The sequence below is a fragment of the Fluviicoccus sp. genome, assembly GCF_030646115.1.
Taxonomy (GTDB): Bacteria; Pseudomonadota; Gammaproteobacteria; order Pseudomonadales; family Moraxellaceae; genus Fluviicoccus.
This window is the reverse complement of record NZ_JAUSMX010000009.1, coordinates 229,694-287,364: the sequence shown is the minus strand read 5'-3', so window position 1 is coordinate 287,364 and position 57,671 is coordinate 229,694. Positions and strand designations below refer to the sequence as shown.

The following is a 57,671-nucleotide window of genomic DNA, read 5'->3' as shown; positions in this document are numbered from 1 at the left end:
ATGGTCGGATACTTGATGCCCGCATACATGCCCTTGGTAATCCAGACATCGCGGTGATTGAGCGCGGCGGCCTTGACCTTGACCAGTACTTCGCCGGGACCGGCTTCAGGCATGGGATAGTCGGAATTGAAGACAACGCCTTCTTCTTTGCTGGTGAGTACGAGAGCTTTCATGGGCAATCCTGCTGATAACATGGAAAATTCCGGCCTGTCTGCGCCGGGATGGATCGTGCAGGAAGATTGGGGAGTTTGGTGCTGGAAATCAAGCGTGAAAGGAGGACAAAAACAAAGGGCGTCACCGGGACGCCCTTTCTCGCATGCAAATCGCTCAGGCGGCGATCAACAGGCGCAACATGCGGCGCAAAGGCTCGGCGGCGCCCCACAGCAGTTGGTCGCCGATCACGAAGGCGGAAATGTATTCCGGACCCATGTTCAGCTTGCGCACGCGGCCGACGCCGATATCGAGCTTGCCGGTGATCGAGGCCGGGGTCAGTTCCTTGACCGAGATTTCGCGGTCGTTCGGCACCCATTTCACCCACGGGTTGCCGGACTTGATGATCGACTCGATCTCGCTCAGCGGCAGGTCTTTCTTCAGCTTCACGGTCAGCGCCAGGCTGTGGCAACGCATCGCGCCGATACGCACGCACAGGCCGTCCACCGGGATGGTGCTGGCTGTGCCGAGGATCTTGTTGACCTCGGCCTGGCCCTTCCACTCTTCCTTGGACTGGCCGTTGTCCAGTTGCTTGTCGATCCAGGGGATCAGGCCGCCCGCCAGCGGTGCGCCGAAGAATTCGGTGGGCACGTCTTCGCGGATGCACTGGGCCACCTTACGGTCGATGTCGAGGATAGCGGAAGACGGGGTCGCCAGCTCGGCTTCCACAGCCGAGTGGATGACGCCCATGCCCTTCAGCAGTTCGCGCATGTGGTTGGCGCCGCCGCCGGAGGCCGCCTGATAGGTCATGGAGCTGACCCAGTCAACCAGACCAGTGTGGAACAGGCCGCCCATGCCCATCAGCATGATGGAGTTGGTGCAGTTGCCGCCGATGTAGTTCTTGACGCCCTTGGCGACACCGTCCTTGATCAGTTGCAGGTTGACCGGGTCGAGGACGATGATGGCGTCATCCTCCATGCGCAGGGACGATGCCGCGTCGATCCAGTAGCCGGTCCAGCCAGCGGTGCGCAGCTTGGGGAAGACTTCGCCGGTATAGTCGCCGCCCTGGCAGGTGAGGATGACGTCCATGGACTTGAGGGCGTCAATGTCCTTGGCATCCATCAGCGCGGGGGCGGTTTTTCCGCCGAACGACGGGGAAGCGCCGCCAACGCTGCTGGTGGTGAAGTAATAGGGTTCAAAGTGGGCGAAGTCGTTTTCTTCGACCATGCGTTGCATCAAGACGGAGCCGACCATGCCGCGCCAGCCTACCAGACCTACTCGCATTTTGATTTCCTCGTTTTGGGCCATTCGTAGGGGAGCACTGCGTGCACCCTCTTCATCGAACATGCCTTTTGTTTATGTGTACCCGGGCAGTTAACGGGATGCTTGTCATCCGCCTGCCGCAGGCCCTACTTTTCTCTTGGGAAAAGTAGGCAAAACCGTGTCCTGCGCCAAAACTCGCATTCGATCAACTTCGTTTTCACCACCTCGCTACCGGCGAATTTTTCCAGTGCGTGTGGCTCAAACAGTTGGCTGCGGACGGCATTAAAGCTATTCAGAGCGCCTCAACAACCGCTTCGCCCATTTCCTTCGTCCCGACTTTCCTGGTGCCTTCGGTCCAGATATCCGCTGTACGCAAACCTTGATCCAGCACCTTGCCGACAGCAACTTCGATGGCTTCTGCAGCTTCACCGGCGTTGAAGGTGTAACGCAACATCATCGCAACCGAGAGGATGGTAGCAAGGGGATTGGCAATGCCTTTGCCGGCGATGTCCGGGGCGGAACCGTGGCAGGGTTCATACATGCCCTTCTTCTGCTGGTCGAGCGAGGCGCTGGGCAGCATGCCGATGGAGCCGGTGAGCATGGCAGCTTCGTCGGAGAGGATGTCGCCGAAGAGGTTGCCGGTGACGATGACGTCAAATTGCTTGGGGTTGCGCACCAGTTGCATGGCGGCGTTGTCGACGTACATGTGCGACAGTTGCACTTCCGGGTATTCCTTGCCGACTTCGGTGGCGATTTCCTTCCACAGTTCGGTTACTTCCAGCACGTTGGCCTTGTCGACCGAGCAGACCTTCTTGTTGCGCTGCATGGCGAGCTGGAAGGCGACGTGGGCGATGCGGCGGATTTCGCTTTCGCTGTAGACGTCGGTGTTGTAGCCCTGACGCTCGCCGTTTTCCAGAATACGCACGCCGCGCGGCTGGCCGAAATAAATGCCGCCGGTCAGTTCACGCACAATCAGGATATCCAGACCGGCGACGATTTCCGGCTTCAGGCTGGAAGCGGAAGCCAGTTGCGGATAAAGGATGGCCGGACGCAGGTTGGCAAACAGGTTCAGTTCGGAGCGTATCTTCAGCAGGCCGCGTTCCGGACGGATGGAACGTTCGATGGTGTCCCACTTCGGGCCGCCGACGGCGGCCAGCAGCACGGCGTCGGCCTTGCGGGCGGCTTCCAGGGTCTGGTCGGGCAGCGGAACGCCGTGGGCGTCAATGGCGCAGCCGCCCAGCAGTTCATGGCTCCAGCTGAGGCCGAGACCGAACCGTTCATTGACCTTGGCGAGGACTTTTTCGCCTTCAGCCATGATTTCCGGACCGATGCCGTCGCCGGAGAGGATGACAATATGCTTGCTCATAACAATCTCAAGATAATCTGGTTAATTCGGGCAAAGGGTCCAGCCGGGGATATCCACCCATTTAACTTCCCCCTTGCGATATACAGTGTCTCCCAGAACCACACCGCCACTTTCCAGCACTTGGTCAGTGACCACCTGCTTGACCATAATCTTGTAGCGGTTCCCGGCGATCTCGGCCAGCATGGCCACGACCGTGATCGGCGCATTGTCATGCTCCGGCAACTGGCCGCCCAGGCAAATCAGCCCGCCGACCTGTTTTTCGGTGATGCGCCCCCCCTGATTGGGAAGAGCCCAAACCGGCTGTAATAGCAGGCCTGACAGGCACAGGATGATTCCGAAATGACGATTCATGTTCTTTCTCCATGGCAGGCGGGACGACAGTAACCCGCCTGCCCCGGTATCAACGCAACGAATTGAATACCCAGGGGCGTGATTGCAGCGCCTTCGCTTCAAAAGCCCGGATATCCTCAGCTACCTGCAAGGTTAGCCCAATATCATCCAGTCCGTTAAGCAGGCAATGGCGACGGAAGTTGTCGACACTGAAACCGAAGGCTTCACCATTGGGACGGATGACCTGCAACTTTTCCAGATCGACAGTGAGCTGGTAGCCCTCGGTCGCGACGCATTCCTGAAACAGGATATCCACCTGCTCTTCCGGCAGGATCACCGGCAACAAGCCGTTCTTGAAACAGTTGTTGAAGAAGATGTCGGCAAAGCTGGAGGCGATGACGGCCCGGAAGCCGTATTCATCCAGCGCCCACGGCGCGTGTTCACGACTGGAACCGCAACCGAAGTTCTGGCGGGCCAGCAAGACCTTCGCACCTTGATAACGAGGCTGGTTGAGCACGAAATCCTGGTTGACCGGGCGCTTGGAGCAATCCTGGCCGGGATAACCCTCATCGTGATAGCGCCATTCGTCAAAGAGGTTGACGCCAAAGCCGGTGCGTTTGATCGACTTCAGAAACTGCTTGGGAATGATCTGGTCGGTGTCGACGTTGGCGCGATCCAGCGGAGCCGCCAAGCCGGTGACAACGGTAAATGCTTGCATGGTCGTGCTCCTGTCAGAAATGACGTACGTCAACAAAGTGGCCGGCAATCGCCGCCGCCGCCGCCATGGCCGGACTGACCAGGTGGGTGCGGCCGCCGTTGCCCTGACGTCCTTCGAAGTTGCGGTTGGATGTGGAAGCGCAATGTTCGCCGGACATCAGCTTGTCGGCATTCATGGCCAGGCACATCGAGCAACCCGGCTCGCGCCACTGGAATCCGGCCGCGACAAATATCTTGTCCAGCCCTTCAGCTTCGGCCTGCTTCTTCACCAGACCGGAGCCCGGCACCACCATCGCCTGCTTGACCGAGGCAGCCACGGAGCGGCCCTTGATCACCGCAGCGGCGGCACGCAAGTCCTCAATGCGCGAGTTGGTGCAGGAACCAATGAACACGCGGTCGAGCTTGATCGCGGTGACCGGCGCTTCCGGGGTCAGGCCCATGTACTGGTAGGCGCGTTCCCAGGAGTTGCGCTGCACGGCATCGGCGGCGTCGGCCAGCGCTGGCAAGGTGGCGGTCACCGGGACCACCATTTCCGGCGAGGTGCCCCAGGACACTTGCGGCTCGATGGCAGCGCCGTCCATGTCGATCACGGCATCGAAATGCGCGCCTTCATCGGATACCAGCGTTTGCCAGTAGGCGACGGCGGCGTCCCACTGATCTGCCTTGGGGGCGAACGGCTTGCCACGGAAATACTCGATGGTCTTTTCGTCCACCGCCACCATGCCGACACGCGCCCCGGCTTCAATAGCCATATTGCAGACGGTCATGCGCCCTTCCATGCTCATGTCACGGAACACCTGCCCGCCGAACTCGATGGCGTAACCGGTGCCGCCCGCCGTGCCGATCTGGCCGATGATGGCCAGCACCACGTCCTTCGCCGTCACGCCGTCGCCCAGTTGGCCGTTGACGCGGATCAGCATGTTCTTCGACTTCTTCTGCACCAGGCATTGCGTGGCCAGCACATGCTCCACTTCACTGGTGCCGATGCCGTGCGCCAGACAGGCAAACGCGCCATGGGTGGCGGTGTGCGAGTCGCCGCAGACCACGGTCATGCCCGGCAGGGTAAGGCCCTGCTCCGGACCGACCACGTGGACGATGCCTTGACGCTCGTCAAAGATGTCGAATTCGACCACGCCGAATTCCTTGCAGTTGTCATCCAGTGTCTGCACCTGGATGCGCGAGGTTTCGTCCTTGATGCCGGCGATGCCGTGTGTGCGCTCCTCGGTATCGGTGGGCACGTTGTGGTCAGGCGTGGCGATGTTGGCGTCGAGCCGCCATGGTTGGCGGCCGGCCAGTTTAAGGCCCTCAAAGGCTTGCGGGCTGGTCACTTCGTGCAGCAACTGGCGGTCGATGTAGATGAGGCAGGAGCCGTCGTCGCGCTGCGTGACGAGGTGGTCATCCCACAATTTGTCGTAGAGTGTCTTGGTGCTCATGGTGCTCATGGTGCGTTCCCCTGACTGTGCTTGGGTGATGAGCCGATTTTGGGGGAAAGCATCAGATAACACAATTTTATAATTTTTATGGATTTGATAGAATTATGGAATCCAAATCACCAGCGTCAGTCTCGAACATCCCCCAAGCAACACCGGAACAGGTAGAATAGTGCCCCTTTCTAATCTCATCACATCAGGCGTCCACCATGAGCATCAACTGGTTCCCCGGCCACATGAACAAGGCGATCCGCGAGATCAAGGAACTGCTGCCCAAGGTCGACCTGATTATCGAGATCGTCGACGCCCGCATCCCCTACAGCAGCTCCAACCCGGTCATCGAGCAGTTTCGCGGCAAGAAACCGTGGATCCGCCTGCTGAACAAGAGCGACCTGGCAGACCCGGACGTGACCCCGCTTTGGCAGGCACATTGGGAAAAGCAGCAGGGCGTGAAGGCGATTGCCGTGACCTCGCAACGGCCCGAACAGATCCGCAGCCTTATTGGCCTGATCAAGAACATCCTCAAGGGTAAGGAAAATGCGCTGGGCAATGTGACGGTGCTGATCACCGGCATCCCCAACGTTGGCAAGTCCACCATCATCAACATCCTGGCAGGCCGGCAGATCGCCAAGACCGGCAATGAGCCGGCCATCACCAAGGGCCAGCAGTGTATCAACCTCAACAACGGCATTTTGCTGTATGACACGCCCGGCATCCTGTGGCCGAAGATTGAGAACGTGCCCAGCGGCTACCGGCTGGCGGCGACCGGCGCCATCAAGGAAACTGCGATGAGCGCAGACGACGTAGCGGTGTTTACCGTCGGCTTCCTGATGAAGGCGTATCCCGAACAGATGAAGGAGCGCTTCAAGCTGGAGGAGCTGCCTGAGGGCGAAGTGGACTTCCTGGAAATGATCGGCCGCCAGCGCGGCTGCCTGGGCAGCGGCGGCCATATCGACTTTCACAAGATTTCCAATATCCTGTTGCAGGAGCTGCGCAACGTCATCATCGGCCGCGTCACCATGGAAACGCCGGAGATGGTTGAGCGGGAGCTGGTGATTGTGGAACAGAAACGGGCGGAGAAGGCGGCTAAAGAAGCGGCCAGAAAGCAGAAACCGTTGGGGGATCAGCCCCGGCATCGGGACTAACGGATGAACACCGCTGACGTCCTCGCCTTCATCGAAGTCGCCCGCGCCGAATCCTTCTCGCAGGCGGCCGAACGCCTGTTCCTGACCCAACCCGCCATCAGCAAGCGGGTCAGCAACCTGGAGGAATCACTGGGGGTGCAGTTGTTTGACCGTGTCGGCCGCCGCGTGCAGCTGACCGAGGCCGGACGCGCGCTGCTGCCGCGCGCCCGGCAGTGGCTGCTGGACTTCGACGACATCCGGAAGAGCATCGCCGACCTCAGCGGCCCCATTACCGGCGTGCTGCGCATCGGTACCTCGCATCATATCGGTTTGCACCGCCTGCCGCCGACACTGAGGCGGTTTTCGCAGCTTTATCCCGACGTTCGCCTCGACATCCAGTTCATTGACTCCGAGGAAGCGTATGAGTCAGTGCTGAGCGGTGAGCTGGAACTGGGCATCGTCACCCTGCCGCCGGTGCCGGATGCCCGATTGCTGGCCGAGGAAATCTGGGACGATCCGCTGGCCTTTGTCGCCGGACGCGATCATCCGCTGGCCGGAAATCCCGGCGTACAGTTGCAGGACCTGACGCATCACCCCGCCATCCTGCCTTCGCTCAACACCTTTACCCGCCAGATTGCCGCCCGCCTGTTCCAGGAGTCACATCTGGAACTTAACGTGACCATGGCCACCAACTATCTGGAAACCATCCGCATGATGGTCTCCATCGGCCTGGGCTGGAGCGTGCTGCCCGCCAGCATGGCCAATGAAGACATGGTGGTGCTGCCGCTGTCCGGGGTGGAAATGCATCGCAGCCTGGGGGTGGTGTATCATCCGCGCAGAACCTTGTCGCGCGCAGCCGGGGCCATGCTGGACATGCTGCGCCTGCACCGCAACTCCGCCATTTAACGAGAATAATCCATCATGCGGCGTATCCTGCTTGCCCTGCCCGTGCTGTTACTGGCCGCCTGCCAGTCCGTTCCAACGCCACCGCCAGTCCCGAAAGCCAATGCCGCCCAGCTGTTACAGGCCAGCCAGTTCCGTACCCCGCTGTACTATCTTGAAGCGCCGTTGTACGACCCGGAAGTCAAGGTATGGATTCCGCAGCGCTTTCTGGACGAAGTCCGCGACACCATCCAGGCCACCATCAACAACCCCTTCACCGACACCCAGCTTCAGCAAGCCTTGTCCCGCACCCTGAGCGCTGAGGACATGCAGGCCGTCATTGATTTCTATCAGTCACCCGCCGGACAGTTGGTGCTGAAGGCGGAAAGCAGTTTCCGGGAGCGCATCAATGCTCCGGCCAATGCCGCCAACAGTGCGGACACCCAAACCTTGCTCAAGGCTGTGCAGTTGAACGAGGCCCTCACCGGCGTTTTCATGGCCAGCGCCAACGCCCTGATTGAACGGCTGGACACCTATGATTGCCTGGCGCTGATGCAGATTCCGGGTTCACACATCGGATTGAACATCGCCAAGCGCAACCGGGTGGGTTTCATGAGCCGACAGGTGCGGCGCTCACTGGCCAACCTCTACGGTGGACTGACGGCGGAAGAGTTGCAGGCATACCTGCAGTTTGCGCAGGGCCCGGTGGGCCAGCGTTATTTCAAAGCTCGGGTGGAGGCTTTGGCGACAATCGGCACCGATTTCGGGCTACGGGTGGCGGAGGCGATTGCACCCGGCCTGCCGGAGTGCGTGGGCAGCATCCGCACCAGCAGCGGCGGTTAAAAGACGGCCAGATCGGCCTCCGCCTGCTTCCAGGATTTCCAGGCAGCGCGAAAGGCGGCCTCACGGGCTTCGCGCCCTTGAAGCACTTGCTCACGCTCAACCGACAAACGCTCCAGTTGCGCCTGCAGGCCGCGCCGCCGCATGACTTGGGCATCGCCGTCGATGATGATGCTGCTTGCGGAGGAAAATGCGCCACAAATGGCCAGCGCATCATCACAGGCTGACTGGAACGCCTGTTCCTCCGGGCTGCGTGCGAAGCTCTCCCGCGCAGACTGCATCAGCTGTTTCGCCTGCTCGCACTGCTGTTGCCGCAAAGCCAGATCCTCCTTGAAGACCGAGCGACGCGTTGCCGGAGAAAACCGGAAAACCCACTCCAGTATCATCTTGAAAACCTGATGCCACAACCGGCCCGCCAGCGTGGGATGCTGCTCGGCTGCCAATACCAGCGGACGACCCGTCACCCGGACGGAAGGCTCGATGACTGTGACCGGCGGCAGGCTCTTGAGGTCTGCAATTGCCTTAGCCAGCGGCTCCCACGCCGGGGTGTTGTCCGGCGGCGGGTTCAGGATGGCATCATCGGGCTGAAAATAACTGATCCGGTCGCGCGACAGCCGCTCGCACCACGGACAGGCAGGCAAGCCCTCCCGGTACTGGTGGTATGCCGCCCCCGCGCAGGTTAGCAGTGACTTGCCGAAACGACGCAGCCATTCTGCCCAGCCTTCGGCGCGGGGACGGCTGTCCACCCCCACCAGCGGCGCGAAAGTCAGGGAAAAGGCGTTATGCAAATCCAAGGACAACAGGTTGACCGGCAGGCTTCCCGGCAAGGGTGCAATGCCGTTTTGCGCGGCATCCTCATCGTGGGCATAGGCATAGGCGGCAATCGCCGTTTCCAGCGTCGGGGATGAACCGTCAGCATGGACAAAGGCAAAGGGATGCTCGCCCATCATCAGCACCTGGTAGACCAGCACAGCCAGCGCAAAATGATCCTGATCGCGGGTGCGGGGCTGGGTGGTATCTTCGCCCTGCACTTCCGGCGGCCAATATTCCGACGGCCCCCGACGGGCCGGAAACACCTTGTTCCAGGCATGAATCTGGAAGCGATGACCATGCATCAGGCGGATAGTGCCGTCCGCCAGCACATCGATGGCCGCGGGATCAACATAACCCAGCACATGGTCATGCTCGTGGATCACCTGTACTGCCAAAGCCAGATGCCGCGCCACCTTCACCCGGAAGGCATAATCACCGTTGGGGAAAACCCGCTTCGACAGCTTTGTGTCCAGCAGATCGGCCAGCGTCCCCAAGCCGGTCCGGACCGGCATCAAATAGCCGGTCACCTCATCACGGTCGTTATGGAGCAGGCCGTTCGGCCAAAGTGCTACTTCTGCCAACGCCTCATCGCTACCCAGCACCATGGCCTTGAGCCGGAACTGGGCGGAAGCATCGGGCAAGGTCCGGAAGATCCGCGCCTCCAGCGCCGGCTCGCCGGCAAGCGAACTGACCACCCCGTCGTCATCCTCGTCACGCAGGTTTTCCAGCGTGAAGAGACGCCCCTCGGAATCGCGCAGGATTTTCAAGGCTGCATTCATCTCGAAAAAAACTCACGACACGCTGGCAAGCGTATTTGGCAGGCAAGAGGGTTCAAGACGTTTTTCATGGGGAGCAAGGCGGCTTCAGGTTATTGTTGGATTTATGGACGCATTATTCAGGATTTGACGACGGGGGGAAAGGGTGACTTGACGTGAATGGGTCGGAAGATGTGCGACTCTCCCGACCCGGCGGTGGACGGCTCAGGCGTCCAGCACCACCCTGGCCGAATCCGGATAGGAAGTACACAGGTAAACCGCACCACCCAAGGTGTTGCCGCTCACCTTGCCGTCTTTCAACGTCAGTTTGCAGGTGCCGCACATACCCTTGCGGCAACCGGACTCCAGCGGTACACCATGACGCTCCGCCACTTCCAGCAAGGATAGGCCCCGATCTTCCGCCGTCAACTGCACATTCAGATTCAGGTGATTGAAACGGATTTCCGGCGGAGCAGCCTGGAAGTCGTATTCACCGGCGCCACCGTTATCCACCAAAGTGAAGCGTTCGGTGTGCAGCCGGCCCAGGTTGTAACCCAGTTCCGTCAGCACATTCACCATACCGTCCATGAAACCGGACGGGCCGCAGAGGTAGATGTCGCGTTCGCGGAAATCGGGATAGCGTTGCTCGAAGTTCTCCACGGTCAACGGCGTGACATACCCCTCCGCCGTCTCCCGGCTCAGGGCGATGTCAACCGGCATGCGGCGCTGCCAGCGGCGCAGGACATCGGCAAAAATCACGTCTTCCGCCTTGCCGAAGCAAGCATGAAACTGCATGTCCGGCACCTGCTCCGCCTGCAGCAACGACGCAACCATGGCGTGAACGGGGGTGATACCGGAACCGGCACAAAGAAACAGCAGCTTGTCCTGACCGCGATAACGGAAGCAGCCTTGCGCCTGGCTGAGGCCCACCACGCAGCCGGGGCGCAGCCAGTCATGCATCCAGCCGGACACCCAACCATTGGCGGTGCGCTTGACGGTAATGCTGATTGAACCGTCCACAGCCGCCGGACTGTAGCAGCGGGTCAGGCGCTGGCCGTCGGCCTCAATGGTCACATCCACATATTGTCCGGCCTGCATGCCCTGCCAATGCTGGTTCGGCATTAGGGTGAAAGTCTTCACGCCCGGCGCTTCATCGCGCACGGCCGTACAGACCGCCTTCAGTTCATAGGTCCACAGGAAGTCATTGACCTTGCGGTTGACCACGGTCATGGTGTTCGAGGCCAGATAGTCCAGCCGATCCCGACCCAGCGTTTGCAGCGCCCAGACATTGGCGCGTGTTTTCAGCAACTCAAGCATGGTTCTCTCCCGCCGGGTTCGGGAAAGAATACTTCCACAACACCTTCACATAATTGCGGATGGCCTTGCCCCAACTCGGGTTGCACTTGTAGGTGATGCCATGTTTGGCGCAGACCGCCTTCACTTCCTTCGCCATGTCCGGATAACGGTGCGAGGGAATGTCCGGAAACAGGTGGTGTTCAATCTGGTAGTTCAGGTGGCCCCAAAGAATACTCATGCGGCGGCTGCCCTTGAAATTCACCGAGGACTCCAGCTGCGACAAATACCAGCGCCCCTTGTGGTCAATCGCGTCTTCAGGCTGCAAGGGCTCGGTGAAGTGCGTGGCCTGGATGGTGAGACCGATCCAGTAATTATTGACGACATCGGCAATGGCATTTCCCGCCAGTACGCGCAGCGGCGAACGCCCCGTCAGGGCGGCCAGCGCCGGAAATACACCGTATTCCTTCACCATCACCCGCATGATGGAACGCAGGTGCCGCTTTTCGCGTTCAGCCACACTGGCGCCGCCGGTATCGACCATGGCGTAGCCTTCGTTGCCCAAGGGGAAGTTTTCCGCCCTGTACTCCTGGGAAAATCCGAGGTTCTGCGCATTGAAGCGGTAGAGCATGGTCGGATAGGCCGCCAGCAGGTACATCGGCACCTGAAAGCGATGGGAGGGATTCCACGGCGTCTTGTCGTTGGTGCGCAGGATGCCGTGATTGAGATCCGGGTCCTTCTCGTAGACGTTGGTATGGACGTGGTGCATGGCGTTGTGCTCGCGCCGCCAGGCTTCCTCGTCAATCGGGGCCTTCCACTTGAAGTTGTGCGAATGGAATTCCGGGATTTCCGGGAAATAATCGTACTGACCGTGCAGGACGTTGTGCCCGATCTCAATGGCTTCGAGATTGCGGTGCAGCCAGACCAAACCCGTTCCCGCCACGAAACTCAGCGGCCCGCGACCCAGCCACAGCAATCCCCGCCCCGCCACTTCGGCGATGCGGGAGTTGCGGCGGATACTGCGGATATACGCGATGTCCGCCTCACCTAATTGCTGGCGGTGGCGGGTCTTGATGGCCTCGAATTCCTGTTCAATCTGGTCATACAGGGCATCAGTCGGGGACGTGACGGGGACGTTGGCCGTCCGGGGCGCCAGGGTTTCGGTCATGGTCGGGTTTCTGAACTGTTTCTGGGAGTCGATAAGGCGCGCAATCTAGCACACCTGTCCTGCAATTTCGCCTGACCAAACGGCCGGAAGACGCAATTTTTTAGAGCGCGCGCAGCGGCGGCTCCTCCATCAGGATCACCTGTTGCTCCAGCTCCGCCACATGCTGCTCCCAGTAGCCGCCACTGTTGAACCACGGGAAGTAGCGCGGAAAGGCGGGATCGTCCCAGCGTGAAGTCAGCCACCCGGCGTAATGGATCATACGCAGGCTGCGCAAGGCCTCGATCAGCGGCAATTCGGCTACGTTGAAATCATGGAACATGGTGTAGCCGTCCAGCAGTTCGGCCATTTGCAATTCCTGTTCATGACGGGTGCCGGCCAGCAGCATCCACATGTCCTGAACGGCTGGCGCCGACTGACAATCGTCAAAGTCCACCAGCCACGGACCGTCGTCACGCGTCCACAGGATGTTGCCGGGATGACAGTCGCCATGAGTACGGATGAAGGCGGAAGTTTCCAGCCCGGTCGCCCGGATCTGCTCACCCAACCGGGCAATCACTGCCTGATAGCGCCCGGTCAGAGTTTTGGGAAGGAAATCTTTTGCCAGAATCAATTGCGAAGGCTGGTTGAGGAAGCGCTCCAGCGTCAGCGCGGGCCGATGCTGAAACGGCTGCCGCTTCCCAATAGCGTGCATGCGCCCCAGCAACATGCCGATACGGTGCAGTTGCTCATAATCACCGGGCTCGGGAGCCTGACCGCCTTTGCGGGTGAACAGGGTGAAGCGGTAGCCTTCGTAGTCATACAGGGTGGCGCCGCCCTCCCCGGCCACCGGTCCCACAACCGGCAATTCGGCCTCGGTCAGCTCACGGCAAAAATCATGTTCCTCCTGAATCTGGGCATACGTCCAGCGGGCGGGGCGATAGAACTTGGCGATCAGCGGCAAAGAGTCCTCGATGCCCACCTGATATACCCGGTTTTCATAGCTGTTGAGCGCCATCACCCGGGCATCGCTCAAGCGACCGGTGCTTTCCACGGCGTTGATGACCAGATCGGGAGACAGTCGGGAATAGTCATCCAGCGACATTGAAGACATGGGCGGCATCCGCAGCGGCAAAAGGCGGATGATGCCACACGGTGAGGGTTTGCGGGCCTATTCTTCGCCGCAGGCGCGATTGGCGGGAACGGCCACATCCATCCATTTCGGATTGGGCAGCTTCAAATTCGCCATCTGCCGCACATAAGCGGCTTCGTCCGCCACCTGCAAACGGGGGTTATGCGCCTTTTCCTCGGCAATGGTGCTGGACGTCCAGCCCTTGTAGTCATGGCCGGGATAGACAACCGTATCTTCCGGCAATGCCAGCAGCCGCTGCAGGCTGCGGTACTGCGCGGCGGCATCGCCATTCTGGAAATCGGTGCGGCCGGTGCCCCGTATCAGCAACGTATCGCCGGAAAACAGCAGATGACGTCCGCCGTCTTCCAGCAGGAAACAATAGGAGTCATTGGTATGGCCGGGGGTATACAGCGCCTGCAGCGCCAAGTCGCCGACAGCGATGCGGTCACCTTCGCGGAATGTCTCGCTGACACAGGTGCTGACCGTCGGCTGTCCCAGCATGGTCTTGCAGCCGGTAGCCTCGCGCAGGCTGCCCGCTGCGGTAATGTGGTCGGCATGAATGTGCGTTTCCAGCACCCGTTCCAGCGTCAAGCCCAGCTCCCTCAGCAATTGCTGGTAGGCCGGCAGTTCAGACTTTACCGGATCAATCAGCAACGCCTGATGAGTCACGGCATCGGCAAGCAGATAGGTGTAGGTACTCGATTCGCGTTCAAACAGCTGACGGAAGATCATGACTTCAACTCCAGGCACGCCATAAGGTTTGTATCGCCAGCAGCGCCACCATGGCGGCAAAGCCCTGCTGCAGCACCGGCCCGGCTACACGGCGGGCCATCAGGCTGCCCATGGCCATGCCCAGCACTGCCCCGCCCACCAGATAAAGCAGCAGGCTGAGCGGCAAGGCATCATGGCGCAGGAAATTGCCAAAACCCACCAGCGACACCACGCCGATGACCCCGAGTGATGTCGCCACGGCCATGCGCATCGGAAGGTTGGTCAACAACACCAGCATCGGCACAATGACAAAACCACCGCCAACGCCGAACAAACCGGACAGCAGGCCCGCCAAAGCTCCTGCCAGAATCAACCGCACCACACAGGGCGATTGCATATACAGCGGCTTGCCGGTCAAACGGCATACCGGCCCGCCCTCAACCTGATCCAGCTCAGGACTGGCACGAAGCAATTTGGTATCTTCAGGGTGGCTGGCGGCCTGCCGCCACATGCGCAGGGCAATAAACCCCGCCAGCAAGGCAAACACGGTCAACAGCATCTGTTCCGGAACCTGCCGGCCCAACCACTGCCCCACCGGGGCCATAATCGCGCCGGCACCCGCCATGACCCCCACCAGGAACCACTGGATCTGGCCCGACCTGAACCTGAGCAGGACCCCCAGCCAGGCCGCCAAACCCACCGCCCCCAGCGACAGCCCGCTGGCGGTCATCAGCGGCAGATGCAACAGCGTCATCAATAAGGGTAGCGCCAGAATGGAGCCGCCCGCACCGGTCAGGCCCAGGACCAGACCGATCAAGCTGCCAATCAGCAGCGCCAGCATCGATCAACCCTGCACAATGGGCAAACCGGCTCCCATGCAGGCATTGGTTCCACCCTCTACTACCACGACATTCAGCCCGGTTTGCTGTACCAACTGGGCAGCGGCGACTTGAGCGCGCATTCCCGCCTGGCACAGGATAAAAACCGGCTCTTCATGCTTCAGACCTTGCTGATTTAGGTCAGATTCAATTTTGGCGGCATTCAGTTCATTGAGGGGATACAGCTTGGCGCCATCAACATGCTGGGCCTGGAATTCAGCCGGACCGCGCACATCAATCATGAACAGGTCAGGACGATATTGCTGGCGAAAATTATGAACAGTGATGAACTTGATCGACATGGCTGGACTCCGGTCATCAGGCGTATTTGGTCAACAGGGCTTTCACTTCCGACATGCGATCGGTCACGGGCTTGTCATTGCTTTCATCAATGACATTGGACTCAATGACGCAGGCCAGCATTTCAAAAAAAGCCTTGTCGAGTGCGCGACGGGCAGCGGTCATCTGCTGCAGCACCTGCTCACATTCGGTATCGTTCTGGATCAGTTTCTGGATGCCGCGAATTTGCCCTTCCACGCGCGCCAGGCGCTTGAGCAATTCGGATTTATGTTCGGGCTGTGGGGTCTGCATGATGGGTAACTCCGCCAATATACCCCCCATGGTATATATTTTCCGGCGTATTGCAAGCGACTCCTTTTATATAACCATAAAAAAACCGGGGCTATAAGCCCCGGCCTCTTTCAATCCATCCGGAATCAGGCGTTCAGTGATTCAGGCGGGATCGTCAGGTAACGTACACCTGCCATTTGCTCGGTGATGCGGTAAACCTGAGTGCTATAACCGACTTCATTGTCATACCAGACGTAAACGGTGACATGGTTGCCGTTGACAATCGTGGCCTGAGCATCAAACACGCCGGCAGCACGAGCGCCGATAAAGTCCGAAGACACCACTTCCGTAGAGCTGGTGTAATCGATCTGCCCCTGCAGGTTGGAGTGCAAGGCGATCTGACGCACGTACTCGTTCAGTTCATCACGCGACACGGCCGTCGGCAGCGTCAGGTTCAGAATGGCCAGCGACACATTCGGGGTCGGCACACGCACTGAGTTGCCGGTCAGCTTGCCCATCAACTCCGGCAATGCCTTGGCCACGGCCTTGGCGGCGCCGGTTTCGGTAATGACCATGTTCAGCACGGCGGAACGACCGCGACGGTCAGCCTTGTGGTAGTTGTCGATCAGGTTCTGGTCGTTGGTGAACGAGTGCACGGTTTCGACATGGCCGGAAATAATACCGTACTTGTCATTCAGCACCTTCAACATCGGCGTGATGGCGTTGGTGGTGCAGGACGCAGCCGAGATGATCTTGTCGCTGTCCAGGATGTCCTTGCTGTTGACGCCGAACACGATATTCTTGATGTTGCCCTTGGCCGGAGCCGTCAGGATGACACGGGCCACGCCGGGACAGGTCAGATGACGGCCCAGGCCCTCTTCATCCTTAAGCTTGCCGGTATTGTCGATCAGGATGGCATTCTTGATGCCATAAGCTGTGTAATCCACGTCTTCAGGCTTGGCAGCGTAGATCACCTTGATGAAGTTACCGTTGGCAATGATGCCTTCGTTTTCTTCATCCACGGCAATGGTGCCGTCGAAGGAGCCATGCACAGAATCACGACGCAGCAGCGAGGCGCGCTTGGCGAGATCACCTTCCTGGGTCTTGCGCACAACAATGGCGCGCAGGCGCAGGCCTTGGCCACTGCCCGTTTGTTCGATGATGAGGCGGGCCAGAATGCGGCCGATACGGCCGAAACCATACAGCACCACATCTGACGGATGCTCGGCCGTATGCAGGCCGATGGCAGGCTTCAGGGCGGCGCGCAGGAAATCAGCAGCGGACAGGCTCTTGTCGCTGTTCTTGTAATCAATGGCCAGCTTGCCGACATCGACCTGACAGGAACCGATATCGGTCATGGCGGCCAGCGCCAGGATCAACGGCTCGGTATCAACCACCGAAAGCTCTCCGGCAATCATGCGCACACGGCGATGCATTTTCAGAATCTGGATGACGGAACGGTTGACCAGATTGCGGCCATACACCTGAACGATGATGTTGCGCTCGCGGTACAATTTGCCGATGACGGGGATCAGGGTTTCGGCAATGGCTTCGCGGTTCTTCCAACGACCAAAGTGGTCTTCGCGCAGGGCTAGAATATCGCTCACGTCTTCATCCTCACAGGCTGTTTGACAGAAAAGTGGCGCGTATTCTAGCCCTTTTTGACGGGGATGTCAGGTTTCGACAAGGGCTTGGCGGAAAAAGACAAGACTGCCCTATTTCTGAAAACGGGCTTTCCAGTCGTTGTAGGGCATGCCGTAAACCATTTCACGCACGGCTTCGTAATCCACCGTCACACCCTTTTCATCGGCCGCCTCCTTGACCCACTTCGAAAGGCAATTCCGGCAAAACCCGGCCAGGTTCATCAGGTCAATGTTCTGGACTTCGGTGTGTTCCCGCAGATGCTGCAACAGATGACGAAAGGCGGCCGCTTCCAGCTCGGTTTGGGTGGCCTGGTCCAACTCCAACATGACGATCTCCACTAAGGTTTGAAAAAAAGAGGCCCTGTTCAGGCCCCGGCCACATTATCGCTGAATCAATTTCCGCCGCCACAAGGGCCAGGCTGTTTGCTCGGCATCACGCCGGGCAAACAACTCGTTCATCAGACTGTAAATGCGGTTCGAGACCTGCTCACGCACCTGCCATTGCAGATCACGGTCCTTCGCCTGCTCTTGCAGGGAGGCCAGCTCGATGCGCTCGCCAAAAGCGAAATAGAAGCGCTCGGGACGCGGCAACGGAGTGCCCGCCAGACCGGTTGCCAAGGGAGCGAAGGCCTCCCCCCCTCTCAGATACCGATCGCTAATACCGGTGCGGCGCAGGAAGCGACCCACGCGGGAGGCATTAAAATCATTGGCGTCATAACGAATACGATAGGCATCATCGGCACCGATCGCCGCAAAGGGAATGATGTCATAGCCGTGTTCCAGCGCCATCCGTGCAAATCCGGTCCGTTCCTTCCAGACCAGCCGGTACTCCTCTCCCTTGTTCTTCATCACCTCACGCCCGCCGCCCGGATACACCAGAATGTGTTCTCCCGCCTGCATCAAGGCACTGCAGTTCTCTGGCGTACCCGCCACACAGCCATTTTCCGTCAACATATCGCGCCATCCCGGCACCTTGAAATGGATATGATCGCCCAGTGAACGCAAGAAAATCCCTTTCTTTTCATAAAGCCCCAGCACCATCAGCGGGCCATCCAGCGTCCCGTACAAGGTATGGTTACCGACATACAGGGCAGGACGGGACAGGTCGAGATTTTCCAGCCCTGAAAAACTGGGAGCAAACCAGCGGTTCATCAGCGACAGGCGGGAGCGGACGCGTTGCAGCGGCGGCGGTGTAAAAGGAACAACGGCATTGGCCATGGCAGGAAGGACTCCGAAGGCAAGAGTTCCCAATTGTTACTCATATCCTGTCAGACAAGCCAAGCCTTTTATCAATCTTTTGCGTTACAATTCCTCACCTTTTGACGGCCTGTGAATTTCCCCATGAGCGAACACACTCCGAACAAGCTGAAAAGTCTGAAAACCGGCGGCTTTGAACGGCGCTGGTCGCTGGCCAAAGCCAGCCTGGTGGCAGGTACGCGTCTGGCCACGTCCAGCGCCTCCACCCTGTTCAGCTCCAGCAGTGAAAAGGAGAGTACCCGCAAACGCGTCATGGGCGAACAAGCCGAATATCTGGTCCGGGAGATGGGCAAGCTCAAGGGCAGTATCGTCAAGATCGGCCAGATGATGGCGCTCTACGGGGAGCATTTCCTGCCAGTCGAAGTGACCCGCGCACTGCACCAGTTGAACGATAATACCGTGGCGCTGCACTGGGAAGTTATTGAACAACTGCTGATGGTCGAGCTGGGTGACAAGCGGTTCGACGAACTTATCATAGATCCGGAACCGCTTGGCGCCGCTTCGTTGGCGCAGGTTCATCGCGCCGTCCGCAAGTCCGACGGCACCGAACTGGTGTTGAAAGTCCAGTATCCGGGTGTCGCAGACGCCATTGATTCCGATCTCAGCCTGGTCGCGCAAATGATGCGACTGGCGCGCGTAGTGCCTCAAACCCGTGAGTTTGAAGAATGGCTGGAAGAGGTGCGGCTGATGATGCACCGCGAAGTCAACTACCCACAGGAAATGGAAACCACCCGCCTATTCCGAGAACACCTCAAGAACGACCATCGCTACATCGTTCCGCGCATTTACCCCGACTACAGCACCGAAAAAGTCATTGCCATGTCCTACGAGCATGGCGTGCCCATCAACAGCAACGCCATCATGACGCTGTCACAGGCTCGCCGCAACAAGCTGGCCGAAGCGTCGCTGGAAATCTGTTGCCGCGAAGTCTTTGAATGGGGGGAAATGCAGACCGACCCGAACTTCGGCAACTATCTGGTGCGACTGGGTGATGGAAGTGAACAACATCCGGACCAGATCGTGCTTCTGGATTTCGGCGCGGTCCGGGACTTTCCGGAAGACCTGCTGGCGCTGGCGCGGGGACTGACCCGGGCTGCTTTCCATCGCAACATGGACGCCATGCTCGACGTCATGCAGGGACATGACTTCTTCCAAAGCATTCCGGTTGAAATCAGACGTGGATTGGCCGAATTATTCTTCCTGGCAGTGGAACCCTTTTCCGACATGAGTGAGGCGCCGCCGGAAGCATTGGCGGAAGACGGTTCATATATCTGGGCCAAGGCCAACCTGCATAACCGGGTCATGGCAAAAGCGGCAAAATCCGCCGCCACCCGCCACTTTACGGTCCCTCCAAAAGAGTTGATGTTCATCAGCCGGAAATTTGTGGGCGCCTATACGTTCATGACAGTGATTGATGCGCAAATAAACAGCCGTCCAATGCTGGAACACTACTTGCAAACGGCGTGATACGGAAGTCCATCAACAGAAACCCCGGCCGGCGGCCGGGATTTCTGTTGATGCATGCAGCCGTATAACTCAGGCGGTAATCAACTGCCTCAGTTCAGCCGTTTTCGTGGCCAACAACCCCTTGTCGCCGCGCGTCTCCACGTTCAAGCGCACCACCGGCTCGGTATTGGAACTGCGCAGGTTGAAGCGCCATTGTGCAAACTCCATGGACAATCCGTCCAACGTGCTTGTTGAAACCGCGGAGTCGTCATAAAAGGCGCGAATACGCTGCAATGCATCCGTCGCGCTCTTGATAGTGAAATTGATTTCGCCACTGCACGGAAACTCGCGCATGCAGCGTTCCACCACTTGCGAAAATTTTGCGCCGGTTTCGGACAACTGCTCCAGAATCAGCAGCCACGGAATCATGCCGCTGTCGCAGTAGAAAAAGTCCCGAAAATAATGGTGCGCCGACATCTCGCCGCCATAAACCGCATCCTGCTCGCGCATCTTGTCCTTGATGAATGAGTGGCCGCATTTGGAAATCACCGGCTTACCCCCGAAGGCTTCCACTAACTGCACCGTATTCCAGGTGAGACGCGGATCGTAAATCACAGTAGCGCCGGGCGACCTCTTCAATAGCTGCTCGGCCAGCAAGCCGACCAGATAATAGCCCTCAATGAATTGTCCGGTCTCATCGAAAAAGAAGCAGCGGTCAAAATCGCCGTCCCAGGCCAACCCTAGATCAGCTCCATGCTCAATAACCGCGCTGCCAGTGAATTTCTGCTGCTCAATCAGCATGGGGTTGGGCACGTCATTCGGAAACGAACCATCCGGCTCATGACACAACCGGGTGACCCGGATCGGCAAATGCTCGGCCAGAGCGTCGAACACCGGCCCTGCGCAACCATTACCGGCGTTGACAACCAGATGAAAGGGTCTGATTGCGGAACAATTAATCATCCCCAGCAGCTTGCCGACAAAGGGCTGCAGGATGCTTTCCTCACGATTCAGTTCGGCACTGACGGCTAGGGTTGTGGCCGGACCTGCAAGCAGGCGTCGGGCTTCCTGCTCAATATCATCTAGCCCGGTGTCGCTGCTGATCGGCCGAGCGCCGGAGCGCACCATCTTCAAACCGTTGTAATCGGACGGATTATGGCTGGCGGTAACCATGATACCGCCTCCCATTCCCGCCTGCCCGGCTGCGTAGTAAACCATCTCGGTACCGCAAAGACCGACATCCACCGTGCGGCATCCCTCGGCATTTAACCCGGCAATCAACGCGCGGGCGAAGGCACCACTGGTTTCACGGATATCCCGCCCGACCGCAACTGCCCCTTCAGGCTTGATGACGCGGGCATAGGCGCGGCCGATTTCCTGCACCATACGCTCATTCAACTGGTCAGGTACGCGGCCACGCACATCGTATGCCTTGAAGGCGGATAGTTTTGTTTCAGCATTCATGTTGGAGTTCCTTGTCAGTAGGTTTAACTAGGGCCAATGCCGAAATAGCAGAACCCAGCTCTTTCAGATAATCAGGGTTGCAGCTATTTCAGGCATCAAAAATGACCGGATTGAACAGGACAGCTTTGAACCTGTTGATTTCTGGAGTCCAGAACTCATCCCAGTCTGTCACAACCATCATCGCATCCGCATCATGCACGGCGGCAACTGTGGTTGGCGCAAGCACCAGCAATGACTGGCCGGCACACTGACTGCCAGGCCATGGAATCATAAAGCCCCTGCACCCACACAGGGCCATAAACAGGGGGTGCACCCCGAAATCATCCTGGCAGGCTGTTCCCTTGTTGAGTGCAGCTCCCCAGACATCACGAACACCAAATGCTCAGACATGGCATTATCATGTCGACGGTGTGGGGATTCAACTCATCCAGCAGAATGATGGATGAGTTGAATCCCTGAGTATCGGACCGAATATCCGCCGTGCTGTTCCCCAGCATCAGGACACGGGTTTACACCAGACAATTGGCAAGGCCAGTTGCTGCCAGGCTTTGTGCGCCTCGCCATCATGATGGGTCAGGCCATAGTAGCGAAAGGCGCAATAAAATCCGAAGAGACTATTTGAGTCCCATGGTGCAATAACTGACGAAGCATGTTGCTCATTCGAGCCTACCTTCCCCCCACAATACGGGGCAGGAATGATAAATAATTGGATGACCGCGCATATCCACCGACTTTCCATTGCTTACCATTTCAAGCTGCGACAGAAACGACGGAACTTATTTCAACCTGCCATTATACGGCAGGACGGCATGCGCCCGGATATCCAGCAACGCGGCATTCCAGACCCCGTCCAGCCCCAGCCCCAGGTTGGACGCCAGCGGCGGCTGGCGGAAGTGATCATCGACACAATGCGCGCCTGCCAGCCACGAACAGAAATTAGTCATGACGACCAAAAGCCGCGCCATTGCAGGGATTGAATGCGCTCCACCACGGAAACGACCCGGGAAAAACTTTCACGCACCTCATCAACCACCGCCGCCCCATCCACCCGCAACTGCGAGCCGCGAGGCAGGCGCAAGGCCGGACGCCCCTCCGTCGAATTACCACACCGCCGCAGAGGACATCCCTGATCTTGCCGGGCAGACCCGCCTTCCCGCCAATTCGTCGCGCCGCGCCAGCTTGATCGCACTGTCGGAGGTCGCTACAGACCGGACAGTTCCCGATCGCGAATGTTGTAGCCGAAGTCACTGGCGGTTCTGGACAGTTCCATGCCTCCGTAACGGCTCAGGTGCAAATCACCGCCGACGCTATTCGAGAACACGGTATTGATAATCTCGATATCGCGGACATTCACCGTATTCGCCCAGAGAAACCCCGTAGTTTCCCCTCCCCGATCAAAGCGGAAAAAACTTTGACGGAACTCTACGCTCCGGATCGCCGCGCGGGCATCGCCCGTTCCTAACTCAACACCCGCGAGCGGGCAAAGCCTCCCGGCCTTGTAGCGGTCATGGAAAATGAATCGGTTATTGATGAACGAACTGCAGCACAGGAACCGCGCGCCAATATGCGCGGTCAGATTGGTATCGAATTCGCAGCCTTCAACCCATTGGCGGCTGGCCACGGTCATGGTTCCTGCGAAGAACAGTCCATAGGCCGCCGCCGCCGGCTTATCACTTTCATGACGCCAGCCGCACGCCGAGAAGGAGCATTTGACAAAACTGTGCGAAGAGCTCTGCACATAGGCGCCGCCCAGGCGGCAAAGCCCGAACAGGCAATGATCCCAACTCCATGACGGCGCTCCCTGGTTACCACTGTCATCCCTGAAGCCCCAGCCGCCGCAACGTTCAATCTGGACGGCCTTCACCAGCAGGGTCGATGCCGTAAAATCAGGATTGGGGTTTAGCGCAAGGTCCGTAATTGCGCGGATACCATGCCGGGAAAATCCGGAAATAAGGCAGTTTTCAATGGAGCCGTTCCACCACCCCAGAATCTCAACGGCATCATGATCCGCGCCGCCGCCAGATCCGCGCAACCCGAGGTCGTGAATGCCGCCCCCCCAAAAGAATGTGGTGCTGACCGGGCCAACTCGGGGCACACCTCGCACCCGCAACAACGGCCCGGACTTGACTCTAGAGTTCAGGGTTGACGTGTGCTGGCCATCACCTTGGAAAAGGATTCCCGAAACACGCCGGTTTACCGGGTTAGCCCAGATCAGCGTGCTACCAATTACATAATTTCCGGCGGGAATGTAGACAATGCCGCCCGTGCTTGTCAGGGCGTCAATCGCCTTCTGAAACGCTTGCGCGGAGTCCGTTACACCATCAGGAACCGCGCCAAGGTCGATGACGTTGACCAGACGCTTGCCGTAACGCCCCAATTCCGGCATCGCAGCGGCGGATCCCCCGGCCATGCTCGCCGCAAGACCGGCTGTTCCCGCCAGACTGCTTTTAAGGATATCCCGGCGATTCATATCAATTCCTCTTGTCGGTCAATAATCCGGGCTATCTGATCACAAAAGGGATCACAAATCAGCTTGCAGCTTGTACCCTTCTTCCTGAATCCGTGACCTGACCTCCGCATATTAGCCGCCAAGGCTTGCATTGCAAAGCTCTTGCTGGTTTCATGCCGCCACCTCCTGGTGATGCCTCCAAGACCTTTCATGAACAACTTCCGCATTATCCATCAGACTTCCCTACGAACTGACCTCCAATAGCGGGCTTGCGCTCATCGGCCAGTTCTTCAAGCTGATGCGCCTAAACCAGCATGTCGACCCCGCTTTACCCGTACGCGATACCGCGATCAGAGTCCTGAACAGCAACATTATAAAGAGCTATCTCGGCCTGCTCGTTCAGGGCAAGACGGATTTCGACGCCATTGAAGCCTATCGGGACGAACGATTCTTCGCCGAAGCCCTGGGCATCCGGAACGTCCCGTCCTCGCCGACATTGCGGCAAAGTCTGGATACTCATGCCTCCTCTTGGTTCCCGCTGCTGGACAGCCTGAACGAGTTCCTGCTGCGCAATGCAAGGCCGTGTTCCGACCGCTGGACTGCGATTGAGTACCGCTGGATTTCGATGTCATTCCCATGAATAACTCGCAGAACAAGAAGGAAGGCTTGTCGCGGGTGTACAACGGCGTGGATGGTTACGCCCCGCTTGCCTGCTATCTGGGTGCGGACGGCTACTGCCTGGAGCTGGCGCAGCGGCCGGGCAGCAGCCACTCCGCCCACGAAACGGAGCACAATCTGCAGCGGGTGCTGACGATGGCGAAACGTCTGACGGCGGCACTGCTGCTGGTCAGGGCGGACAGCGACTTTGACTCCGTGAAGCTAATGTGGGAAATCCGTCAGGCGCACACGGAGGACCGGCCGGTGGACTTCCTGGTGAAATGGAATCCGCGCCGGTCAGGCTGTGACATGGCAAGCCGGATCGCGGAGTCGCCCGACACGCTCTGGTGCCTGCACCGCGAAGGTAAGCGGGAAGCCGTGTGGGAGGAGACATTGGCACTGGAGAGCGTGGGTTCGGTAAGGCGTATCTATCGCCTGACCGAGTGGACGATCGACCGGAAGAGGCAAAACCTGCTGGTACCGGACTGGAACCTGGAAGGCTGAACGACCATCTTGCCGGCATCTCTGGACAAGGGTGTGCTGGATGCGGGCGGACATACTGTCGGCCCCTAGGCGCATGTCGACCAGATACAGCACCAGCCAGACCAGTCCTGGCCGGATGCAACTCATGGCAAAGCCCTCAACAGCTCCGCCAGCAGGGGCAGGTCCGCCGGGATGTCCAGCCTCCAGCCGCCGGGGCTGTGCAGCACCACGCTCCTGGCCAGGTTATCAAGGCGGGCGGTCTGTGTCCGCTTGACGGAACCAGTGACAAAGCAAGTCGTGACGATAGGGAGGACTGATCAGCCCGTGACAACCGGGCGCGCCAGTAGGTGAACGTGGCCAACTTGAGCCGGTGCTGTCCGCAGTAGGCGTTCCGGGTAAGGCCGCTGGTTTCCCAGGCTTGTAAGTGATGCTGTCAGTCAGCGTGTTTTTGAAGGCGCGTCATGGGATTATTGGGTTTGCGGACAAAAAATGAGCTGCCTCAGGATGGGACTTCAAAAAAGACCATCGCCGTCGAGGCAGGACAGGTGCGACCAAAATAATTCACGGATTCAAGTTTTTGCAAAAACCACCGGAAAGGCCAATGATAAAAAATAGGATGCAGGATAACAACATGCAATCGCAATCAAGCTATTCGCCAAAGCCAAGAAGAATCCAAACTGCCAGGAAAAGTCATCGTGCCACAAAAAACGACGTTGAATGAAAAGTAAAACCCCCAAAAAAATAGCGTGCAAGGGGAAAATAATAATAGTATTCCTGGAAACCCACTGCAATAAAACGCCAGCATAAACTATTCTTGAAAACAACAAAATCGATGCAATACCAGCATAAGCTCCCATGAAAAAATATACAGGATTCTGACCGAACTGCATCGAGTTCAAATCAACGCGTCCATTCCATAATGATACAGCGACCGATAGGGAAACCGCCACCATGAGCCACACAAAAGCCTGACGTTTAGACAGCAACTCAACAGGGCCACCTTTAAGGCGGAACCAGTTCCCTCCGGCATAGAACGACACAGCAACCAATGCGTTTGTCAACGACCAAGGGGAAGTGACACCCTTGAAAACAAAAGTTGCCATTACCCCTACTATTGTTAGAAAAAGGGCTGAAAAAGCTATACCACTCAACTTTCTAGCGCAAAAAAACAGCAACGAAACAACAAACATGCATGAAAAAAACCAGAGGGGATAATTGACTACAAGCACATCCCCATAAGCAAGAAGTCCCCCCTTCAAGGCCATTAGAGGTGAGACTGAAACCTCATGCGTAATTCGTACCCTCAACAGCCAAACAACGAATGAAATCCCAAAAAAAATAATATAGGGCAATAAAAGCGAATTTGCCTGCTGTCGAACATACGATAAAATATCACCGCTCAGCTTGCGGTTGGACATGAGATATCCAGACACGAAAAAAAACAAAGGCATATGGAAACTGTATATCCATACAATTAATGGCTCCGGAACATAATGAGCATGCCCAAGAACCACCAAAAATATTCCAACAGCTTTAGCAGTGTCAATATAATTTAATCTAGCCTCCATACACCTCTCCTAAAACTTGAGATTACGCTCACATTATGAAATCAAAGAAACTGACAATTACACTCGCCCGTAGTTATCCTGAAAACGGACAATGTCGTCTTCACCAAGATAGCTGCCTGACTGCACCTCAATCATCACCACGGGAATCACTCCAGGATTCTCCAGGCAATGCACAGTACCTACAGGGATAAAGGTCGACTGGTTTTCGCTCAGCAGGAAAGACTCCTCACCCTTGGTGACACGCGCCGTACCGCTGACAATAATCCAATGCTCGGCCCGGTGGTGATGCAATTGCAGCGACAGCTTGGCGCCCGGCTTCAACACAATCCGCTTGGCCTGATGGCGTTCGCCCATATCGATGGAGTCATAAAATCCCCACGGACGATACACCTTGCGATGGCTGCTGACTTGAGTACGCTTGCGGCGCTTGAGTTCATCAACCACCAACTTGACATCCTGCACCATCGACTTGTCAGCAATTAGCAACGCATCGTCCGTATCGACGACAACCAGATTCTCAAGTCCCAAAGTGGCAATCAGCTTTTGCTCACCATAAATATAGCAATTGCGGCTGCCGGTGTTGATGACGTCCCCGTGGCAAACGTTACCATTGCCATCCTGCTCGCCAATTTCCCAAAGAGCCTGCCAGGAGCCGACATCATTCCAGTCGGCGTCCAGCGGTATGACGACCGCGCTGTCTGTATGCTCCATCACGGCATAGTCAATCGACTCATCGCGGCAAGGACCGAAGCTGTCAGATGTAATACGTAAAAAATCAAAGTCCTGCACCATAGCGGCATGCGCATTCCGGCAGTTAACCAGAATATCGGGAGCATACTTTTCAAGCTCTTCAAGGTAGCGATTGGCGCTGAACATGAACATCCCGCTGTTCCAGAAATAATCGCCACCGGCAATATAGGACTTTGCCGTTTCCAGATCCGGCTTTTCCTTAAAGCTCGCCAGGGGATAAACCCCATCCAGACCCTGCCACGCAGCATCCTCTCGACGAATATAACCAAAACCGGTTTCAGGCCGATGTGCGACTATACCAAAAGTCACCAGAGCACCACGTTCAGCTGCAGGACGAGCCAGCGACAACGCCTTTGCAAAGGCGGCTGAATTACGAATGACATGGTCTGCCGGTAGCACCAGCATGAGCGTATCTTCACCGCCCTGTTTCAGGATATTGATTGCTGCCAGTGCAACCGCAGGAGCCGTGTTACGGCCAAAGGGCTCCAAGAGGATAGTGGGTTGAAGAACACCCAGCTGACGCAACTGCTCTGCCACCATGAAACGGTGTTCCTGATTGCTGACAACTACCGGGCTGCCTACACCGTCAACTGTGGATAAACGCCGAAGGGTTTCCTGCAACAAGCTGAAGTCTCCACCACCCAGGGCGTGAAACTGTTTGGGAAACTGACTGCGCGACAAAGGCCAAAGACGGGTGCCGGAACCACCACTAAGAACCACGGGGATCATGATTTCTCCTGAAAAACACATCCAATAATATAAAAAATACCAGTACGGAAAGGCATAGACAACCTCAAAGAACTTTTTGATAAAGATCCACTGTCAAGCCAACCATTTTATCCACCACGAAAAGTTCATCATACCGCCGCCGGGCGCCCTCCCCCAACTTTAACCTCAAGGACTCGTCACGAAGAATGAGGTCCAGTGAATTGGACAGGGCCAGACTATCTCCGGGTGGAACGACCTGACCCGAGACATTGTTCTCATTAACCCAACCAACGCCGGACCCGGGAATGGAGGTTGATACCACTGGCTTCCCGAAGTACATGGCCTCCATCTGAACGACACCATAGGCCTCTGAACGCTCAAGGCTGGGAAGACAGAAAACATCGCACGCCTTGAAATAGGCGCCAAGCTTCTTGAATGGAATACCACCAATCAAATAGACTTTGTTTTCCAGCTTCAAACTGGCAAGCTTTTCACGTAAAGCACCCTCTAATTCACCAATGCCGCCAATCACCACAGCAACATCGTCAGGCAAACGTGAAGCTGCATCGATCAAATAATCAAAGCCCTTGTAGTAAACCAGCCGCCCCAAAGAGAAAACCAATTTCCGACCACCATATTCGCGTTTGATTTCATCAACGATCAGTGGGTCACTTGGAATACCCGAAACATCAACGCCCAATGGAATTACCGCAACCTTTTCAGCATATGCTTGCAGCCAGGGAGAAGACTCGGCATAGGGAGGTGACGTGGCTATGACTGCATCGGCTCGTCGTAATAACCATTGCTGTAAGGGATCATATAACTTCAGAATTGTCTTTTGCTTTACAATATCTGAATGCCAGTGAAGCACTATACGCGCTTTCTTTGGCCGCGCTAAAAATACAGCCAGATTGGCAACAGGGTTTGGCATATGAATATGAATGACATCATAATCATCAGCCATACGCACAAATTGACGAATATTGGCCAAGGACAATGGCGTAGATGCCAGTGTGGCGAAAATTCCTGTGCGAATAATACGATACCCGGATGCAGACTGCTCTGTTATATCACTGCGGTCAGAATTGAAACACAATACATCACAGGTTACCCCGTTCTTCACCATCCCCTCAACCAGATCAAATGCTACTTTTTCAATCCCGCCAAATACGGGGGGATAGAATTTGCTGTAATGCAGGACATTCATGAGAAGAAACTCACCAAAGGATAACCAATCAGAAGAATGAGGGAAACTATCCAATTACAGCGTCTTAGCCATACCAGATTAATACCACTCATAGACAACAACCTTAGTTGCAGCATAACCACCATAGCCATCAACATCGTGTGCAGAAATGCCAAAGTGGTTATATTCATCAATGACTTATTTATTACGTAGATTGCGCCGGTGACAATACAAAAGATCAAGAGGGATCCTAACTGCAACCAGAGGAACCCTTTAGAAAGCTTTTGGCGAAATATAATTGACTCCAGCATGGCCTCACAAACCCAGAAATAGCAGAAAAACACGAGAACCAGATACAAAACCCAGTAATCTTTGTATGTCGAAAATAGTTTGAAAACACCACTAAATACTGATGGAAAAACAAAGAAACCGGATACTGCAAGGGCGAGAATTAAAAGCCCTACTTTAGTAAAAATATTATCCAGACCCGCAGCATCACGCTTGTACATTTCCGCGAAAAAAATTGTCGCCAAAAACTGATATACTACCACCGCAATTGACGCGAATCTGAAATAAAATGAATAGACAGCCAGCTTTTCAGCACCGACCATAAAGGGGGCGACTAATCTAACCAAGCTGGTTATTAAAAGAAGACTCATGCCTGGCAAAATAGTCGGCAAACTGAATAGATAAATTTCTCTCGCAGATCGCCAATTAGCAATCTTAATAGGATATCTTCTCAACATTAACATCGTCAACACTAATGACATTGGAATGAAGATGGTCACCAGATCCATCGACAACTGGCGAATTGATATTTTCTCCAATGAAATCAGAGCAACGACCAAAATAGCGAGATAAATAAATGACTCGGAAAAACTTGAATATGAGGCATTGCCCCGACTTTTCATGTCAGCGGCATAAATTCGTTGCCAGTTTATCACTGCTGCAAACGTTAAAATAAGAAATATTTCCGAGCCTATCCACTTAAATGCAAAAAGTGGAATCGCCACCATCAAGGGGATAAAAAGTACTGCAGCATGCAGGTAAAACCAGCCATTATGAGACTCCGTTTTTTTCACCATCATGAAATACGGAACCGCAGCTACCAGACCACAGCCCAAAATAATTGCAATCAAACTGCCATATGCTAAACAAGACTCAAAAAGACCATAATCTGCAGGAGATAAAAAGTTGGAAAGTAGCAGGGGCACAAAAAAAACAGTACTTTTCGACAAGCCGAAAGCAAGACCAACTTTGATCAGACGCTGGACTTTAGCAATCATTTTTTCTCATAAGCCCGCTCAATGGACATACCATCCGGCAATGCATCAAGGCGAGACATCACACTTTCCGGAGTCATTGCAATATGCCTCAACGGTTGGCTGACGTATAAACCTGGCTCTACAATACTTCTGGCAACAGAGGAATGGCTACCTATTGATACAGCATCGCATATGGTTACTCCCATACTGATGACACATGATGCGCCGACATACACGTTATTACCAATATTGACGCCTCCATCTATTCTGAAGCGATCCAAACCCACAGGGTAATGATAATATCCATGAGTCCATATTTGTGTGTTACTTCCAGCAATGGTCGAATAATTGCCGATTACAATATCAGCCAAGCACTCCACAGAATGGCGGGCTGTAATTTTTGCATACCTCCCCAACTTCACCTGTGAAATTTTCCGACGAATGACTAACGCACCCCGAAAAATTCGGTTTTGGTTGCCAACACCTGCATTTTCATCCATCGTTAATGACAGCGGACCATTAATATAATTAAGATGGCCAATATATGCTGTTGGTTGCATATCCAAACTTTCAATACGAACGAAGTTAAAATGCCCAATCCTGCACCCTTGCCGCATGCAAAGCACTCTAGCCCAAACAAATGAGAAACCAATTCGTGAACCGGGGGCCATTGACCATCCCCATAACACGACAATCTTACGCAGAATTACTGTAGGTAAGATAAAGCACAAAACCGCCACAAATAATTTTTTCATCGTGTGATAACCCTATTGGGGCCTCCAACAATAATGCTGCCAGGGGCTACATTTTTGGTGACTACAGCACCCGCTCCAATAATTGCCCTCTCGCCTATAATCACACCAGCCAAAATAATGGCGTTGCTTCCAATCCAAGCCCCATCATGAATTTCTATTGGCTTCGAAACATGCTGATAAGGCGGCTTGGTCGAGAAATCCAAACCTCCTGTCTCAATTGTTACCCCTTTTGAAATGCGAACATGGTTTCCTAACTTTATGCCGCCCTTGGCACCAAGGGTAACCGACTTCCCGATCACCACACCCTGACCAAAAACAATTTTCTCTGGGTATTTTATCTCCACACTCCAGTGACAAGCAACATTTACTGCTTGCGGACAAAGTGAGGCAATCCGCAATTTACCCCATAGATTACTCGCCTTTGTGACAATCATAATAATCAGATGTACAAATTTGCGTATTGGCCACAACTTGAACAAAGCAACTTCTTTAGGCAGAACGACTTCATTTCCCATGAGATACTCTCCTGTCAATTGATTTTGTTATCAAAACAAACAGCAAGAAAGCTGTTATCGTGTACAAACCCTGCGCACTGACAAAAAAATTAACAACAGGAACGAAGACAAGCATGAGTACAAAATAAAAATATAAAGGGACCCACATGACCTCACCACTCATACACTTACTCCAGATGCGACCTGCAGCAAAACCAAAAAAGAACATATAAATAGGACCAACCCATCCAAAATCAACAAATACCGGCCCTAAAAACGATGTAAATGTACCGATTCTCGGTTGTGCACTAGCCACCGCATCCATCATTGTATAATCATCAGTAATAACAGCCACAAATTTATAGTATGCCGAAAAATTGTATACGCCATATGTATATTCAGCACTAAAGTGATCATACAAGTAGAAGAACTCAAAAAGGCCGTGCGTAAAATATTGCCCTGTATTCAGCAACGAATAGTAGATCAAAAATGAAAAATCATCCGAATTAAATATTTTCCCCAAAACCCAGTCATCAGGCTCAACAGTAAATGCATAAACCGAATTTAATGCAGAATACAGATAATCCAGCCCCATATATTCCAAGCGATTAAGAAATATATACCCACTCAACAAACCCACAGCACACAACACAACAGGCAACATCAGTAGTGTTTTGATATTAATCCGGATGAATTTAAAATAAAAACCATACAGCAACAACATTGTGAAGTTAACAATCATCAACGATCGAGATCCAATTAACAGACAATCAAGAGTTGGATAACTAAAAAGCAAAAGCGAAACCATATAGTATTTTTTCTTGTCAGTCTTATCCTGCCCCCAAGAAGATAAAAGTACAAATAGTGAAACATAACAAAGCGGATACAATACACCTCCAATCAACGAAAATATATTTGAGCCACCTGCATCTTCAAGAATCTCACGATTTTCAATGCCAGCAGAAAGAGACGCCCCCCGAATCATGAACTTATCAATCACCTTGAAGACTACCCCAACCGCAGCAATTTGCGTCACTCTTAAATAGATTTTAAAATTAAACACTGCTTGATTTGCGTTTCGGGAATTGGAGCTACGAATAGCTCCACCCAAAATCGCACCGGCGAACAGCAATAAAGCTGTAACCACAACATAAAGCATAGCCCCTGTTGAAGGCGGATAATTACCGACAACAGGAAAGAATGCATATATCATGGAGTACAGCAATATCCCAAAGAGCAATGCTCTCGCCGGGCTCATTTTATGCAACATAAAGCCTGCCTACATATTTATCATAGGGGTAATCACTGATTTTGACTTTCTTGTAATCAATAATCCCTATACCGCCATAGGAGTATTGAAACTGAAGCAGCAACCGGCGTTTTGACTTGGGCAACTGCCCCTTGTGAAAGCCGAATGTATTTTCAAGAAATGCAGTACCCGCCGTAGCATGAATATGCATAACATTTTCTTTCCCAAACAGATCAATTACTTCCTGATCCGAATAGCGTCGAATTGGAATTCCCGTATGAACTCCCTGACTGCCCTTCACGAACACATGGGGACCTGCGTTGTCATCAACATCCGTCAAGTAAATAAAGAATTTGAAAAAACGCCAGTCATCTACGTCGCGGTGGAAAAACTCAGCCTGCTCCGGCTGATCGTGGCCACACAAAGACCACCAGGACTGGATGTTTGATATGGTCGGCTTACACCCCATAAATGCTTCAGCGACCTTCAGAATTTCGGGATCGTTGGCTAAGTCCATAATCAGAGGAATACGCAGCAGATCCTCAGTTTTGAAGTCAGCTACATGAGTTTCGGCAGGGTGATTATCAATCGCAAAATCACCTAGATGCGGTCGGAAACGATCAGTGCATTTCAGTTTATCCAACTCTTGTCGCAAGAATTGAACTTTTTCTGACGACAAATATTGTCCTAATGGAGCGATACCATCTGTTTGCAAGTCCTTCAGCAAACCTTGCTCTTTATCCGACAAGTTTAACTTTTCAGATTTAGGCTTCGTCAGCAACAACATATTGTAAACGAAGTTCCGTAAGGGCAACCAACGGATAATGCGCTGCATTTGATAGGGAATATTCCCGTAAATCATTATGCGTGTTTTGATCCAATGAATTCTTGGATTTGCCATCATAGTCACTCCCATTTCATGATATCAAGCATTGCAGCCATTACATTACCGATGTTCTCTTCCGAAACACACCGAGGGTCGGATACTGGGTCACTGATTAGTCCACGATAACTTGACTGGACTTGATATTTATAAAGTCCAATAGCATCTTTACGACCTTCCATATCGGATCGCTTCGCTATAATTTCCGGCAATTTATTCGGCAAATCAGACAAAGTCAAAAGATGACGGATACCGTCATCCTGATCGCGCATGTAAGGCATCGCCAAAGACAGACAGGGATAATTTGACAGTACGGATTCAAGCGCTATTGTCCCGGATACGGTAACTACGGTACTTGCCATTTTCAAAACATCCGCCATAACAGATGTGTGTGGCAACGGAACAATTCTACCATCCGCCTCAATGAAATCCATCAACCTGGTGGACAGTTCATACTTTGATTTTGGGTTAGGCTTGACCAATAAGCCCCATCCTGCCGGCAAATTAGATGCAATATCCCCTATAAGCAAATCCTGTTCCCGGTAGCGATAACCCCAGACATCAATATTACATTCCGGCTGCATATGCATTGGATACATAACATATTGAACATTAGCCTTTGGCTGGCGTGCAACAGCAAGATCTTCCCAGCGTGCAACTGCCTTTTTTTGACGGGACATTAAACCCCATTTTGTCAAAAATGACGGCGTATTGTAAGTCTCACCAGCCAAACGCGCCCTCAAGACAACCAACCACGAGGATATTTTTTTATAAATTGCTACGTAAGCTTGCATCCTCGAGTTTTTCTTCATGTAATCAATTTTGACAGTTCTATTTGCCCATTGCTGAAGAAATTGCTCAGCCTCCTCCTCCGTAACAACCTGATTAGAGCCGCCATGAATTTCAAGTGTGTCGTACAGGTAAAATGAAAAACGTCCAGGCGGAATCCGGCAGGATGAGGGATGTAAATAAGGAGTATTCCGACTTCTTGCCGTGTCAATCGTAATTAATTCATGAAAGAGGGTTGATTCCCCCAAAATCCAATCCGGGCAAATATCTTCCAGTATCGATTCAATTTTGCCTTGGTAAAACTCATAGTGCCGTGAGTTTCCATCAAAATAATTGATGCTTCGGTCTTTGCTGGCAATCGTTGACAACGATTCCCGGCTGACAGGACGTAAATCCTCTACCCGAGGATACGGTATGACGTGCACTTTTCCATTTTTTGGAATAAAGGCATGATTTTGCACAATCCAGTGAACTTCAACTCCGGCCGCTATAAGGCCTTCTGCCAACTTGTCCCAGAAATAGGTTTTGTATCGGTTTTCAACGAACAAGACTTTCATGTGCAAGATACACCATTACCATCTTGTACAATCATATCAAAGAGACACAATCATACAAGCAAGTCCGACCATGAACTCTGATCAGACATCTGGAAAATATTTAGGGTTAAAACAACTGACACAAACTCGATCTTCAGGTTCGCCATTAATCAGATGATGCCCCTTGAGACGCGCCTCAATCACCCAACCCGCTGAGGTGTAACATTTGATTGAGCCGATGTTCTTTTCGGCAATACCGCCAGATAGCTTTCTAATATCATAGACTTCAAAAGCCACTTTGTTTCCAATTCGAATTGCCTCTGTAGCCAGCCCCTTACCCCAATAATCAGGCTTGCCAATAACAGTTACCAGATCTGAGGTCTTGTGTGCGCTCTGAATCGGGCCGACTTTCAGGTTTCCTATATGAGTATCATTCTCGGCATAAATGACTGCATACATGTACCACTGCCCGGTTTCCCGTCCTTGACGAATGTAATTGACAGCATCTTCATGCGTAATGTTCCTGGAGTCCAGAAAATGCACCACGGCAGAATCCTTGAACCACGACAAATACTCTTCATTGACGTCTTCTTCAAGAAGGGGTCTCAGATAGACACGGCCACCATCACTGTAGCGTTGCTGATCACTTGACTGCATACCGACTCTCCCTTTGTAAAACTTCGTTAAATCAACCAATCATATTCCAGGCCAATGCCGTTCCACGTGGCGCATCGACGCTGACTCGCTTACCCAGAACCAGATCAATGTACTTTGGAGGTAATCCCAATCCCGGCCGGATTGCGCGAACATTTTTAGTCGTCAAAACATCGCCTGCCTTTACATCCTGGCAAATGTAGAGCGTGCGGCGGAATTGCAGGGACTTCTTTTCAGCCGCCGTTGCGCCATAACTCACTTTGCCTAGGGATTGCCACGCACGTTCAGACTCGACCACCAGTGACGCCATTTCGGCCGGCTCCATGGAGAACGAACTGTCAACCCCGCCATCGGCGCGGGCAAGAGTAAAATGCTTTTCAATGACAGTAGCACCCAAAGCGACACTGGCAACAGAGACGCCAACACCCATGGTGTGATCCGATAAGCCAACCTCACAGTTAAACAATTGACGCATGTGGGGAATGGTCAAAATGTTGGTGTTAGCCGGGGTTGCCGGATAAGTACTGGTGCACTTCAGAAGAATTAAGTCCTTGCAGCCGGCTTCGCGAGCGGCGCGCACGGTTTCATCCAGCTCAGCGATGCTCGCCATCCCGGTCGATATAATCAACGGCTTGCCGGTGGCTGCAACCCGGCGAATCAGCGGCAGATCAGTATTTTCGAACGAAGCGATTTTGTAGCAAGCCACATCCAGTTCTTCGAGGAAATCGACCGCAGAATCATCAAAAGGGGTACTGAAGGGGATCATGCCCAATTCACGGGCGCGCTCGAAGATGGGCGCATGCCATTCCCAAGGCGTATAAGCTTCCTGATAGAGCTTATAAAGCGACGTGCCCTCCCACAGACTGTTCTTGTCCGCAATGTGGAACTCCCGCTCATCCAGATCCAGTGTCATGGTATCGGCGGTATACGTCTGAATCTTGAGTGCATGTGCGCCGGTTTTCGCGGCGGCCTCAACTATTTCAAGGGCCCGATCCAAGGACTGGTTATGATTCCCCGACATTTCGGCAATTACAAAGGGGGGATGATCCGGTCCGATCTGACGATTGGCAATGGTGAAGCTGTGCTTTGTCATGTGAGTTCCGCCACATATGTCATGAAAGCCGGTTTATAACCGGCGCGTAAGAATACATCCCGGGAAGCATGGTTTTCCGGCCGGATTTCCGCCAGAACCTCATGCACGCCGGAGTCACGTTGTTTCAGCCAGGCCAATCCATCGCGAAGCAATGATTCTCCCAAGCCGGAGCCATGACGTTGGGGAACCAGATATACGGAGGTCATCCAGCTGCCATTCAGGCGGTCATAGCGAAGCACGCCAACGGGGCCTTGGCTGTCCTGTCCAATCAACAATGCCCGGTCAGGATTCCGGAGACTGCGTTCCAGCCATCCTATATGCGTGTCCCAGCTGATTTCCTGATCGTTATGCGAATAGCGACGATTGACGGCTGCATTCCGCCATTCATACATGTCGCGGGCATCCGCCAGTGTGACAGGCCGGATATTTATCGGCTGTAAGGACATTATCCTGGCTACCCTCGCGGCACCGCGTCCATCACAAATACTCTGGGAGCGTTGCGCGAACACGTATCGCATATCGGCGTTTGACAGCGCTACATTCACAGCATCCCTGATATTTGTTACGGAAACCTCTTGGTGATTTCCTAGAAAGAGATGCAAACCCGCCTGTGCAGCATGATGACCAAGCAAACGCTGGTTATCCGCAATAGCAATGGCGATGCTAGGCAAACCAACCGAAGCCCGCTCCCACGACATGGAGCCGGCAGCGCCAATAGCCAGATCCGCCTTGATCATGCGTTCAGCCAAATCGGAGGCATTGACAACCAGATCAACACAAGCATGGCGCTCGGTCGCTGCCTTGATCTCGGGTAAATGGGCACAAGCTGCGCCAACTACCACCTCGATGCGAATTTCGCCCTGATCCATAATTGGTGCCAGAGCCTCTAAAACTTTCAGCGTTTCACGAGTCGGGTCCGCTCCGCCGAAACAGACTTGCATAGCCTGTACCGGCTCCTGCGACCTGGCTGCTCGATCCACACGGCCTGCATCCGCAAAATCCTGACGCAGCAGCGCGTAGCGCGGCCCCAGAAATAATCGGGTGGAGTCCGCAACCAGGCCTTTATACCGCACGTCCATTTCATGGTAAAAATTCTGGTCAAGCAGGACATCGCATTCGTGGGGCCTGTCTGCAAGATCATCAATAACCAGCAACTGACCGACAACGGAGCTGACCGACTTTTCCCATCGGGCATCCAAACGGTAATGGTCCACCACCAACCAGGCAATGGAGCCAGGTTGGCACGCCAGAATCTCACGTGTTCCAGCCGCATCGTCCTCCCACGCGCCGTCGCGACATCCTAGCGGCAAGGCATGGGACAGGTATCCCTGCGCTTCAATCAAGGCTCGCAAGCCTTCAGGCAAATCCAGGCTGATGAAATGAATCTGACTGAACTTGCTTCTCAATTGAGCAGCAAGCGCCAGACATCGCATCAAATGACCCGTGCCTATTCGTGAAGACGCATCAACCCGGAATGCAATATGCATCAACGCACCTTGAACAACGGTTCCAATGGCGCGCAACGCAATTGCGATTCCAGCGTGCGGTTATTGACGGCGTTTACAATCAGGGGCAGGACTTTGTCATACGCGGCAAAGAGCCTGCCAAGCTCGGCATCACCATGCGCATAGCTGATATTGTGTGTTCCCAGGGTCAAGATGCCGTTGGCGAACATCTCCTGAAGAAACAGGGTGCGAATCTGCCAGATACTGTAGCCGTTGGCACCCTGCATATTGAGGAAAGACCATGACGGATGGCCGCTGAGCGAGAACAGCGCCTCAGCCTGATGCTTCTTGATCAGGCCGGTGACGGTGCTGATGACCTCTTCACCACGACGGGTAATGGTTTCAATGACTGGCTCGCTGCGCAGCTTGTCAATGACCGCGCAAGCGGCGGCCAGTGAAAGGGTTTCCCCGCCAAAGGTTCCTGAAAAGAAAATATCTTCCATGAAGCGCATCAGGGAACGCTTGCCGACCACTGCGGATACCGGATAACCGTTTGCCAGCCCCTTGCCGAATGTGGCCATATCCGGAGTTACCCCGAGATAAGCTTGAGCGCCGCCGCGGGCATAACGGAAACCGGTGATCGTTTCATCGAACACCAAGACCACTCCTTCGCGCTCCGTTAAGGCGCGTACACCTTCCAGGAATCCCGGCTGCGGAAACTGGACATTCATCGGCTCCATGATCACCGCGGCAAACTGACCTTTATGCTGGGTCAGCAGCGCTTCCAGCGAGGCCAGATCGTTGTAATTGAACTTGTGAGTCAGATCCTGAACGGCTTGCGGAACACCCAGATTACGGGTGGTTGAACCGATATACCAATCCTGCCAGCCGTGGTAGCCGCAAACCGCAATCAGATCACGCCCCGTAGCGGCACGGGCAATTCGAATGGCCGCCGAGGTTGCATCCGAACCGTTTTTGCCGAAACGGACCATTTCAGCACAGGGGATTTCCTCAACCAGGCGCTCCGCCAACTCGGCTTCCAGCGGGTGCGGCAATGAAAACACCACTCCAGAGTCCAGTTGCTTGCGTACAGCAGCATCGACATCCGGATCACGATAACCCAGAGTTATGGCCGCCAAGCCATTCACGAAATCCACATACTCGTTGCCGTCCACATCCCATAGCAAGGCCCCCTTGCCGTGAGTCACGAAGAGCGGCGCCACCCCGCGGGGGTAGGAGGTAATACTTTTACTAAATGTTTGGGAGGCAAGCGGAATAGTACGGAGAGCGCGTTCAAGCATTTCCTCCGAACAGGCATAACGGGATTTCATAGGAATTTCACCATCAGTCGCCAAAGATTTTAAAAGGCCTTCATTACGGACATGACCGGTATTGATTGCCGATAACTCCGGATTGGCCTGAATCAATTCAAGAATATCGGTCATGCCGAAATCCGGCTTGACGTTGTAGAGAGCCGAATAGACGCGTTCGACAAAAGCAAAGTCATCGGGGGTGTCGACCGTCCAGCGCAACCCTGAATAGTCCCGCCCAGCCGTTACCGACTGCCGGTCAAAAGCATCCGGTCGCGAATTGATGAAATAGGTAACATGTTCACGCTCACTCTTGAGCTTCGCCGTCAACGCAATTTGACTCAGAACACCCGCTTGAACCACCTCGACATCCAACCCGTCAGGATAGGTTGAGACGACGGTATTGGAGGTGTACTGTGCGCCGGTCGCCAAGTGTGTCGCAATCACCTGATCCACTACCCGCCAGTCGGTTAGCGGGCAATCACCCGTCAGCCGGACAACATGCTCGGCCGGGTAAGCCGCCATTGCAGAAACATAACGGTCCAGCACATCATCCAGAGACCCGCGAAAACACGGGATGCCGTTTTCCCGACAAACCGCTTCAATCTGATCATCCGAAACATCGGTACTGGTAACTACAACTAGTTGCTCGATCATCCGCGAGTGTTGCAGGCGTTCAACCTGGCGCAGCAACATCGGCTTGCCCAACAATGGCCTCAACACCTTGCCGGGCAAGCGTGTCGACGACATTCTCGCCTGCAGCAATGCCACCACCTTCATCGGCCCTGTCATTTCTATACCTTCCAGCAAGACGGGTTCAAAAAGCGCTCTTCATCAATTGCAAATTCACGGCAATCAAAGGGGAGCTGTACAGACGCTGCAGTAATCACTTCATCTAGCTGCGCCCGGTTATTCACACCCACAACCACCCTGTCGATTTCTTCACAGGCATTCAGGAAGCCCAGACATCCGGCAAGGTTGGAAACCCCGGCACGGGCGCATGCCTCCGACCACGCAAGCAAACCGGTGCGGATGGGGTCAAAGAAGGCCGGTATCTTGTCCTTCTCCATAACCAGTAATCCCTGCAGCAATGCGGAACGGACATGCACCTCAATGCCTCTGGACTTCAGTCCGGACAGCGTCCCGTCGAGGAGCAAACGCTGATCCAGAACATTGGCCGGAACCTGAACAATCTCGATGGGGAAACGACGCACTGCCTCATCAAGCTCGTGACGACCGTAAGCCGACAAGCCGATTTTGCCGATGCGGCCTTCGGCCTTCAGCGCTTCCAGCTCCCGCCAGCAGGCTGCTCCGTTGTCACCAAGCAAGTCGCTGGAACGGTGGAACATAACCGCCTCTAGGCGATCAACACCGAGAATTTCCAGGGATTCCCGCACTGACGCCCGAACCTTGCCGGCCTCGCCGCCAATTGGCGGCACCTTGCTGATCAGGCGGAAAGGCGGCAATGACGGCAACAGCCGGCCGAGAACCGCCTCGGATTCGCCATAAGCCCTTGCGGTATCAAGAGTATCAATCCCGCCCTGAGCCGCACGTGCCAGAATGGCCGCAACCTCATCAGGCTGAGTTTGCCCGTCCTGGTTTGAGACACCATAAGGGAGTCCGAACTGCACCGTCCCCAACGCCAGCTTCATGACAAGGCCTGTTTCAGCGCATTCACCACCGTATCCTGCTGCTGCTCCGTCATCTTGGGGAACATGGGCAAGGAAATGGCGCGCGCGTAATAGGCTTCACTGAGGGGATACTGACCGGCCGTAAAACCCAGACGCTTGTAATACGGTTGCAGATGCACGGGAATGTAATGCACATTCACACCGACTCCGGCTGCTCGCAGGCTTTCAAACACTTCCCGGCGGGACTTGCCTGTCTTGTCCTGATCCAGCTGGATGACGTACAGGTGCAAGGCCGAGTAACGGTCGGACACGCGCACAGGAGCAATCACCGGCAAATCACGCAACAGCTGATCATAACGATCGGCAAGCACTTGCCGGCGGGCAACCCACGCATCCAGATGCTTCATCTGCGACACGCCCAGCGCAGCCTGCATATCTGTCATGCGGTAGTTGTACCCCAGCGCCTGCTGCTCGTAATACCACGGACCATGTGATTCCTCCTCCATCAAGGAAGCTTCACGGGTAATGCCGTGCGAACGCAACAACGCCATGCTTCGGGCAAGATCCGCATTTTGTGTCAGCGCCATACCGCCTTCCGCCGTAGTGATGATTTTCACCGGATGAAAGCTGAAAACCGTGATATCACTGTATGCGCAAGAGCCAATGACTGTATCGCGGTAGCGTCCGCCAATGGCGTGTGAGGCATCCTCAATGACGGCAAAACCGTACTGGAAGGACAACTCACGGATTGACGCCATATCACAGGATTGCCCGGTCATATGAACCGGTATAACCACTTTCGGCAGCTTGCCCGCCGCTTTTGCAACATCCAGCTTTTCCTTCAGCGCCTTGGGGCACAGATTGAATGTAGCCGGGTCTATATCAACAAAATCAATTTCTGCCCCACAATACAAGGCACAATTCGCTGACGCAACAAAGGTGATCGGGCTGGTCCATACCAGATCACCCCGACCAACACCCAGCGCCAGACAGGCAATATGCAAGGCTGACGTTGCGCTATTGACTGCAAGCGCATGCGCGACTCCGCAGTGAGAGGCCACTGCAGCTTCGAAAGCAGGCACCTTCGGACCCTGCGTCAGGAAGTCGGAGCGCAAAACCTCCACAACCGCAGCAATATCATCATCCTGGATGTCCTGGCGGCCGTAGGGAATCATGACATGGCCGCCTTGTTGAAGCTGACGATTTCATCCACGGTCAGAAAATGCGGATTGGTGCCCGAGTTGTACTCGCAGCCCATCTTGACCGGCTCGCCCTTCTCACCCAGATTGTTCAGGGAGAAACTATTGCCGCGACTGGTAAAGGTAATGGTCGGACACAGCACAAAGTGGTCATGGAATTCGAGGGTCAAGTGGGAGTCATCCGCCGGACACATGATTTCATGCAGCTTCTCCCCTGGACGGATACCCACGATTTCCTGTTCAACACCCGGAGCAATGGCGGAGGCCAGATCGGTAATGCGCACGGAGGGAATTTTCGGCACAAAAATTTCGCCGCCATGCATCCGTTCGAAATTCTTCAGTACGAAATCAACGCCCTCCTGCAGGGAAATCCAGAAACGGGTCATGTCCGCATGGGTAATGGGCAGCTTCTGAGCCTTTTCAGCCAGCAGCTTTTCGAAGAAAGGAACGACGGAGCCGCGCGAGCCAACCACGTTGCCGTAACGGACCACGCTGAACAGCGTGCGCTTGCTACCGGCCATGTTGTTGGCGGCAACAAACAGCTTGTCGGAAGCCAGCTTGGTGGCACCATATAGGTTGATCGGGTTGGCTGCCTTGTCGGTGGACAGGGCAATCACCTTCTCGACGTTATTCTCCAAAGCCGCCTTGATGACATTTTCAGCGCCATGAATATTGGTCTTGATGCACTCCATCGGATTGTACTCAGCCGCCGGAACCTGCTTCAGGGCCGCAGCATGAATAACAAAATCAACACCTTCCATAGCCATTCTGAGGCGCTCACCGTCACGCACATCTCCGATGAAATAACGCAGGTTCTTGGCATTGAACTCTTGCTGCATCTCGTACTGCTTCAGCTCATCCCTGGAAAAAATAATGATCTTCTTGGGGCTGTAGCGTGAGAGCAACGTCTTCACATACTTCTTGCCAAAGGAACCTGTACCGCCCGTAATCAGAATCGTCTTGCCATCAAACATACCCACTTCCTCGCAGTCCCGAAAACAGCAACTTCCTGACATTTCATGCTTATCTGCCGTCAGTTGCATCAACCCACATCATCAAGCCGGCATCAGACATGCCGACAACAAAACACTGCATCTATGCAATGCGAAAAAAAGACCCGAACAGCGCCAATACCAATACTTACCGGAATTCACCGCCGACAACAGGCATAGCCCCTTACAAGCGCCAAACCGAAAAACCGGCATCCTCAAGAGACTTTCGAGCAAATACGGACTTGACATCCATAAACGGTATTTCCTTGCCGGCAATACCCGCCAAAACAGTCAAGTCAATATCCCTGACCTGGTGATGAGCCACCGCCGCCACAACGGCATCCAACCGCTCCAGGGACCGCCAGTCACCCAGCATTTCAAGGCCGTACTCTTCTCTTGCCTCATGCGCATCAGCAACCGGATCCCAGACAACCACATTGACGCCGAAATCCCTCAACTCACGCACTATATCCATGACCCGGGTATTCCGTATGTCGGAGCAATTTTCCTTGAACGTCAAGCCCAGAACCAAGACCACCGCCCCCGGTGCAACCCCGCCGGCCAGCACCATGCGGCGAATCGTCTGCTGAGCAATATATGAACCCATGCGATCATTGATTCGACGGCTTGACAGAATTATTTCAGGGTTATAGCCGAGCGTCTCGACCTTATGCGTTAGATAATAGGGATCAACGCCTATACAGTGACCACCGACCAAACCAGGACGAAAAGGAAGAAAATTCCACTTTGTGCCCGCAGCCTCAAGAACCTCAAGCGTATCAACGCCCATCAGATTAAAAATGACGGCCAGCTCATTCATTAAAGCAATATTCACATCGCGCTGGGTGTTTTCAATCACTTTTGCCGCTTCAGCAATACGAATGCTTGAAGCCCTGTAAACACCCGCCTCAACAATCAACTCATAAACCGCAGCAACAGCATCAAGCACCTCAGGGGTTTCGCCGGACACTATTTTTGTTATCGTTTCAAGCCGATGAACCTTGTCACCGGGCACGATCCGCTCCGGGGAATACCCCAACCAAAAGTCCACCCCACGCCTCATACCTGAAATTCGCTCCAGCAACGGACCGCAAACCTCATCAGTGACGCCGGGATAGACCGTGGACTCGTAAATAACGATGCAGCCCCGCTTAAGCACAGGCGCAATGGCTTCGGTCGCACGGATGACAGGAGTAAGATCCGGCTGCTTGGCGTTATCAATTGGCGTTGGCACCGCAACAATCAGGAAGTCCGCAGAAGACAGATCCGAAGGGTTGCTGGTGAATTGAATATTCGAAGCTTCACGAAACGAGGAAGCATCCATCTCACCGCTGGGGTCACGCCCCTCACGGTAAGCCCGCAGCTTAAGCTCGTTGATGTCAAAACCGATGGTGCTCACCTTCTTGCCAAACGCCAATGCAAGCGGAAGGCCGACGTAACCAAGCCCCACGACAGCAATGGTTTTTTTATTGACAGTGCTCGCGTTCATGCAGAGGAAACATCCATTGACTAGTGACAGGCTCTCGAAACACACGCCTAATATATCATGCACAGTCAGCCATGTCAGGCTCACGGACGACGCAAAAACAAGCGAAAAACCAACAAAATATTTCCAACAACAACAACAACGCAGCAAACTGCTGTTTCAAAAATGAATTTTCAGAACAGTCAGCCATTTGCCATTGTCCGGCCAAAGGCCATTCCCAGCACAAGATCCGTCAAGCCTTCAATAGTCAACCCCCCCCCAAAGCGATACCAGGTAGCCGTCCAGGCTATTGCTCCGCGCAAAAGCGAACGACGCACAGATACCGACGCTATCCAGTCCTCATCCTGACTTACAGCCATCAACGCCTTTAGCCACAGCCGCTCATATTCCTGCCGAAGCACCTCAAGTTCATCCTTGTGCTCCCGCGAAACTGACTCCCATTCGAATACCAGCACAGTCATCGCATCACGCGTAATACCATTGATGGCATTCAACTCCGACATGATGACTACACGTAACTCTTCCTCGGGCGAAGCAAGGCCCTCCACCGCAGCCCTCAGAACCACTGTGTTGTAAACGATGATTTCACGCATCACCACGAACAGAATCTCTTCCTTGCTGCGAAAGTGATGGAACAGGCTGCCGGACTGGATGCCGACCAAGGCTGCGATCTCACGCACCGTGGTGCCGGAGTAGCCCTGGACACGGAACAAATGCGCCGCTGCCCTCAAGACGCGGCCGCGCGGAGTGTCATCCAGATTTCCGAAACTGGGGATTTTATCGAGCGATTTGACCTGGCGGGCTTTGACAAACATGGTGGCTTTTTACCTGGTTCATGATTGAAAACAGAAACTTCTTACTGTTGTCCCATTATGACCGAGAAGACCCTCTTGCACAAGCAAGCACTTGCTTGGTATGGTATGCCCACTTTGATGACCGCCATCTGACAGGATCTGTTCCATGACCAGCAAACCCTCCATCCGCATCGGCTGCGCCTCAGGCTTCTGGGGCGACACCAACACCGCCGCCTTCCAACTGGTCCGCCAAACCCAGATCGACTATCTGGTTTTCGACTACTTGGCTGAAATCACCATGTCGATCATGGCTGGCGCCCGGATGAAGAATCCGGATGCCGGTTACGCCACTGACTTTGTCACCCAGGTCATGGCGCGCCTGCTGCCGGAAATCGCCGAGAAGAAGATCAAGGTGATCAGCAACGCCGGGGGTGTCAATCCCCTCGCCTGCCGCGATGCACTGGTGAAACTGATCAATGACGCCGGGTTGAACCTGAAGGTAGCCGTGGTGCTGGGTGACGATCTGGTGCCGCAGCAGCAGGCTTACCGCGACGCCGATACCCGTGAAATGTTTTCCGGCGAAGGCATGCCGCCGATGCTGGTGAGCATGAACGCGTATCTGGGCGGCGTGCCGGTGCGTGATGCGCTGGCTCAAGGTGCGGATATCGTGATCACCGGCCGCGTGGTTGATTCTGCTGTAGTGCTGGGGCCGTTGCTGCACGAGTTCGGCTGGTCTCTGGACGACTACGACAAGCTGGCGCAAGGCTCGCTGGCCGGTCACATCATCGAGTGCGGCGCGCAGTGCACTGGCGGCAACTTCACCGACTGGGAAAGTGTGCCCGGTTACGAAAACATGGGCTTCCCGGTGGCGGAATGCTTCGCGGACGGTTCCTTCATTATCAGCAAGCCCGAAAAGACCGGCGGTCTGGTCAGTCGCGCTACCGTAGCTGAACAGCTGATCTATGAAATCGGTGATCCGCAGGCCTACTTCCTGCCGGACGTGACCTGCGACTTCTCCACTGCCAAGGTTGAGCAGGTTGGGGAAAATCTGGTGAAGGTCTCCGGCGCTAAGGGCCTGCCGCCGACCGACACCTATAAAGTCTCCGCCACCTACCCCGAAGGATTCCGCCTGATCGCCAGCTTCGTGATCATTGGCATCGATGCCGTCCGCAAGGGGGAGCGCGTTGCCAATGCCATCTTCACCAAGGTCAACAAGGTGCTGGAGAAGCGCGGCGCACCGGCGCTGGTTTCCCCCTATGTCGAAATGATCGGCACCGAACGGTCCTATGGAGCCAACGCCAATCCGACCATGCGCCAGTCGCGTGAAGTGACGGTGCGCATGGTGGCCCGTTATCCGGTAAAGGAAGGCTTGATGTTCCTCGGCAGCGAAATCGCCCAGGCGTCGACCGGCATGGCTCCCGGCCTGGCCGGGATCATGGGTGGTCGGCCGAAGCCCTCGCCTGTAGTACGGCTCTTCTCCTGCGTCGTGGCCAAGGCCGGGGTGCCGGTAAGCCTGGATATCAATGGTGAGCGCATCCCGGTGGAAATTCCCGCCCAAGGCGGCTTTGTCGCCCCGACCCGTCATCCGGTGGGCCCGGTTGCAGACAACAGCGCCGTCACCCACACCGTCCCGTTGATCCGTCTGGCTTGGGGCCGCAGTGGCGACAAGGGCGATTCGTCCAACATCGGCGTCATCGCCCGCAAGCCGGAATACCTGCCGTGGATTCGCGCCAGCCTGACCGAAGCTGCATTGCGCGAATACTGCGCTCACTGGCTGGATACCGAAAAGAGTGTCGTCAACATCTATGAACTGCCGGGACTGGATGCATTGAACATCCTGCTAACCAACGCCTTGGGCGGCGGTGGCATCGCCAGCCTGCGCATTGATCCGCAAGGCAAGGCACACGCCCAGCAACTGCTCGACATGCCGGTGAAGATTCCGGCCGACCTGCTCTGATTTAAGGACCGATGAACATGATGCAATACAACTCCCTCTTCAAGCCAGACGCCTTTGCCGACAAGGTGATCATTGTCAGCGGCGGCGGCTCCGGCATTGGCCGCTGCACCGCCCATGAATTGGCGGCGCTGGGCGCGCAAGTCATCATCACCGGTCGTAACGCCGAAAAACTGGCCAAGGTGGAAGACGAAATCATTCAGGACGGCGGTTTGATCCGCTCAATGGTCTGCGATATCCGCAATGAAGAACAGGTAAAGGACACCATCGCCACTGTGCTGAAGGATTACGGACGCATCGACGGCCTGGTTAACAATGCCGGGGGCCAATTCCCCTCGCCGTTGGCCAATATATCCACCAACGGCTTTGATGCCGTCATTCGCAACAACCTGCATGGCACCTTCCTGATGATGCGGGAAGCCTACAACCAGTGGATGTCCCAGCACGGCGGCAGCATCGTCAACATGACCGCCGACATGTGGGGCGGCATGCCGAACATGGGGCATTCCGGCGCTGCGCGCGCCGGGGTGGATAACCTGACCAAGACTGCCGCTGTCGAGTGGGCGGTCAGCGGCGTGCGCGTCAATGCCGTAGCACCGGGCTGGGTCATGTCTTCCGGCATGGATACCTACAAGGGGGACTTCGCCAAGTTCGTGATTCCCACCCTGTCCAACAACGTGCCGTTGAAACGCATGGGCACCGAGTCCGAAGTGTCCAGCGTCATCTGCTTCCTGTTGTCGGAAGGGGCTGCCTATGTTTCCGGCGTCACCATCCGCATTGACGGGGCATCGACGCTGGGCACCCGCATCTACCCGCTGGCCGACCACAAGAACTCCGAGCCGTACAACGGTTTCCATCGCGCCTTCATTCCCGACATCTTCAAAAAGGATGAGTGATCATGCCGATCATTGAACTGGAACATGACCGTAACAGCGCCGACTTCCAGGCGAACCAGACGGCAATGCTGGAACAGATCGAGGCAGTGAACGCCATCAAGCAGAAAGTGCTGGAACGGTCGATGCAGGAAAAGCCGAAGTTCACCAAGCGCGGCAAGATGTTGCCACACGAACGGGTTCAGCACCTGCTCGACGCCGGTTCGCCCTTTGTCGAATTGTGCGGTCTGGCCGGTTACATGATGCATGACGACAAGGACGGCACCGAGGCCGGCGGAAATATGATTTCCGGTATCGGCTTGGTCAACGGCGTGCGTTGCCTGGTTAGCGCCAGCAATTCCGCCATCAAGGGCGGCACCATTTCACCCAGTGGCCTGCGCAAGACGCTGCGTTTGCAACAGATTGCGCAACAGAACAAATTGCCGGTAGTCAGCCTGTCCGAGAGCGGCGGCGCGAACCTGAACCATGCGGCGGAAATCTTCGTGGAAGGCGCTCGCACTTTTGCCAATCAGGCGCGGATGTCTGCGCTGGGCCTGCCGCAAGTGACCGTGGTGCATGGCAACGCTACCGCTGGTGGCGCTTATCAGCCCGGCCTGTCCGATTACATGATCGTAGTGCGCGGCAAAACTGAAATGTTCCTCGCCGGACCTCCCCTGCTGAAAGCAGCGACGGGTGAAGTGGCATCCGAGGAAGACCTCGGCGGCGCGGCGATGCACGCGCAGGTGGCTGGCACGGCAGAGTATCTGGCGGAAAACGACGCCGACGGCATCCGTCAGGCGCGCGACATCGTCGGCATGCTCGGCTGGGACAAGCCGACAGCTGACCAGGCTTTCCCGGAACCCCGTTATCCGGCCGACGACATCCTCGGGCTGATTCCCTGCGACTTACGCAAGCCTTATGACGTGCGCAGCGTCATCGCCTGTCTGGTCGACGACTCTGATTTCCTCGATTTCAAGACTGAATTCGACAACCAGACCGTCTGCGGCTGGGCCAAAGTAGGCGGCGTCACCATCGGCATCATCGGCAATAACGGCCCGATTACCCCGCAAGGTGCAGCCAAAGCCTCGCAATTCATCCAGCTGTGCGACCAGACCAACCGCCCACTGCTGTTCCTGCACAACACCACCGGCTTCATGGTCGGCACCGAATCGGAACAGAACGGCGTGATCAAACATGGCTCGAAGATGATCCAGGCCGTGGCGAATGCCCGTGTGCCGAAGCTGTCGATCGTCATCGGCGGCAGCTACGGCGCGGGTAACTACGCCATGTGCGGGCGCGGGCTCGATCCGCACTTCATCTTCTCCTGGCCGAACTCGAAAACCGCCGTCATGGGCGGCGCGCAGGCGGGCAAGGTGCTGCGCATTGTGACTGAAGCCAAGCAGGCAAAGATGGGCATTACCCCCGATCCGAACGTGCTCGACTTTCTGGAGAAGAGCACGGCGGCGAAGCTGGAAGGACAATCCACAGCACTGTTCAATACCGCCAGCCTGTTTGATGACGGCATCATTGATCCGCGCGACACCCGCAAGTTGCTGGTCTTCCTGCTGCAAACCATCCGCGAAGCCGCGCAGCGCGAACTGAAATCCAATACCTATGGCGTGGCCCGCTTCTAAGCGGCCAGTCGAACACACGAACACTCAGAGGACACCACCATGAAGCTGACTCCTGAACACGACGCCCTCCGCCGCACCGCCCGCCAGTTCGTTGAAAAGGAACTGAACCCCAACATTGACGCTTGGGAAGAAGAAGGCATTTTCCCCGCCCATGAAGTCTTCAAGAAGATGGGCGACCTCGGTCTGCTAGGCATCTGCAAGCCGGAAGAGAACGGTGGCTTGGGACTGGATTACTCCTACAACATGGTCGTGGTGGAAGAACTGGGCCGCATCGCCTGCGGCGGCGTGCCGATGGCGATCGGCGTGCAGACTGACATGGCGACGCCCGCCCTCGCCCGCTTCGGCTCCAAGGAACTGCGTGATGAGTTCCTGACGCCTGCCATTGCTGGTGACTATGTCGCCTCGATCGCCGTTTCCGAGCCCCATGCCGGTTCCGATGTCGCCGCGATCAAGACCACCGCCCGCAAGGACGGCGATGACTACGTCATTTCCGGCACCAAGATGTGGATCACCAATTCCACCCAGTCCGATTTCCTCTGCCTGCTGGCCAACACCAGCGACGGCAAGCCGCACCTGAACAAGTCGCTGATCGTGGTGCCGACCAAGAGCAAGGGCATTTCCTTCTCCAAGAAGCTGAACAAGCTGGGCATGCGTTCCTCTGACACCGCACAGATCTTCCTCGACGAAGTGCGCGTGCCGCAGCGTTATGTGATCGGCGCGGAAGGCATGGGCTTCACCATGCAGATGATGCAGTTCCAGGAAGAGCGCATGTACGGCGCCGCCAATGCCCTCGGCGGCATGGAAGCCTGCATCGAACAGACCATTGAATACTGCCGTACCCGCACCACCTTCGGCCAGCCGCTGATCGACAACCAGGCCATCCATTTCCGCATGGCCGAACTGCAGACCGAAGTGGAACTGTTGCGCGCCCTGGTGTGGAAAGCTTGTGAAGCCCACATCGGAGGCGGCGATCCGATGGAAGTGACCCGTCTGGCCTCGATGGCGAAGCTGAAGGCCGGCCGCCTGATGCGCGAAGTGACGGACTCCTGCCTGCAATACTGGGGTGGCCAGGGCTTCATGTGGGATAACCCCGTCGCCCGTGCTTACCGTGACGGTCGCCTGATCTCCATCGGCGGCGGTGCGGATGAAATCATGCTCGGCATCATCTGCAAGCTGATGAACATCCTGCCCGGCAAGAAGAAGGCCTGATCCTTAGGGGCGCAGTGCCTGCGTCCTTTACGCCCAAACACGCATTCTGTCCGGCGGAGAGGACGCACGCAGTGCGCCCCTACGATGGATGGAAAGAACCGTAGATATCCGGAGGCCTCCATGGACCTGCCCGTCACCGAAACCCTGCTGCTCAGCCTCGACAAGGGCGTACTTCATCTCACCCTGAACCGCCCGGAGAGCCGGAATTCCATGAGCCTGCAGATGGTTCAGGAACTGCAAGGCGTGTTTGCCTGGGCGACCGCCAACGCTGTCCGCGCTGTCGTGCTGCGCGGCGCAGGTGGCCACTTCTGCGCGGGCGGCGACGTTCGCGACATGATGACCATCCGCCAGAAAGCCGCTGAAGACGCCCGCGCCTACCAGAATTTCAACCGCGTGTTTGGCGAATTGCTGACGCAAGTGACTAACGCGCCGCTGGTTGTCATCGCTGTGGTCGAAGGCGCGGCGCTGGGCGGGGGCTTCGGCCTGACCTGCATCAGCGATGTGGCCATTGCCCGCGCCGATGCCCAGTTCGGCATGCCGGAAACCCGTCTCGGCATCATTCCCGCCCAGATTGCGCCCTTCGTGGTGCAGCGCATCGGCCTGACCCAGGCCCGCCGCCTCGCCCTGCTCGGCCTGCGCATTAACGGCGCACAAGCGGCGCAAATCGGGCTGGTGCATGAAGTCTGCGCCGATGCCGACGCGCTGGAAGCCGCGCTGCAACGCACCCTGGCCGACATCAACCAGTGCGCCCCCGACGCCAATCGCGTCACCAAGGCGCTGCTGCTCAAGGTCGGCCACCAGCCGCTGGAAAGCCTGCTGGATGACGCAGCCGATGCCTTTGCCGCTGCCATCCAGAGTGCTGAAGGCATGGAGGGCGGGATGGCTTTCATCCAGAAACGTCCAGCGAATTGGGTTAATTGACCTACATTGAGAAAGGAACGGATTATGTCCTTCACCAAAGTCCTGATTGCCAACCGTGGCGAGATTGCCTGCCGGGTGATCCGCACCGCTAAACAACTCGGTTACCGCACCGTTGCCGTGTACTCGGATGCCGACGCCAACGCCCCGCACACCCGCCTGGCGGACGAAGCGGTGCATATCGGCCCGTCCACCGTCTCGGCCTCGTACCTGAACCCGCAAGCCATCCTCGACGCCTGCGCCCGCAGCGGTGCGGATGCCGTGCATCCCGGCTACGGTTTCATGTCGGAAAATGAGGATTTCGCCACTGCCTGCGCGGAAAAAGGCGTCGTCTTCATCGGCCCGCCGCCCAAGGCCATTTATGACATGGGCAGCAAGCGCAACGCCAAGATCATGATGATCAAGGCCGGGGTGCCCTGTGTGCCCGGCTATGAAGGCGAAAACCAGGACGAGGAATATCTGGCCGCCGAAGCGGCTGAAATCGGCATGCCGGTCATGATCAAGGCATCCGCCGGTGGCGGCGGGCGCGGCATGCGCTGCGTCACCCATGAAGACGAACTGCTGGCCGCCATCCGCACCGCCCGTTCGGAAGCCTTGAACGCTTTTGGCAGCGGCGAGTTGATTCTGGAAAAGGCCGTCATCAATCCGCGTCATGTCGAGTTCCAGATTTTTGCGGACCAGCACGGCAACTGTCTGTATCTGGGTGAACGAGACTGCTCCATCCAGCGCCGTCACCAGAAAGTGGTGGAAGAAGCGCCCTGTCCCGTCATGACGCCGGAACTGCGTCAGCGCATGGGTGAAGCCGCCGTCGCCGCAGCCAAGGCTGTCAATTACGTTGGCGCGGGCACGGTCGAGTTCCTGCTGGATGCCAGCGGCGAGTTCTATTTCCTGGAAATGAACACCCGCCTGCAGGTGGAGCACCCGGTCACTGAACTGATTACCGGCCTCGATCTGGTCGCTTGGCAGTTGAAAATTGCTGCCGGTGAAAAGCTGCCGATCACGCAGGATCAGGTCCAGCTTAACGGCCACGCCATTGAAGTGCGTCTGTATGCCGAAGATCCGTCGCACAATTACTTGCCGCAGACCGGCCCGATCCTGTCCTGGCAACCGGCCACCGGCACACAGGTGCGGATAGATGACGGCGTGTGCACCGGCGGCGAAGTCAGCCCCTTCTACGACCCGATGATCGCCAAGGTCATTGCCTGGGGCAGCACCCGTACCGAAGCCGCCCGTGTGCTGGCCCGCGCCGTTGAAGACAGCGTGCTGCTCGGGCTCAACAACAACAAGTCTTATCTATCGCAATTGCTGCGTCATACGGCGTTCATTGCCGGGGATACCCACACCGGCTTTCTTGCCCAGCATGACGCCGACCTGACGACGGTCCGGCCTTATGTCGCCACCCCGTTCGACTTCGCCCTCGCCGGGCTGTTGACCGGTCTGCAAAGCACTCCGTCGCAGCGGCTGCAAACCGCCTTCCTGCCCGGCAAGGTGATGCATCTGGCGATTGGAGAACAGAAGCAAATCGTTCAGGTTAGCGCCCCGGTTCATGGCGATGTCTGGCAAATCATGGTCGGTGAAACCGGCTTTGCCATCAACATCCTCGAAACTGTCGGCACCCGGTTGTGCTATGCCGTCGATGGCCATCGCCGTGGACTCGACTATGTGTATTCGGATGGCTCGGTCTATTTCGATGCCGGAAACGGCCAGCTGATTGCCCGTGACGACACACACGCACCGCCCAAGGCTGCCAACGCGGCCAGCCAGAATCAGATCAATGCTCCGATGGACGGCCTGCTGGTCAAGGTTTTTGCCGAAGTCGGCAACACCGTCACTGTCGGTCAGACCCTGATGCTGCTGGAGGCCATGAAGATTGAGCACCCGCTGAAAGCCCCGTGCAGCGGCGTGGTGCAGGAAATCCATGTCAGCGAGAAGATGCAGTTGAAAAAGCGGCAGGTGATGCTGGTCATCGCCCCTGCTGACTAACGAATGTAGGTCGGGCTTCAGCCCGACAACCCCCTTATTTAACGGCATCGTGTCGGGCTGAAGCCCGACCTACATACCCCTGAAGGAGATTCACCATGTCCCTGAAGAACCAGACCGTCTTCATCACCGGCGCCAGCCGCGGCATCGGTCGCGCCATCGCCCTGCGCTGCGCCCGTGACGGCGCCAATGTCGTTATTGCTGCCAAGTCAGAAGAGCCGCATCCCAAGCTGGGCGGCAGCATCCACACGGTCGCCGCCGAAGTGGAAACCGCCGGTGGCAAGGCCTTGGCCATTGCCCTCGATGTGCGCGACGAAGCCTCGGTTCGTGATGCGCTGGCCAAAGCCGCCGAACACTTTGGCGGTATCGACATCCTGATCAACAATGCCGGGGCGCTGTCGTTGTCCAATGTCGAAAACACACCTTTGAAAAAGTACGACCTGATCCAGTCGATCAACTCCCGTGCCGTTTTCATGTGCAGCCAAGCCGCATTGCCTTACCTGAAGAAATCGTCGAACGGCCACATCCTCAGCCTGTCGCCCCCCATCAACCTCAATCCGAAATGGCTGACGGTATTTGCCCCCTACACCCTCTCGAAATACGGCATGACCCTGTTGTCGATTGGCATGGCGGAAGAATTCCGCAGCTACAACATCGCCGTCAACACGCTGTGGCCGGAAACCTATATCGCCACTGCTGCTGTTACCAACAACATCGCCAACGATGAAGCCGTGGATGTCTGCCGCAAGCCAGAGATCATGGCTGACGCCGCCTGGACCATCCTCACCAGCCGTCGCACCGGACAGAATGAAATTGACGAGGCCGTTCTGCGCGCTGCCGGCGTGACCGATTTCACCCCTTATGCCTGCAATCCGGCCACCATGGATCGCCTGCAAAAGGATTTCTTCCTGGACTGACCGCCCCATTTTACTGGGATTTCCGGACACGCCCTACCCCCAAGTCTTGCGAAGACTGGCTTCAGCGGGTAAGGTAGGGCGCAACTTACAGGACAGACAATTCCCACGGACTGTTCATCACTTCCGTTTCCATCGCAAACCCTGCTTTTGCGTCAGAGGATGCCACCCACATGAGCAAGCAAGACCTCATTACCATCAAAGACATCGCCCGAAAACTCCCCGAAGTTGTCCGGAAACTGCCCAAGATGGCGTATGGTCTGGCGCTGGGCTCCAGCACCAACCCCACCAAAGCCGGCGGCCTTGGCTGGGCCATCGAAAAGGCCACCAAGGCGAATCCCTATGGTTCTGCTGTCCTCTACAAGGACACCAACCTGAACTACCTGCAGTTCAACCAATGGGCCAATCGTGTCGCGCACTACTTTCTGGCCCAAGGCCTTAAAAAAGGCGATGTGGTCGCCGTGTTTATCGAAAACCGCCCCGAATTACTGGCCGTAACCACTGGTTTGGCCAAGATCGGCGTGATATCCGCCATGGTCAACACCTCCCAGACCGGCAAGGTGCTGACGCACAGCATTAACCTGGTGAAGCCGAAAATGGCCATCATCGGCTCCGAACTAGTGGAGTCTTTTTCCGAAGTTCGCGCTGACCTCAACATCCCGACTGACCGGGTGTACTGGTTGGCCGATCAGGACACCCTGAAGGATGTCGGCGAAGCTCCGGACAGCTTCCGCAACCTGGCCATTGAATTGCAGAGCGCTCCCAGCTATAACCCGCCGACCACGAACAACGTTTATTACAGTGACGGTCTCTACTACATTTATACCTCCGGCACCACCGGTATGCCCAAGGCCGCCATTTTCAGCCACGGCCGCTGGATGAAGGCTTACGGCGTCTTCGGCTCCGTCATGGATTTGAAGAAAAACGACATCATGTATTGCACCCTCCCCCTCTATCACGCCACTGGCATGGTGGTTTGCTGGGGCGCGGCCATCTACGGCGCCAGTGGTTTTGCTATCCGCCGCAAGTTCTCCGCTCGCGAGTTCTGGGAAGATGTGCGGAAATTCAACGCGTCCGCCATTGGTTATGTCGGTGAATTGTGCCGCTATCTGATGGAAGTTCCCGTCAAGGCTGAAGACCGCGCCCACCGCGTCACGAAGATGGTCGGCAACGGCATGCGTCCCAATATCTGGGGCCCGTTCAAGCAGCGCTTCGGTGTCGACGAAGTTTATGAGCTGTACGCCTCTTCCGAAGGCAATATCGGCTTCAACAATATTTTCAACTTCGACAACACTGTCGGCTTCTCCCCCCTGCCCTACGCCATCGTCAAGTACGACAAGGAAAACGAGAAGCCGGTGCGTGACGCTGACGGCTACATGATCAAAGCCGCTATTGGCGAGCCTGGTCTGCTGGTCGGCAAAATTACTGAACGTACCCCGTTCGACGGCTATACCGATGCTGCCAAGAACGAAGCCTGCATCTTGCACGATGTGTTCGAAAAAGGTGACCGTTACTTTAATACCGGTGATCTGGTGCGCAATATCGGTTTCCGCCATGCGCAATTCGTGGACCGCTTGGGTGACACCTTCCGCTGGAAGGGTGAAAACGTTTCCACGACCGAAGTGGAAAACCTGGTCTGCTCTTATCCGTCCATTGCCGAAGCGGTGGTTTACGGGGTGGAAATCCCGAACACCAACGGTCGCGCCGGCATGGCGGCGATTACTCCTCACGAAGGCATCGACATTGATTATGCCCACTTGCTGGAGCACTTGCGGAGAGAGATGCCGCCCTACGCCGTTCCCGTCTTCTTGCGTCAGCAACAGAAGATGGAAACCACCGGTACCTTCAAGTATCAGAAGAACAATCTGAAGAAAGAAGGTTTTGATCCGCATCAGTCGCACAAGGAACCGCTATATGTGTGGCTGCCGGGTACTGACAGCTATCAGTTGCTGACCCCGGAAATCTGGGAAAACATCAGCAACAGCGCTTATCGTTTCTAAGCTATTCGGCATAAAAAGGGCTGACTTGCTTCAGCCCTTTTTATGCCTGAATTTTCACCATGAACCGCATTGCCTGTTACAAAAACCTTGCACATCCATTGAAAATCCGTAGAATATGCCACCTCAGCGGCACAGCCTGCTGATGTTCAAGATTGGGTCGGTAGCTCAGTCGGTAGAGCAGCGGACTTTTAATCCGTTGGTCCCGGGTTCGAATCCCGGCCGACCCACCACTTGAATCAATGACTTACTAAAGTCGCCCTCCGCATAATTAATGTCTTCCAACTTCGTGTAAGCAGCCCGTAGCCCCTCTCTTCACAAACGCCCACGTTCATTATAGCTATCCGTGTTCTCTTTCAGGATACATACTGCCTCAGATACAAGGTCTAGTGATACCGGTAATTAAGGCATAGGCTAACGCCATCACTCCCTCATTGGCAGAACACAATGTCCGCCCCCACACCTGCCCTCTTCATTGGTCACGGCTCTCCTGAAAACGCCATTCGGGATAATCCGTTCACTCAAAGCCTGCAAGCCCTTGGCAAGCGCATTACCCGACCCAAAGCGGCATTGGTCATATCGGCACACTGGTTGACCCGGGGGATCACC

The 57,671-nt window shown here is 55.5% G+C and carries 53 protein-coding genes, 1 tRNA gene and 2 pseudogenes (2 of these 56 running past the window's edge); 16 read left to right on the top strand and 40 right to left on the bottom strand.

Going from position 1 to position 57,671, the window contains the following annotated elements; genetic code table 11:
* From Q7T36_RS07095 to leuC, 6 genes are all read right to left on the bottom strand, one after another.
* Positions 1 to 173, bottom strand: the start of a protein-coding gene (locus Q7T36_RS07095; RefSeq protein ID WP_304845745.1) for a zinc-binding dehydrogenase. The gene continues 829 nt to the left of window position 1, outside the view; the window shows 173 of its 1,002 coding nt (coding positions 1–173); its start codon is at positions 171 to 173; the stop codon falls past the left edge of the window.
* A 154-nt stretch (positions 174 to 327) separates the two neighbouring features.
* Positions 328 to 1,434: an aspartate-semialdehyde dehydrogenase gene (asd, locus tag Q7T36_RS07090; RefSeq protein WP_304845742.1), complete on the bottom strand. Its 1,107-nt coding sequence runs from the start codon at positions 1,432 to 1,434 to the stop codon at positions 328 to 330.
* A gap of 271 nt (positions 1,435 to 1,705) precedes the next feature.
* Positions 1,706 to 2,779, bottom strand: coding sequence for a 3-isopropylmalate dehydrogenase (gene leuB / locus Q7T36_RS07085; RefSeq protein WP_304845739.1), 1,074 nt, complete (start codon positions 2,777 to 2,779; stop codon positions 1,706 to 1,708).
* Positions 2,780 to 2,800: 21 nt separating this feature from the next.
* Complete coding sequence (locus Q7T36_RS07080) at positions 2,801 to 3,130, bottom strand: hypothetical protein (RefSeq protein WP_304845736.1); 330 nt, start codon at positions 3,128 to 3,130, stop codon at positions 2,801 to 2,803.
* Positions 3,131 to 3,179: 49 nt separating this feature from the next.
* A complete protein-coding gene (gene leuD, locus Q7T36_RS07075) occupies positions 3,180 to 3,827 on the bottom strand; it encodes a 3-isopropylmalate dehydratase small subunit (protein ID WP_304845733.1) in 648 nt (215 codons plus the stop codon).
* A 13-nt stretch (positions 3,828 to 3,840) separates the two neighbouring features.
* The gene (gene leuC / locus Q7T36_RS07070; RefSeq protein WP_304846583.1) at positions 3,841 to 5,259 is read right to left on the bottom strand and encodes a 3-isopropylmalate dehydratase large subunit; all 1,419 of its coding nucleotides are present in this window, start codon (positions 5,257 to 5,259) and stop codon (positions 3,841 to 3,843) included.
* A 206-nt stretch (positions 5,260 to 5,465) separates the two neighbouring features.
* On the opposite strand from leuC, the gene ylqF reads away from it, so the two are divergent.
* The 3 genes from ylqF to Q7T36_RS07055 are packed head-to-tail and all read left to right on the top strand — an operon-like array spanning position 5,466 to position 8,105.
* Positions 5,466 to 6,401, top strand: coding sequence for a ribosome biogenesis GTPase YlqF (gene ylqF, locus Q7T36_RS07065; RefSeq protein WP_304845730.1), 936 nt, complete (start codon positions 5,466 to 5,468; stop codon positions 6,399 to 6,401).
* Between the two features lie 3 nt (positions 6,402 to 6,404).
* Positions 6,405 to 7,286, top strand: a complete 882-nt coding sequence (locus Q7T36_RS07060) for a LysR family transcriptional regulator (RefSeq protein ID WP_304845727.1) — start codon at positions 6,405 to 6,407, stop codon at positions 7,284 to 7,286.
* A 15-nt stretch (positions 7,287 to 7,301) separates the two neighbouring features.
* Positions 7,302 to 8,105 (top strand): DUF2059 domain-containing protein, encoded by an 804-nt coding sequence (locus Q7T36_RS07055; protein WP_304845724.1) that lies wholly within the window; start codon positions 7,302 to 7,304, stop codon positions 8,103 to 8,105.
* Here Q7T36_RS07055 and Q7T36_RS07050 read toward each other — a convergent pair.
* The 11 genes from Q7T36_RS07050 to Q7T36_RS07000 form a co-directional block, all read right to left on the bottom strand.
* Entirely contained in the window at positions 8,102 to 9,694 is a 1,593-nt protein-coding gene (locus tag Q7T36_RS07050; protein ID WP_304845721.1) for a hypothetical protein, read from the bottom strand. The two genes, Q7T36_RS07055 and Q7T36_RS07050, sit on opposite strands and share 4 nt — an antisense overlap.
* Before the next feature lie 201 nt (positions 9,695 to 9,895).
* Positions 9,896 to 10,987 carry a flavin reductase family protein gene (locus tag Q7T36_RS07045; protein ID WP_304845718.1) on the bottom strand — a complete coding sequence of 364 codons (1,092 nt, stop codon included), beginning with the start codon at positions 10,985 to 10,987 and terminating at the stop codon, positions 9,896 to 9,898.
* Positions 10,980 to 12,131 (bottom strand): acyl-CoA desaturase, encoded by a 1,152-nt coding sequence (locus Q7T36_RS07040; protein WP_304845715.1) that lies wholly within the window; start codon positions 12,129 to 12,131, stop codon positions 10,980 to 10,982. The genes Q7T36_RS07045 and Q7T36_RS07040 overlap by 8 nt, the downstream gene beginning before the upstream one ends.
* A gap of 100 nt (positions 12,132 to 12,231) precedes the next feature.
* Positions 12,232 to 13,221 carry a serine/threonine protein kinase gene (locus Q7T36_RS07035; RefSeq protein ID WP_304845712.1) on the bottom strand — a complete coding sequence of 330 codons (990 nt, stop codon included), beginning with the start codon at positions 13,219 to 13,221 and terminating at the stop codon, positions 12,232 to 12,234.
* Positions 13,222 to 13,278: 57 nt separating this feature from the next.
* Complete coding sequence (locus Q7T36_RS07030; RefSeq protein ID WP_304845709.1) at positions 13,279 to 13,971, bottom strand: MBL fold metallo-hydrolase; 693 nt, start codon at positions 13,969 to 13,971, stop codon at positions 13,279 to 13,281.
* Between the two features lie 4 nt (positions 13,972 to 13,975).
* A complete protein-coding gene (locus Q7T36_RS07025) occupies positions 13,976 to 14,791 on the bottom strand; it encodes a sulfite exporter TauE/SafE family protein (RefSeq protein WP_304845706.1) in 816 nt (271 codons plus the stop codon).
* 3 nt (positions 14,792 to 14,794) lie between these two features.
* Entirely contained in the window at positions 14,795 to 15,130 is a 336-nt protein-coding gene (locus tag Q7T36_RS07020; RefSeq protein WP_304845703.1) for a rhodanese-like domain-containing protein, read from the bottom strand.
* A 16-nt stretch (positions 15,131 to 15,146) separates the two neighbouring features.
* Complete coding sequence (locus Q7T36_RS07015) at positions 15,147 to 15,419, bottom strand: metal-sensing transcriptional repressor (protein ID WP_304845700.1); 273 nt, start codon at positions 15,417 to 15,419, stop codon at positions 15,147 to 15,149.
* 125 nt (positions 15,420 to 15,544) lie between these two features.
* A complete protein-coding gene (locus Q7T36_RS07010; RefSeq protein WP_304845697.1) occupies positions 15,545 to 17,005 on the bottom strand; it encodes a glyceraldehyde-3-phosphate dehydrogenase in 1,461 nt (486 codons plus the stop codon).
* Between the two features lie 108 nt (positions 17,006 to 17,113).
* Positions 17,114 to 17,368, bottom strand: coding sequence for a DUF1244 domain-containing protein (locus tag Q7T36_RS07005; protein WP_304845694.1), 255 nt, complete (start codon positions 17,366 to 17,368; stop codon positions 17,114 to 17,116).
* Positions 17,369 to 17,422: 54 nt separating this feature from the next.
* Positions 17,423 to 18,259 (bottom strand): lysophospholipid acyltransferase family protein, encoded by an 837-nt coding sequence (locus tag Q7T36_RS07000; protein ID WP_304845691.1) that lies wholly within the window; start codon positions 18,257 to 18,259, stop codon positions 17,423 to 17,425.
* A gap of 123 nt (positions 18,260 to 18,382) precedes the next feature.
* Here Q7T36_RS07000 and Q7T36_RS06995 point away from each other — a divergent pair, with 123 nt between their 5' ends.
* The gene (locus Q7T36_RS06995) at positions 18,383 to 19,765 is read left to right on the top strand and encodes an AarF/ABC1/UbiB kinase family protein (RefSeq protein ID WP_304845688.1); all 1,383 of its coding nucleotides are present in this window, start codon (positions 18,383 to 18,385) and stop codon (positions 19,763 to 19,765) included.
* A gap of 69 nt (positions 19,766 to 19,834) precedes the next feature.
* Here Q7T36_RS06995 and Q7T36_RS06990 read toward each other — a convergent pair whose 3' ends face one another.
* The 5 genes and pseudogenes from Q7T36_RS06990 to Q7T36_RS06970 all read right to left on the bottom strand — a co-directional run bounded on the left by Q7T36_RS06990 (position 19,835) and on the right by Q7T36_RS06970 (position 23,678).
* Positions 19,835 to 21,208 (bottom strand): phosphomannomutase CpsG, encoded by a 1,374-nt coding sequence (locus tag Q7T36_RS06990; RefSeq protein WP_304845685.1) that lies wholly within the window; start codon positions 21,206 to 21,208, stop codon positions 19,835 to 19,837.
* 88 nt (positions 21,209 to 21,296) lie between these two features.
* The gene (locus Q7T36_RS06985) at positions 21,297 to 21,479 is read right to left on the bottom strand and encodes a hypothetical protein (protein ID WP_304845682.1); all 183 of its coding nucleotides are present in this window, start codon (positions 21,477 to 21,479) and stop codon (positions 21,297 to 21,299) included.
* 385 nt (positions 21,480 to 21,864) lie between these two features.
* Positions 21,865 to 22,152 (bottom strand): annotated as a pseudogene (locus Q7T36_RS06980) (hypothetical protein).
* On the bottom strand, positions 22,149 to 22,286 hold the full coding sequence (locus Q7T36_RS06975) for a hypothetical protein (protein ID WP_304845679.1): 138 nt from the start codon (positions 22,284 to 22,286) through the stop codon (positions 22,149 to 22,151). The pseudogene Q7T36_RS06980 and the gene Q7T36_RS06975 overlap by 4 nt, the downstream one beginning before the upstream one ends.
* Positions 22,287 to 22,409: 123 nt before the next feature.
* A complete protein-coding gene (locus Q7T36_RS06970; protein ID WP_304845676.1) occupies positions 22,410 to 23,678 on the bottom strand; it encodes a glycosyl hydrolase family 28-related protein in 1,269 nt (422 codons plus the stop codon).
* Between the two features lie 361 nt (positions 23,679 to 24,039).
* Between Q7T36_RS06970 and Q7T36_RS17985 the strand changes: the two are divergent.
* Both Q7T36_RS17985 and Q7T36_RS06960 read left to right on the top strand, forming a co-directional pair.
* Positions 24,040 to 24,180: pseudogene (locus tag Q7T36_RS17985) on the top strand (IS1380 family transposase); the annotation flags it as partial.
* Positions 24,181 to 24,293: 113 nt separating this feature from the next.
* On the top strand, positions 24,294 to 24,818 hold the full coding sequence (locus tag Q7T36_RS06960; protein WP_304845670.1) for a transposase: 525 nt from the start codon (positions 24,294 to 24,296) through the stop codon (positions 24,816 to 24,818).
* Between the two features lie 548 nt (positions 24,819 to 25,366).
* Here the strand turns inward: Q7T36_RS06960 and Q7T36_RS06955 are convergent.
* From Q7T36_RS06955 to Q7T36_RS06870, 18 genes are all read right to left on the bottom strand, one after another.
* Positions 25,367 to 26,365, bottom strand: coding sequence for an acyltransferase family protein (locus tag Q7T36_RS06955; RefSeq protein WP_304845667.1), 999 nt, complete (start codon positions 26,363 to 26,365; stop codon positions 25,367 to 25,369).
* Between the two features lie 57 nt (positions 26,366 to 26,422).
* The gene (locus tag Q7T36_RS06950) at positions 26,423 to 27,844 is read right to left on the bottom strand and encodes a mannose-1-phosphate guanylyltransferase/mannose-6-phosphate isomerase (protein ID WP_370690069.1); all 1,422 of its coding nucleotides are present in this window, start codon (positions 27,842 to 27,844) and stop codon (positions 26,423 to 26,425) included.
* A 64-nt stretch (positions 27,845 to 27,908) separates the two neighbouring features.
* Positions 27,909 to 29,030 (bottom strand): glycosyltransferase, encoded by a 1,122-nt coding sequence (locus Q7T36_RS06945; RefSeq protein WP_304845664.1) that lies wholly within the window; start codon positions 29,028 to 29,030, stop codon positions 27,909 to 27,911.
* Positions 29,027 to 30,295 (bottom strand): hypothetical protein, encoded by a 1,269-nt coding sequence (locus Q7T36_RS06940; protein WP_304845661.1) that lies wholly within the window; start codon positions 30,293 to 30,295, stop codon positions 29,027 to 29,029. The genes Q7T36_RS06945 and Q7T36_RS06940 overlap by 4 nt, the downstream gene beginning before the upstream one ends.
* The gene (locus tag Q7T36_RS06935) at positions 30,292 to 31,029 is read right to left on the bottom strand and encodes a hypothetical protein (RefSeq protein ID WP_304845658.1); all 738 of its coding nucleotides are present in this window, start codon (positions 31,027 to 31,029) and stop codon (positions 30,292 to 30,294) included. The genes Q7T36_RS06940 and Q7T36_RS06935 overlap by 4 nt, the downstream gene beginning before the upstream one ends.
* Positions 31,026 to 31,544: a DapH/DapD/GlmU-related protein gene (locus tag Q7T36_RS06930; RefSeq protein ID WP_304845655.1), complete on the bottom strand. Its 519-nt coding sequence runs from the start codon at positions 31,542 to 31,544 to the stop codon at positions 31,026 to 31,028. The genes Q7T36_RS06935 and Q7T36_RS06930 overlap by 4 nt, the downstream gene beginning before the upstream one ends.
* Positions 31,534 to 32,793, bottom strand: a complete 1,260-nt coding sequence (locus Q7T36_RS06925) for a hypothetical protein (protein ID WP_304845652.1) — start codon at positions 32,791 to 32,793, stop codon at positions 31,534 to 31,536. The genes Q7T36_RS06930 and Q7T36_RS06925 overlap by 11 nt, the downstream gene beginning before the upstream one ends.
* A complete protein-coding gene (locus Q7T36_RS06920; protein ID WP_304845649.1) occupies positions 32,783 to 33,676 on the bottom strand; it encodes a hypothetical protein in 894 nt (297 codons plus the stop codon). The genes Q7T36_RS06925 and Q7T36_RS06920 overlap by 11 nt, the downstream gene beginning before the upstream one ends.
* Before the next feature lie 2 nt (positions 33,677 to 33,678).
* Positions 33,679 to 35,001 (bottom strand): hypothetical protein, encoded by a 1,323-nt coding sequence (locus Q7T36_RS06915; RefSeq protein WP_304845639.1) that lies wholly within the window; start codon positions 34,999 to 35,001, stop codon positions 33,679 to 33,681.
* Between the two features lie 81 nt (positions 35,002 to 35,082).
* On the bottom strand, positions 35,083 to 35,637 hold the full coding sequence (locus Q7T36_RS06910) for a GNAT family N-acetyltransferase (protein ID WP_304845636.1): 555 nt from the start codon (positions 35,635 to 35,637) through the stop codon (positions 35,083 to 35,085).
* Between the two features lie 31 nt (positions 35,638 to 35,668).
* Positions 35,669 to 36,727: a pseudaminic acid synthase gene (gene pseI, locus Q7T36_RS06905; RefSeq protein WP_304845631.1), complete on the bottom strand. Its 1,059-nt coding sequence runs from the start codon at positions 36,725 to 36,727 to the stop codon at positions 35,669 to 35,671.
* A complete protein-coding gene (pseG, locus tag Q7T36_RS06900; RefSeq protein ID WP_304845629.1) occupies positions 36,724 to 38,214 on the bottom strand; it encodes a UDP-2,4-diacetamido-2,4,6-trideoxy-beta-L-altropyranose hydrolase in 1,491 nt (496 codons plus the stop codon). The genes pseI and pseG overlap by 4 nt, the downstream gene beginning before the upstream one ends.
* Positions 38,214 to 40,274: an aminotransferase class III-fold pyridoxal phosphate-dependent enzyme gene (locus Q7T36_RS06895; RefSeq protein ID WP_304845626.1), complete on the bottom strand. Its 2,061-nt coding sequence runs from the start codon at positions 40,272 to 40,274 to the stop codon at positions 38,214 to 38,216. Before Q7T36_RS06895 ends, pseG begins: the two co-directional genes overlap by 1 nt.
* Positions 40,275 to 40,276: 2 nt before the next feature.
* Positions 40,277 to 41,134, bottom strand: a complete 858-nt coding sequence (locus Q7T36_RS06890; protein ID WP_304845623.1) for an aldo/keto reductase — start codon at positions 41,132 to 41,134, stop codon at positions 40,277 to 40,279.
* Complete coding sequence (gene pseC / locus Q7T36_RS06885) at positions 41,131 to 42,288, bottom strand: UDP-4-amino-4,6-dideoxy-N-acetyl-beta-L-altrosamine transaminase (RefSeq protein ID WP_304845620.1); 1,158 nt, start codon at positions 42,286 to 42,288, stop codon at positions 41,131 to 41,133. Before pseC ends, Q7T36_RS06890 begins: the two co-directional genes overlap by 4 nt.
* A complete protein-coding gene (gene pseB / locus Q7T36_RS06880; protein WP_304845617.1) occupies positions 42,285 to 43,286 on the bottom strand; it encodes a UDP-N-acetylglucosamine 4,6-dehydratase (inverting) in 1,002 nt (333 codons plus the stop codon). The genes pseC and pseB overlap by 4 nt, the downstream gene beginning before the upstream one ends.
* Positions 43,287 to 43,488: 202 nt before the next feature.
* Positions 43,489 to 44,793, bottom strand: a complete 1,305-nt coding sequence (locus Q7T36_RS06875) for a nucleotide sugar dehydrogenase (protein ID WP_304845614.1) — start codon at positions 44,791 to 44,793, stop codon at positions 43,489 to 43,491.
* Positions 44,794 to 44,972: 179 nt separating this feature from the next.
* Positions 44,973 to 45,605: a TetR/AcrR family transcriptional regulator gene (locus Q7T36_RS06870; RefSeq protein WP_304845611.1), complete on the bottom strand. Its 633-nt coding sequence runs from the start codon at positions 45,603 to 45,605 to the stop codon at positions 44,973 to 44,975.
* A 145-nt stretch (positions 45,606 to 45,750) separates the two neighbouring features.
* On the opposite strand from Q7T36_RS06870, the gene Q7T36_RS06865 reads away from it, so the two are divergent.
* From Q7T36_RS06865 to ygiD, 10 genes are all read left to right on the top strand, one after another.
* Entirely contained in the window at positions 45,751 to 47,541 is a 1,791-nt protein-coding gene (locus Q7T36_RS06865; RefSeq protein ID WP_304845608.1) for an acyclic terpene utilization AtuA family protein, read from the top strand.
* A gap of 20 nt (positions 47,542 to 47,561) precedes the next feature.
* Complete coding sequence (locus tag Q7T36_RS06860; RefSeq protein ID WP_304846577.1) at positions 47,562 to 48,434, top strand: SDR family oxidoreductase; 873 nt, start codon at positions 47,562 to 47,564, stop codon at positions 48,432 to 48,434.
* Positions 48,435 to 48,436: 2 nt separating this feature from the next.
* Entirely contained in the window at positions 48,437 to 50,044 is a 1,608-nt protein-coding gene (locus Q7T36_RS06855) for an acyl-CoA carboxylase subunit beta (RefSeq protein ID WP_304845605.1), read from the top strand.
* Between the two features lie 39 nt (positions 50,045 to 50,083).
* Positions 50,084 to 51,253, top strand: a complete 1,170-nt coding sequence (locus Q7T36_RS06850) for an acyl-CoA dehydrogenase family protein (RefSeq protein ID WP_304845602.1) — start codon at positions 50,084 to 50,086, stop codon at positions 51,251 to 51,253.
* 120 nt (positions 51,254 to 51,373) lie between these two features.
* Positions 51,374 to 52,174 (top strand): enoyl-CoA hydratase/isomerase family protein, encoded by an 801-nt coding sequence (locus Q7T36_RS06845; protein ID WP_304845599.1) that lies wholly within the window; start codon positions 51,374 to 51,376, stop codon positions 52,172 to 52,174.
* A gap of 24 nt (positions 52,175 to 52,198) precedes the next feature.
* Positions 52,199 to 54,154, top strand: coding sequence for an acetyl/propionyl/methylcrotonyl-CoA carboxylase subunit alpha (locus Q7T36_RS06840; protein ID WP_304845596.1), 1,956 nt, complete (start codon positions 52,199 to 52,201; stop codon positions 54,152 to 54,154).
* A 95-nt stretch (positions 54,155 to 54,249) separates the two neighbouring features.
* A complete protein-coding gene (locus Q7T36_RS06835) occupies positions 54,250 to 55,068 on the top strand; it encodes an NAD(P)-dependent oxidoreductase (RefSeq protein ID WP_304845593.1) in 819 nt (272 codons plus the stop codon).
* Between the two features lie 170 nt (positions 55,069 to 55,238).
* A complete protein-coding gene (locus Q7T36_RS06830; protein WP_304845590.1) occupies positions 55,239 to 57,065 on the top strand; it encodes a long-chain-acyl-CoA synthetase in 1,827 nt (608 codons plus the stop codon).
* Positions 57,066 to 57,219: 154 nt separating this feature from the next.
* Positions 57,220 to 57,295 (top strand) — tRNA-Lys (locus Q7T36_RS06825).
* A 214-nt stretch (positions 57,296 to 57,509) separates the two neighbouring features.
* Positions 57,510 to 57,671, top strand: the 5' end (the start) of a protein-coding gene (gene ygiD / locus Q7T36_RS06820; RefSeq protein ID WP_304845587.1) for a 4,5-DOPA dioxygenase extradiol. Its footprint extends 612 nt past the window's final position; the window shows 162 of its 774 coding nt (coding positions 1–162); its start codon is at positions 57,510 to 57,512; its stop codon lies beyond the right edge, outside the window.

Excerpts from the sequence above, each read along its gene's own strand:
- Q7T36_RS06910 (WP_304845636.1), bottom strand. The coding sequence starts at position 35,637 with ATGCAGTCAAGTGATCAGCAACGCTACAGTGATGGTGGCCGTGTCTAT.
- Q7T36_RS07040 (WP_304845715.1), bottom strand. The coding sequence starts at position 12,131 with ATGACCGAAACCCTGGCGCCCCGGACGGCCAACGTCCCCGTCACGTCC.
- Q7T36_RS07025 (WP_304845706.1), bottom strand. The coding sequence starts at position 14,791 with ATGCTGGCGCTGCTGATTGGCAGCTTGATCGGTCTGGTCCTGGGCCTG.
- Q7T36_RS06840 (WP_304845596.1), top strand. The coding sequence starts at position 52,199 with ATGTCCTTCACCAAAGTCCTGATTGCCAACCGTGGCGAGATTGCCTGC.
- leuD (WP_304845733.1), bottom strand. The coding sequence starts at position 3,827 with ATGCAAGCATTTACCGTTGTCACCGGCTTGGCGGCTCCGCTGGATCGC.
- Q7T36_RS06950 (WP_370690069.1), bottom strand. The coding sequence starts at position 27,844 with ATGATCCCCGTGGTTCTTAGTGGTGGTTCCGGCACCCGTCTTTGGCCT.
- Q7T36_RS06835 (WP_304845593.1), top strand. The coding sequence starts at position 54,250 with ATGTCCCTGAAGAACCAGACCGTCTTCATCACCGGCGCCAGCCGCGGC.
- Q7T36_RS06960 (WP_304845670.1), top strand. The coding sequence starts at position 24,294 with ATGAATAACTCGCAGAACAAGAAGGAAGGCTTGTCGCGGGTGTACAAC.
- Q7T36_RS07045 (WP_304845718.1), bottom strand. The coding sequence starts at position 10,987 with ATGCTTGAGTTGCTGAAAACACGCGCCAATGTCTGGGCGCTGCAAACG.
- Q7T36_RS07020 (WP_304845703.1), bottom strand. The coding sequence starts at position 15,130 with ATGTCGATCAAGTTCATCACTGTTCATAATTTTCGCCAGCAATATCGT.
- Q7T36_RS06995 (WP_304845688.1), top strand. The coding sequence starts at position 18,383 with ATGAGCGAACACACTCCGAACAAGCTGAAAAGTCTGAAAACCGGCGGC.
- Q7T36_RS06940 (WP_304845661.1), bottom strand. The coding sequence starts at position 30,295 with ATGATTGCTAAAGTCCAGCGTCTGATCAAAGTTGGTCTTGCTTTCGGC.
- pseG (WP_304845629.1), bottom strand. The coding sequence starts at position 38,214 with ATGCATATTGCATTCCGGGTTGATGCGTCTTCACGAATAGGCACGGGT.
- Q7T36_RS06890 (WP_304845623.1), bottom strand. The coding sequence starts at position 41,134 with ATGAAGCTGGCGTTGGGGACGGTGCAGTTCGGACTCCCTTATGGTGTC.
- pseC (WP_304845620.1), bottom strand. The coding sequence starts at position 42,288 with ATGATTCCCTACGGCCGCCAGGACATCCAGGATGATGATATTGCTGCG.
- ylqF (WP_304845730.1), top strand. The coding sequence starts at position 5,466 with ATGAGCATCAACTGGTTCCCCGGCCACATGAACAAGGCGATCCGCGAG.
- Q7T36_RS07080 (WP_304845736.1), bottom strand. The coding sequence starts at position 3,130 with ATGAATCGTCATTTCGGAATCATCCTGTGCCTGTCAGGCCTGCTATTA.
- Q7T36_RS06955 (WP_304845667.1), bottom strand. The coding sequence starts at position 26,365 with ATGGAGGCTAGATTAAATTATATTGACACTGCTAAAGCTGTTGGAATA.
- Q7T36_RS06850 (WP_304845602.1), top strand. The coding sequence starts at position 50,084 with ATGAAGCTGACTCCTGAACACGACGCCCTCCGCCGCACCGCCCGCCAG.
- pseB (WP_304845617.1), bottom strand. The coding sequence starts at position 43,286 with ATGTTTGATGGCAAGACGATTCTGATTACGGGCGGTACAGGTTCCTTT.
- Q7T36_RS06990 (WP_304845685.1), bottom strand. The coding sequence starts at position 21,208 with ATGAATGCTGAAACAAAACTATCCGCCTTCAAGGCATACGATGTGCGT.
- Q7T36_RS06920 (WP_304845649.1), bottom strand. The coding sequence starts at position 33,676 with ATGATGGCAAATCCAAGAATTCATTGGATCAAAACACGCATAATGATT.
- Q7T36_RS06865 (WP_304845608.1), top strand. The coding sequence starts at position 45,751 with ATGACCAGCAAACCCTCCATCCGCATCGGCTGCGCCTCAGGCTTCTGG.
- Q7T36_RS07050 (WP_304845721.1), bottom strand. The coding sequence starts at position 9,694 with ATGAATGCAGCCTTGAAAATCCTGCGCGATTCCGAGGGGCGTCTCTTC.
- asd (WP_304845742.1), bottom strand. The coding sequence starts at position 1,434 with ATGCGAGTAGGTCTGGTAGGCTGGCGCGGCATGGTCGGCTCCGTCTTG.
- pseI (WP_304845631.1), bottom strand. The coding sequence starts at position 36,727 with ATGACAAAGCACAGCTTCACCATTGCCAATCGTCAGATCGGACCGGAT.
- Q7T36_RS06895 (WP_304845626.1), bottom strand. The coding sequence starts at position 40,274 with ATGACAGGGCCGATGAAGGTGGTGGCATTGCTGCAGGCGAGAATGTCG.
- Q7T36_RS06985 (WP_304845682.1), bottom strand. The coding sequence starts at position 21,479 with ATGATTCCATGGCCTGGCAGTCAGTGTGCCGGCCAGTCATTGCTGGTG.
- Q7T36_RS06945 (WP_304845664.1), bottom strand. The coding sequence starts at position 29,030 with ATGAATGTCCTGCATTACAGCAAATTCTATCCCCCCGTATTTGGCGGG.
- Q7T36_RS06915 (WP_304845639.1), bottom strand. The coding sequence starts at position 35,001 with ATGAAAGTCTTGTTCGTTGAAAACCGATACAAAACCTATTTCTGGGAC.
- Q7T36_RS06925 (WP_304845652.1), bottom strand. The coding sequence starts at position 32,793 with ATGTTGCATAAAATGAGCCCGGCGAGAGCATTGCTCTTTGGGATATTG.
- leuC (WP_304846583.1), bottom strand. The coding sequence starts at position 5,259 with ATGAGCACCAAGACACTCTACGACAAATTGTGGGATGACCACCTCGTC.
- Q7T36_RS06830 (WP_304845590.1), top strand. The coding sequence starts at position 55,239 with ATGAGCAAGCAAGACCTCATTACCATCAAAGACATCGCCCGAAAACTC.
- Q7T36_RS07035 (WP_304845712.1), bottom strand. The coding sequence starts at position 13,221 with ATGTCTTCAATGTCGCTGGATGACTATTCCCGACTGTCTCCCGATCTG.
- Q7T36_RS07005 (WP_304845694.1), bottom strand. The coding sequence starts at position 17,368 with ATGTTGGAGTTGGACCAGGCCACCCAAACCGAGCTGGAAGCGGCCGCC.
- Q7T36_RS06970 (WP_304845676.1), bottom strand. The coding sequence starts at position 23,678 with ATGAATCGCCGGGATATCCTTAAAAGCAGTCTGGCGGGAACAGCCGGT.
- Q7T36_RS07030 (WP_304845709.1), bottom strand. The coding sequence starts at position 13,971 with ATGATCTTCCGTCAGCTGTTTGAACGCGAATCGAGTACCTACACCTAT.
- leuB (WP_304845739.1), bottom strand. The coding sequence starts at position 2,779 with ATGAGCAAGCATATTGTCATCCTCTCCGGCGACGGCATCGGTCCGGAA.
- Q7T36_RS07000 (WP_304845691.1), bottom strand. The coding sequence starts at position 18,259 with ATGGCCAATGCCGTTGTTCCTTTTACACCGCCGCCGCTGCAACGCGTC.
- Q7T36_RS06855 (WP_304845605.1), top strand. The coding sequence starts at position 48,437 with ATGCCGATCATTGAACTGGAACATGACCGTAACAGCGCCGACTTCCAG.
- Q7T36_RS07015 (WP_304845700.1), bottom strand. The coding sequence starts at position 15,419 with ATGCAGACCCCACAGCCCGAACATAAATCCGAATTGCTCAAGCGCCTG.
- Q7T36_RS06930 (WP_304845655.1), bottom strand. The coding sequence starts at position 31,544 with ATGGGAAATGAAGTCGTTCTGCCTAAAGAAGTTGCTTTGTTCAAGTTG.
- Q7T36_RS07060 (WP_304845727.1), top strand. The coding sequence starts at position 6,405 with ATGAACACCGCTGACGTCCTCGCCTTCATCGAAGTCGCCCGCGCCGAA.
- Q7T36_RS06875 (WP_304845614.1), bottom strand. The coding sequence starts at position 44,793 with ATGAACGCGAGCACTGTCAATAAAAAAACCATTGCTGTCGTGGGGCTT.
- Q7T36_RS06870 (WP_304845611.1), bottom strand. The coding sequence starts at position 45,605 with ATGTTTGTCAAAGCCCGCCAGGTCAAATCGCTCGATAAAATCCCCAGT.
- Q7T36_RS06935 (WP_304845658.1), bottom strand. The coding sequence starts at position 31,029 with ATGAAAAAATTATTTGTGGCGGTTTTGTGCTTTATCTTACCTACAGTA.
- Q7T36_RS07055 (WP_304845724.1), top strand. The coding sequence starts at position 7,302 with ATGCGGCGTATCCTGCTTGCCCTGCCCGTGCTGTTACTGGCCGCCTGC.
- Q7T36_RS06845 (WP_304845599.1), top strand. The coding sequence starts at position 51,374 with ATGGACCTGCCCGTCACCGAAACCCTGCTGCTCAGCCTCGACAAGGGC.
- Q7T36_RS06860 (WP_304846577.1), top strand. The coding sequence starts at position 47,562 with ATGCAATACAACTCCCTCTTCAAGCCAGACGCCTTTGCCGACAAGGTG.